General features: G+C 70.7%; 46 protein-coding genes and 2 pseudogenes (2 of these 48 cut by a window edge). 21 read left to right on the top strand and 27 right to left on the bottom strand.

The genetic code is table 11. From position 1 onward, the window contains the following. Nucleotides 1–982, top strand: partial view of a trypsin-like serine protease gene (locus ACFYP0_RS23175; RefSeq protein ID WP_355494610.1) — the 3' portion only. The gene continues 587 nt to the left of window position 1, outside the view; only the last 982 of its 1,569 coding nucleotides appear in the window; its start codon lies beyond the left edge, outside the window; the stop codon is at nt 980–982. A 157-nt stretch (nt 983–1,139) separates the two neighbouring features. Further along, nucleotides 1,140–3,758, top strand: coding sequence for a valine--tRNA ligase (gene valS / locus ACFYP0_RS23180; protein WP_386997555.1), 2,619 nt, complete (start codon nt 1,140–1,142; stop codon nt 3,756–3,758). A 44-nt stretch (nt 3,759–3,802) separates the two neighbouring features. Here valS and ACFYP0_RS23185 read toward each other — a convergent pair whose 3' ends face one another. The 5 genes from ACFYP0_RS23185 to ACFYP0_RS23205 all read right to left on the bottom strand — a co-directional run bounded on the left by ACFYP0_RS23185 (nt 3,803) and on the right by ACFYP0_RS23205 (nt 7,976). After that, on the bottom strand, nt 3,803–4,447 hold the full coding sequence (locus tag ACFYP0_RS23185; RefSeq protein WP_124854022.1) for a hypothetical protein: 645 nt from the start codon (nt 4,445–4,447) through the stop codon (nt 3,803–3,805). A gap of 93 nt (nt 4,448–4,540) precedes the next feature. Beyond that, on the bottom strand, nt 4,541–5,251 hold the full coding sequence (locus ACFYP0_RS23190) for an ABC transporter permease subunit (protein ID WP_112583758.1): 711 nt from the start codon (nt 5,249–5,251) through the stop codon (nt 4,541–4,543). Nucleotide 5,252: 1 nt separating this feature from the next. Then, complete coding sequence (locus tag ACFYP0_RS23195) at nt 5,253–6,164, bottom strand: ABC transporter ATP-binding protein (protein ID WP_091406310.1); 912 nt, start codon at nt 6,162–6,164, stop codon at nt 5,253–5,255. Further along, a complete protein-coding gene (locus tag ACFYP0_RS23200) occupies nt 6,164–7,069 on the bottom strand; it encodes an ABC transporter permease (protein WP_124854023.1) in 906 nt (301 codons plus the stop codon). Before ACFYP0_RS23200 ends, ACFYP0_RS23195 begins: the two co-directional genes overlap by 1 nt. After that, nucleotides 7,062–7,976 (bottom strand): ABC transporter ATP-binding protein, encoded by a 915-nt coding sequence (locus ACFYP0_RS23205; protein WP_091406315.1) that lies wholly within the window; start codon nt 7,974–7,976, stop codon nt 7,062–7,064. Before ACFYP0_RS23205 ends, ACFYP0_RS23200 begins: the two co-directional genes overlap by 8 nt. 239 nt (nt 7,977–8,215) lie before the next feature. On the opposite strand from ACFYP0_RS23205, the gene ACFYP0_RS23210 reads away from it, so the two are divergent. The 4 genes from ACFYP0_RS23210 to galT all read left to right on the top strand — a co-directional run bounded on the left by ACFYP0_RS23210 (nt 8,216) and on the right by galT (nt 13,358). Continuing rightward, nucleotides 8,216–9,730, top strand: a complete 1,515-nt coding sequence (locus ACFYP0_RS23210) for a glycosyltransferase family 2 protein (RefSeq protein WP_355494612.1) — start codon at nt 8,216–8,218, stop codon at nt 9,728–9,730. A gap of 88 nt (nt 9,731–9,818) precedes the next feature. Next, nucleotides 9,819–11,348 carry an adenylyl-sulfate kinase gene (gene cysC / locus ACFYP0_RS23215; RefSeq protein ID WP_355494613.1) on the top strand — a complete coding sequence of 510 codons (1,530 nt, stop codon included), beginning with the start codon at nt 9,819–9,821 and terminating at the stop codon, nt 11,346–11,348. Nucleotides 11,349–11,460: 112 nt separating this feature from the next. Next, a complete protein-coding gene (locus tag ACFYP0_RS23220; protein ID WP_355494614.1) occupies nt 11,461–12,285 on the top strand; it encodes a DeoR/GlpR family DNA-binding transcription regulator in 825 nt (274 codons plus the stop codon). Continuing rightward, nucleotides 12,282–13,358 (top strand): galactose-1-phosphate uridylyltransferase, encoded by a 1,077-nt coding sequence (gene galT, locus ACFYP0_RS23225; RefSeq protein WP_355494615.1) that lies wholly within the window; start codon nt 12,282–12,284, stop codon nt 13,356–13,358. Before ACFYP0_RS23220 ends, galT begins: the two co-directional genes overlap by 4 nt. A gap of 338 nt (nt 13,359–13,696) precedes the next feature. Here galT and ACFYP0_RS23230 read toward each other — a convergent pair whose 3' ends face one another. Next, complete coding sequence (locus tag ACFYP0_RS23230; protein WP_091406326.1) at nt 13,697–14,914, bottom strand: NADP-dependent isocitrate dehydrogenase; 1,218 nt, start codon at nt 14,912–14,914, stop codon at nt 13,697–13,699. Between the two features lie 137 nt (nt 14,915–15,051). On the opposite strand from ACFYP0_RS23230, the gene ACFYP0_RS23235 reads away from it, so the two are divergent. Continuing rightward, on the top strand, nt 15,052–15,966 hold the full coding sequence (locus tag ACFYP0_RS23235) for an MBL fold metallo-hydrolase (RefSeq protein WP_386997560.1): 915 nt from the start codon (nt 15,052–15,054) through the stop codon (nt 15,964–15,966). Nucleotides 15,967–16,042: 76 nt separating this feature from the next. Here the strand turns inward: ACFYP0_RS23235 and ACFYP0_RS23240 are convergent, their stop codons facing one another. Both ACFYP0_RS23240 and ACFYP0_RS23245 read right to left on the bottom strand, forming a co-directional pair. Further along, the gene (locus ACFYP0_RS23240) at nt 16,043–16,993 is read right to left on the bottom strand and encodes a malate dehydrogenase (protein WP_112583765.1); all 951 of its coding nucleotides are present in this window, start codon (nt 16,991–16,993) and stop codon (nt 16,043–16,045) included. Between the two features lie 139 nt (nt 16,994–17,132). After that, nucleotides 17,133–17,993: a bifunctional methylenetetrahydrofolate dehydrogenase/methenyltetrahydrofolate cyclohydrolase gene (locus ACFYP0_RS23245; RefSeq protein ID WP_091406333.1), complete on the bottom strand. Its 861-nt coding sequence runs from the start codon at nt 17,991–17,993 to the stop codon at nt 17,133–17,135. 482 nt (nt 17,994–18,475) lie between these two features. Between ACFYP0_RS23245 and ACFYP0_RS23250 the strand changes: the two genes are divergently transcribed. The 5 genes from ACFYP0_RS23250 to ACFYP0_RS23270 all read left to right on the top strand — a co-directional run bounded on the left by ACFYP0_RS23250 (nt 18,476) and on the right by ACFYP0_RS23270 (nt 24,219). Beyond that, nucleotides 18,476–20,077 carry a peptide ABC transporter substrate-binding protein gene (locus ACFYP0_RS23250; protein WP_356980749.1) on the top strand — a complete coding sequence of 534 codons (1,602 nt, stop codon included), beginning with the start codon at nt 18,476–18,478 and terminating at the stop codon, nt 20,075–20,077. A gap of 197 nt (nt 20,078–20,274) precedes the next feature. Beyond that, nucleotides 20,275–21,213, top strand: a complete 939-nt coding sequence (locus ACFYP0_RS23255) for an ABC transporter permease (RefSeq protein ID WP_112583767.1) — start codon at nt 20,275–20,277, stop codon at nt 21,211–21,213. Further along, on the top strand, nt 21,206–22,162 hold the full coding sequence (locus ACFYP0_RS23260) for an ABC transporter permease (RefSeq protein ID WP_124854031.1): 957 nt from the start codon (nt 21,206–21,208) through the stop codon (nt 22,160–22,162). Before ACFYP0_RS23255 ends, ACFYP0_RS23260 begins: the two co-directional genes overlap by 8 nt. 7 nt (nt 22,163–22,169) lie before the next feature. Next, nucleotides 22,170–23,201, top strand: coding sequence for an ABC transporter ATP-binding protein (locus ACFYP0_RS23265; protein WP_091406340.1), 1,032 nt, complete (start codon nt 22,170–22,172; stop codon nt 23,199–23,201). Continuing rightward, nucleotides 23,182–24,219, top strand: coding sequence for an ABC transporter ATP-binding protein (locus ACFYP0_RS23270; protein ID WP_124854033.1), 1,038 nt, complete (start codon nt 23,182–23,184; stop codon nt 24,217–24,219). Before ACFYP0_RS23265 ends, ACFYP0_RS23270 begins: the two co-directional genes overlap by 20 nt. Before the next feature lie 88 nt (nt 24,220–24,307). Here the strand turns inward: ACFYP0_RS23270 and purH are convergent, their stop codons facing one another. Next, nucleotides 24,308–25,879 (bottom strand): bifunctional phosphoribosylaminoimidazolecarboxamide formyltransferase/IMP cyclohydrolase, encoded by a 1,572-nt coding sequence (gene purH, locus ACFYP0_RS23275; RefSeq protein WP_356980753.1) that lies wholly within the window; start codon nt 25,877–25,879, stop codon nt 24,308–24,310. Continuing rightward, nucleotides 25,876–26,496 carry a phosphoribosylglycinamide formyltransferase gene (gene purN, locus ACFYP0_RS23280; protein ID WP_124854035.1) on the bottom strand — a complete coding sequence of 207 codons (621 nt, stop codon included), beginning with the start codon at nt 26,494–26,496 and terminating at the stop codon, nt 25,876–25,878. The genes purH and purN overlap by 4 nt, the downstream gene beginning before the upstream one ends. Nucleotides 26,497–26,784: 288 nt before the next feature. On the opposite strand from purN, the gene ACFYP0_RS23285 reads away from it, so the two are divergent. Beyond that, nucleotides 26,785–27,339, top strand: a complete 555-nt coding sequence (locus tag ACFYP0_RS23285) for a DUF4190 domain-containing protein (protein WP_356980755.1) — start codon at nt 26,785–26,787, stop codon at nt 27,337–27,339. A 140-nt stretch (nt 27,340–27,479) separates the two neighbouring features. Here the strand turns inward: ACFYP0_RS23285 and ACFYP0_RS23290 are convergent, their stop codons facing one another. Further along, nucleotides 27,480–28,769 carry a cell division protein PerM gene (locus tag ACFYP0_RS23290; RefSeq protein ID WP_356980757.1) on the bottom strand — a complete coding sequence of 430 codons (1,290 nt, stop codon included), beginning with the start codon at nt 28,767–28,769 and terminating at the stop codon, nt 27,480–27,482. A 199-nt stretch (nt 28,770–28,968) separates the two neighbouring features. On the opposite strand from ACFYP0_RS23290, the gene ACFYP0_RS23295 reads away from it, so the two are divergent. Next, nucleotides 28,969–29,235, top strand: a complete 267-nt coding sequence (locus tag ACFYP0_RS23295; protein ID WP_091406354.1) for a hypothetical protein — start codon at nt 28,969–28,971, stop codon at nt 29,233–29,235. A gap of 73 nt (nt 29,236–29,308) precedes the next feature. Here ACFYP0_RS23295 and sucD read toward each other — a convergent pair whose 3' ends face one another. The 3 genes from sucD to ACFYP0_RS23310 form a co-directional block, all read right to left on the bottom strand. Further along, nucleotides 29,309–30,196, bottom strand: a complete 888-nt coding sequence (gene sucD, locus ACFYP0_RS23300) for a succinate--CoA ligase subunit alpha (protein WP_356980759.1) — start codon at nt 30,194–30,196, stop codon at nt 29,309–29,311. Nucleotides 30,197–30,198: 2 nt separating this feature from the next. Further along, nucleotides 30,199–31,377 (bottom strand): ADP-forming succinate--CoA ligase subunit beta, encoded by a 1,179-nt coding sequence (sucC, locus tag ACFYP0_RS23305; RefSeq protein WP_091406357.1) that lies wholly within the window; start codon nt 31,375–31,377, stop codon nt 30,199–30,201. A gap of 432 nt (nt 31,378–31,809) precedes the next feature. Beyond that, the gene (locus ACFYP0_RS23310; protein WP_030491849.1) at nt 31,810–32,214 is read right to left on the bottom strand and encodes a cobalamin B12-binding domain-containing protein; all 405 of its coding nucleotides are present in this window, start codon (nt 32,212–32,214) and stop codon (nt 31,810–31,812) included. Nucleotides 32,215–32,698: 484 nt separating this feature from the next. Here ACFYP0_RS23310 and ACFYP0_RS23315 point away from each other — a divergent pair, with 484 nt between their 5' ends. Together ACFYP0_RS23315 and ACFYP0_RS23320 are read left to right on the top strand one after the other, a co-directional pair. Then, nucleotides 32,699–33,406 (top strand): M23 family metallopeptidase, encoded by a 708-nt coding sequence (locus tag ACFYP0_RS23315; RefSeq protein ID WP_356980762.1) that lies wholly within the window; start codon nt 32,699–32,701, stop codon nt 33,404–33,406. Between the two features lie 273 nt (nt 33,407–33,679). After that, a complete protein-coding gene (locus ACFYP0_RS23320) occupies nt 33,680–34,450 on the top strand; it encodes a M23 family metallopeptidase (protein WP_356980765.1) in 771 nt (256 codons plus the stop codon). Nucleotides 34,451–34,556: 106 nt separating this feature from the next. Here ACFYP0_RS23320 and pcrA read toward each other — a convergent pair whose 3' ends face one another. Further along, a complete protein-coding gene (gene pcrA / locus ACFYP0_RS23325; protein ID WP_356980767.1) occupies nt 34,557–36,962 on the bottom strand; it encodes a DNA helicase PcrA in 2,406 nt (801 codons plus the stop codon). 326 nt (nt 36,963–37,288) lie between these two features. Here pcrA and ACFYP0_RS23330 point away from each other — a divergent pair, with 326 nt between their 5' ends. Continuing rightward, on the top strand, nt 37,289–37,678 hold the full coding sequence (locus ACFYP0_RS23330) for a chorismate mutase (RefSeq protein WP_355494626.1): 390 nt from the start codon (nt 37,289–37,291) through the stop codon (nt 37,676–37,678). Between the two features lie 169 nt (nt 37,679–37,847). Here ACFYP0_RS23330 and ACFYP0_RS23335 read toward each other — a convergent pair whose 3' ends face one another. The 7 genes from ACFYP0_RS23335 to ACFYP0_RS23365 form a co-directional block, all read right to left on the bottom strand. Further along, nucleotides 37,848–38,861: an ABC transporter ATP-binding protein gene (locus ACFYP0_RS23335; protein WP_112583780.1), complete on the bottom strand. Its 1,014-nt coding sequence runs from the start codon at nt 38,859–38,861 to the stop codon at nt 37,848–37,850. Then, on the bottom strand, nt 38,854–39,897 hold the full coding sequence (locus ACFYP0_RS23340; protein WP_386997569.1) for an ABC transporter ATP-binding protein: 1,044 nt from the start codon (nt 39,895–39,897) through the stop codon (nt 38,854–38,856). The genes ACFYP0_RS23335 and ACFYP0_RS23340 overlap by 8 nt, the downstream gene beginning before the upstream one ends. Before the next feature lie 10 nt (nt 39,898–39,907). Beyond that, nucleotides 39,908–40,876 (bottom strand): ABC transporter permease, encoded by a 969-nt coding sequence (locus ACFYP0_RS23345; RefSeq protein ID WP_355494627.1) that lies wholly within the window; start codon nt 40,874–40,876, stop codon nt 39,908–39,910. Continuing rightward, on the bottom strand, nt 40,869–41,795 hold the full coding sequence (locus ACFYP0_RS23350; RefSeq protein WP_112681467.1) for an ABC transporter permease: 927 nt from the start codon (nt 41,793–41,795) through the stop codon (nt 40,869–40,871). The genes ACFYP0_RS23345 and ACFYP0_RS23350 overlap by 8 nt, the downstream gene beginning before the upstream one ends. 148 nt (nt 41,796–41,943) lie before the next feature. Then, entirely contained in the window at nt 41,944–43,584 is a 1,641-nt protein-coding gene (locus tag ACFYP0_RS23355) for a peptide ABC transporter substrate-binding protein (RefSeq protein ID WP_355494628.1), read from the bottom strand. Between the two features lie 580 nt (nt 43,585–44,164). Next, nucleotides 44,165–44,851: a response regulator gene (locus ACFYP0_RS23360; RefSeq protein WP_091406380.1), complete on the bottom strand. Its 687-nt coding sequence runs from the start codon at nt 44,849–44,851 to the stop codon at nt 44,165–44,167. A gap of 2 nt (nt 44,852–44,853) precedes the next feature. After that, nucleotides 44,854–46,119, bottom strand: a complete 1,266-nt coding sequence (locus ACFYP0_RS23365) for a PspC domain-containing protein (protein ID WP_355494629.1) — start codon at nt 46,117–46,119, stop codon at nt 44,854–44,856. 156 nt (nt 46,120–46,275) lie between these two features. On the opposite strand from ACFYP0_RS23365, the gene ACFYP0_RS23370 reads away from it, so the two are divergent. The 3 genes and pseudogenes from ACFYP0_RS23370 (at nt 46,276) to ACFYP0_RS23380 (ending at nt 50,169) form a co-directional block, all read left to right on the top strand. Next, entirely contained in the window at nt 46,276–48,069 is a 1,794-nt protein-coding gene (locus tag ACFYP0_RS23370) for a PspC domain-containing protein (RefSeq protein ID WP_356980771.1), read from the top strand. Then, nucleotides 48,066–48,314, top strand: a pseudogene (locus ACFYP0_RS23375) (hypothetical protein); the annotation flags it as partial. The gene ACFYP0_RS23370 and the pseudogene ACFYP0_RS23375, both read left to right, overlap by 4 nt. Nucleotides 48,315–48,915: 601 nt before the next feature. Then, complete coding sequence (locus ACFYP0_RS23380; protein WP_124853387.1) at nt 48,916–50,169, top strand: phosphatidylserine decarboxylase; 1,254 nt, start codon at nt 48,916–48,918, stop codon at nt 50,167–50,169. 57 nt (nt 50,170–50,226) lie between these two features. On the opposite strand, the gene ACFYP0_RS23385 is transcribed toward ACFYP0_RS23380, so the two are convergent. The 3 genes from ACFYP0_RS23385 to ACFYP0_RS23395 all read right to left on the bottom strand — a co-directional run bounded on the left by ACFYP0_RS23385 (nt 50,227) and on the right by ACFYP0_RS23395 (nt 54,331). Beyond that, nucleotides 50,227–51,177 carry a CDP-alcohol phosphatidyltransferase family protein gene (locus ACFYP0_RS23385; RefSeq protein WP_356980773.1) on the bottom strand — a complete coding sequence of 317 codons (951 nt, stop codon included), beginning with the start codon at nt 51,175–51,177 and terminating at the stop codon, nt 50,227–50,229. A gap of 345 nt (nt 51,178–51,522) precedes the next feature. Then, nucleotides 51,523–52,578, bottom strand: coding sequence for an NUDIX hydrolase (locus ACFYP0_RS23390; protein ID WP_356980775.1), 1,056 nt, complete (start codon nt 52,576–52,578; stop codon nt 51,523–51,525). Nucleotides 52,579–53,380: 802 nt separating this feature from the next. Next, complete coding sequence (locus ACFYP0_RS23395; RefSeq protein WP_124856350.1) at nt 53,381–54,331, bottom strand: NUDIX hydrolase; 951 nt, start codon at nt 54,329–54,331, stop codon at nt 53,381–53,383. Nucleotides 54,332–54,474: 143 nt separating this feature from the next. On the opposite strand from ACFYP0_RS23395, the pseudogene ACFYP0_RS23400 reads away from it, so the two are divergent. Beyond that, a pseudogene (locus tag ACFYP0_RS23400) lies at nt 54,475–54,783 on the top strand (PspC domain-containing protein); the annotation flags it as partial. A 148-nt stretch (nt 54,784–54,931) separates the two neighbouring features. Here the strand turns inward: ACFYP0_RS23400 and guaA are convergent. Both guaA and ACFYP0_RS23410 read right to left on the bottom strand, forming a co-directional pair. Next, entirely contained in the window at nt 54,932–56,488 is a 1,557-nt protein-coding gene (gene guaA / locus ACFYP0_RS23405) for a glutamine-hydrolyzing GMP synthase (protein ID WP_356980778.1), read from the bottom strand. A gap of 66 nt (nt 56,489–56,554) precedes the next feature. Then, nucleotides 56,555–57,671, bottom strand: partial view of a GMC family oxidoreductase gene (locus ACFYP0_RS23410; RefSeq protein ID WP_356980780.1) — the 3' portion only. 581 nt of this gene lie beyond the right edge of the window; 1,117 of the gene's 1,698 nt are visible here — the last part of the coding sequence; its start codon lies beyond the right edge, outside the window — the gene reads right to left on this strand; it ends in the stop codon at nt 56,555–56,557.

Here is a 57,671-nt window from a genome sequence, read left to right on the forward strand (position 1 = left end):
CTCGGATGTCGTGGTGGATCCGCGGGCCAACGAGATCGTGGTGCTCACCGGCGACCAGATCACGGCGGACGACCCGCGGCTGGCCGAGGCGCGCCGCGCCGCCGGCGTGCCGACCCGGACCCAGGTCCGGACCCCCGCGACCAACGTGCCGAAGGCGTGCGACCCGCGCTACTGCCCGCAGGCGCCGATGCGCGGCGGCATCCGCCTGGACGTGCCGCGCGACGACGGCACCGTCGGCGGCTGCACCACCGGCTTCAACCTCACCGTCGGAGTGCGCGACGCGTACGTGCTGACCGCGGGGCACTGCGTCGTCGGCGGACGGCACCAGCAGGTCGACCGGACCTGGCATCAGTTCCTCGGCCCGAAGGTGCCCGTGACAGTGGAGGCGCCGAACCCGGACCTGGCCGAGAACGCCTACCCGTACGACTACGCGATCATGCCGTACCAGCCTGGGGCCCTGCCCCAGTGGACGTATCCGCGGGGGGCCAAGAGCACACCCAGCCTGGTCAACTACTGGTGCGTCGCGGACAACCCGCGATGCGCCACCAGCGGCAGCCGGGACGTGCGGATCACCGGCTACGTGCCGTGGAGCGACATTCAGAGCGGTTGGGTCGTCTGCGCGACCGGCGCGGCGTACACCCCGAAGGCCGGTGAACAGTACGTCGACTCCGGCGCTGGCGCCGGCTACGTGCCGGGCACCCGGTGCGGGGAGATCACCGGCAAGAGCAGCGGCGGCATCGACGTGCGGATCTGCGCCCGGCCGGGAGACAGCGGCGGGCCGCTGTTCACCGAGGCCGACGGCAAGGCGCTGGGCATCCTCTCGAACGGCGACCCGGGGCAGGGCGCCTGCACCAACCCCAACGAGCGGAACTCCTACGCCCCGATCTCCACGATCCTGGAACGGGTCAACGCCCGCAGCGGCGGGAAGCTGCGGGTCCGGCTGGCCACGTCCGGCCCGGCGGCCGGCCCGGTCGCCCGTTGACGGGAGGGCCGACCGGCACCAGCCGGTCGGCCCACCAGCGGTCGACCGGAACACCTCGTCGGTGGTTGCCCCCGCGCCGGCCGACATCCGGCACGAATTCTCGTGGCGCACCGGTTAACCCGTGGTCCGGCCGTTGGCCGCTGCCTACGATCGCAGGATGACCGATACGGCGAGGACGGCCCGCGCCGGCGTTCCCGAGCGTCCGACACTGGACGGGCTCGAGGAGAGCTGGGCACGCCGCTGGCAGGAGGAAGGCACGTACGCGTTCGACCGCTCGAAGCAGCGGAGCGACGTGTACTCGATCGACACCCCGCCGCCGACCGTATCGGGCGAGTTGCACATGGGGCACGTCTTCTCGTACACGCACACCGACACCACCGCCCGGTACCAGCGGATGCGCGGCAAGGCCGTCTTCTACCCGATGGGCTGGGACGACAACGGGCTGCCCACCGAGCGTCGGGCGCAGAACGTGTACGGGGTGCGCTGCGATCCGGCACTGCCGTACGACCCGGTGTGGCGACCACCGGCGGCTCCGGTCGACGACGCGGCCCGCCGCGACCCCACCCCGATCTCCCGGCGCAACTTCATCGAGCTGTGCGAACGGCTGACGGTCACCGACGAGCAGGCCTTCGAGGCGCTGTGGCGGCGGCTCGGGCTCTCGGTGGACTGGTCCCTGACGTACACGACGATCGGTCGGATCGCCCGGACCACCAGCCAACGGGCGTTCGTCCGCAACCTGCGCCGCGGCGAGGCGTACCAGTCGGAGGCGCCGACCCTCTGGGACGTCGGCTTCGCCACCGCGGTCGCCCAGGCGGAGTTGGAGGACCGGGAGCGCCCCGGCGCCTACCACCGGTTGCGGTTCACCGCCGCCGACGGGCGTGAGGTGCTCATCGACACCACCCGGCCCGAGCTGTTGCCGGCCTGTGTGGCGCTGGTCTGCCACCCCGACGACGAGCGGTACGCCGGCCTGGTGGGCGGCACGGTGCGCAGCCCGCTGTTCGACGTCGAGGTGCCCGTGTACGCCCATCCCCTCGCCGAACCCGGCAAGGGCACCGGCGTCGCGATGGTCTGCACCTTCGGTGACCTGACCGACGTGACCTGGTGGCGTGAGCTGGGGTTGGACACCCGGGTGGTGATCGGCCGGGACGGTCGGTTGCTCCCCGAGCCGCCGCACGGGGTGCCGGCGCAGCCGTACGCGGCGCTGGCCGGGCAGACCGTCAACGGCGCCCGCCGGGAGATCGTCGGGATGCTGGCCGACGCCGGTGATCTGATCGGCGAGCCGCGCCCGATCACCCACCCGGTCAAGTTCTACGAACGCGGCGACCGGCCACTGGAGATCGTCTCGACTCGACAGTGGTATCTGCGCAACGGCGGCCGGGACGAGGCGCTGCGAACCACGCTGCTGGGCAGGGGCGAGCAGCTGCACTGGGTGCCGGGGCACATGAAACACCGCTACGACAACTGGGTGGGCGGCCTCAACGGGGACTGGCTGGTCAGCCGTCAACGCTTCTTCGGCGTGCCGGTGCCGGTGTGGTACCGGCTCGACGACACTGGCGAGCCGGACTGGTCCCACCCTCTCACGCCGGACGAGTCCGCGCTGCCGGTCGATCCATCCAGCGATCCGGCGCCCGGTTACGACGAGTCGCAACGCGGCCGAGCGGGCGGCTTCATCGGCGACCCGGACGTGCTGGACACCTGGGCCACGTCCTCGGTGACCCCGCAGATCGTCGGTGGCTGGGAGACCGACCCGGACCTGTTCGCCCGGGTCTTCCCGATGGACCTCCGCCCGCAGGGGCAGGAGATCATCCGCACCTGGCTCTTCGACACCGTCGTCCGTTCGCACTTCGAGCACGGGGTGCTGCCCTGGCGGGACACCGTGCTCTCGGGCTGGATCCTCGACCCCGACCACAAGAAGATGGCCAAGTCCAAGGGGAACGTGGTCACCCCGCTGGCTCTGTTGGAGCAGCACGGCTCGGACGCGGTGCGCTACTGGGCGGCCAGCGGCAAGCCCGGCATGGACCTGGCCTTCGACCCGGCGCAGATCAAGGTCGGCCGGCGACTGGCCACCAAGCTGCTCAACGCGTCCAAGTTCGCGCTCGGACTGGGCGCGGCGGACGCGTTGCGCGCGTCGTACGACAACTCCAGCTCGGCGCGTCTGACGCCACGCCGCGACCTGGAGCAGTCGGCCACCACCCCACTGGACCGGGCCATGCTCGCCGAGCTGGCCACCGTGGTCACCGCCGCGGGCACCGCCTTCGACTCGTACGACCACACGGCGGCCTTGCAGGTCACCGAGGCGTTCTTCTGGCGGTTCTGCGACGACTACATCGAGCTGGTCAAGGAGCGCGCCTACGGCACCGGCGCGGCGGCCGACTCCGCGCGGGCGGCGTTGGCCTCGGCACTGTCGGTGCAGCTGCGGTTGTTCGCCCCGGTGCTGCCGTACGTGACCGAGGAGGTCTGGTCGTGGTGGCGGTACGGCTCGGTGCACAAGGCGCCGTGGCCCACCACCCACGAGGTGGCCCGGACGATCGAGGGCTCGGGTGAGCCGGCGCTGCTGCGGCTCGCCGGTGACGCGTTGAGCCAGGTGCGACGGGCCAAGTCGGAGCGGAAGTTGTCGATGAAGGCTGAGGTGCCGTTGGCGGAGGCGCTCGGCCCCGCGGCCCTGCTGGAGCAGCTCGCGCTGGTCGCCGACGACCTACGGGCGGCGGGCCGGATCGGCAAACTCGACCTGCTCCCGGACCGTACCCCGGAGTTGGTCATCGCCTGCGCCTTCTGACCCGGGTCCGCCGCCGCCTGCTCGGGCGGCGGCGGACCGGCGGGTCACCAGCCGCGCAGGAAGCGCAGCCCGAGCAGGAACGCGATCACGGCGGGCCCCACCAGCAGGGTGATCGCCTGGAGGCGGTACGGCATCCGGTGCCGGGTCAACTCGCCCGCGTTGCCCAACACGATGGCCCCGGCCAGCATCAGGAACGCGCCCCACCAACCGGTGTCCAGATGGATCAGAGCCACCCGGATCAGTTGCAGAGTCAGGCCGAGCAGCGCTCCGGTCAGCGCGAGCAGGGCCACCGCCCGGTGCAGGCCCCGGGCCAACGGGTGGGCCGCGCGCCAGCCGTAGGTGCCGGCCACCGCCAGGCAGGGCAGCACCACCATGAGCGGCCAACCCCGCCCCATCACGCCGAACATCAGCAGCGCGCCGACCGCGAAGACCATCGTGCCGACGCAGGCGAGCATGTACCCGGCGAAGGCCCGGCCGCCGCCGCGAACCAGCAACGGCCCACCGCTGGCCGCGATCAACGCGGCCGGAATCAGGATGAACACCGCCCACCAGTGGAACTGACCGCTGCCCTGAGCCGCCGTGGCGACCGTGGCACAGGCCAGCCCGGCGACGGCCAGGCTGGTCAGCCACGGCCGGCTGCTCCGGGAGTATGGCTCAGCCAACGACGTCCGCTCCGCTTCGACGCTCACGCCCACCAGCCTGGCCCGAGGTGGCCCGGCCGGTCCATCCGGCCAGCCCTACCGCCGCGCGGGGGCTGGCCGGAACAGCGTCTCGCACCGTCGTCAGCTCGTCTCGCCGGCCACGCTGAACGAGCGCAGGCGGTCGATGGCGAGCACTGTGAAGCCGACGCTGACCAGCGCGGTCATCACCGACGCCACCGGCACCGACACGCTGGTCTCCAGCAGCCCGGTGGGGGCGATCCGGTCGGCGAGGGCGATCACGTACTGCTGGATGGAGAGCACCTTGGTGCCGCTGACGAAATTGCCCAGCAGCCCCTCCCAGATCAGCACGTAGACCAGCCCGAGCAGCACCGGCCGCCTGGTGACCAGGCTGAGCGCGAGGAACAACGCCGAGTACGCCAGCGCGCCGAGCGCCGCCGCGACCGCCAGTGCCAGTCCGAGGCGTACCGAATCGGCGAGCACGCCCGCGACGTAGAGCGGCACCGCCACGGTGACCGCGGTGACCCCGGCGGCCACCGCGAGCTTCGGCAGCACGATCTGCCAGCGCGGCAGCGGCTTGGTCAGGATGTGCACCACAGTGCCGTCGTCGATCTCGGCGCCCAGCACGCCCGTGCCGATGATCAGCGCAACCACCGGCAGCACCACGGCCAGCCCGAGGCCGACCAGCACCGGCGGCCCCCACTGGCCCGGGTCCACCCCCAGCGACCGGCAGAGCACGGCCAGCCCGAGCAGCACCAACGGCAGCGGTAGCAGCAGCAGGAACCGACGTCGGCCGAACAACCCGCGCGCGGTGATCCAGGTAACGGTCGACATGTCAGGCCTCCACCAGGTAGGAGAAGACGCTCTCCAAGGACTCGTCGGACGGCACCAGCTGTCGCACCCGGATGCCTTTGTTGAGCGCGATCCGGGGCAGCGCCCGGGTGAACGCGCCGTAGTCACCGGCCCGCACGGTCAAACCGGTCGGGTCCAACTCGACCCCACTCACCGACGCCTCGGCGATCAGCGCGACGGCCAGCGCCCGGTCGTCGGTGGAGCGCACCGCGAAGACGTGCGGGCGGTTGGTCATCAACCGGCGGATGGTCCGGAAGTCGCCGGAGGCGGCCAACCGACCGGCCACCATCACCTGCACCGTCCCGGAGACCTGTTCGACTTCCTCCAGGATGTGCGAGCTGAACAGGATCGTCCGGCCGGCGTCACCCAGGGTGTGCAGCAGCTGCATCATGTGCAGCCGCTGGCGCGGGTCCATGCCGTTGAACGGCTCGTCGAGCAGCAGCACCTGCGGGTCGTGCACCAGCGCGGCGGCCACCCGGGCACGCTGGCGCATGCCCTTGGAGTACGTGCCGATCCGGCGGTCCTGCGCCGACTCCAGCTCCACCAGATCAATCGCCCGTCGGGCCGCAGCCGCCGGATCGGGCAGCCGGTGCAGCTTCGCGCTGGCCAGCACGAACTCGTACGCGGTGAGGAAACCCTGCACCGCCTCCCGCTCGCTGACCAGCCCCAGCCGCCGGTAGACGTCGGGATTGCGCCAGGTCGGCTCGTCGTCGAGGGTGACCGTGCCGCGCGACGGGGCGAGGAACCCGGCCATCATGTGCAGCAGCGTGGTCTTACCGGCGCCGTTCGGGCCGAGCAGCCCGGTCACGCCCGGCCCGAGGGCCATGCTGATGTCGTTGACCGCGACCACGTTGCCGTACCACCGGGACACCCCGGTCAGGCTCAGCGTGCTCATCAGGAGGCGACCTTCCGGTAGCGGGCCAGCAGGAGGGCGGTCGCGCCGACGACCAGCAGCACCGCGGCCAGGGCGTAGACCGGGCCGAACCCGCCGATCATCATCTCGCCCGGATCGCCTTCGACCAGCAGGTCACCCAGCGACCAGATGCCCACCCCCTGCACCAGCGTGGAGGGGGAGGCGAGCCCGGCCAGCTCGTTGGCGGCGCGCGACGGCAGGATGCTCAGCACGCCCACGATCGGGGTGGTCATCAGGAAGACCGCGACCACGCCGCCGGCGGCGAAGGCGCGCTTGCCGGTCAGCGACGCGACCAGCAGGCCGACCGAGGCGAAGACCACCGCCCACAGCCCGGCGTAGAGCAGCCCGGGCAGCAGGTCGAGCAGCTCGTTCCACACTCCGCGCATGCCCTGCTTGGTGGTGAACGCGGCACCCAGGAACATCAACAGCTGCGGCCCGCCGAGCAGCAGCCAGAGCGCGGTGACCAGCGCCAGCAGCTTGGCCAACGCGTAGTCGGCGCGCGGCAGCGGCCGGGAGAAGTACAGCGGCAGCACGCCGCTGCGCAGATCCCGGGAGACCAACTCCGGGGCGACGACCGCGACGAAGAAGATGACCAGCCAGCTCATCGCGTCGGCGAACTGGGCGTACGTGGCGACCGGCTCGCCGATCTGGCTGCGGATCGCGGCCAGGGCCGCCGCGACCAGGGTGACGATGCCGACCACCAGCCACGGGAAGATCTTGGCTTTGGCGCTGCGCCCGAAACCGAACGCGGTGCGCAGACCGTGCAGGTAGAGCGCGCCGAAGACCTGTCGGCGGCCGAGCCTCGGACCCTCGTAGCGTTGGTAGCCGATGTCGTGGATGACGCCGGTCGGCGTGGGACGCACGGCGGCGGTGGACGGCTCAGGCATGAGTGAGCTCCCTCGTGGCGAAGAGTTCGGCCACCCGGTGCCGGCGCTGGTCCAGTCGGTGCAGTGGCAGGTCCAGTTCGGCGACCGCACCGAGGATCAGGTCGTAGGTGCCGTCGTCGGCGAGCGGCACGAGGAGCAGTCGCCCGTCCCGGGCCACCGGCAGTTTCAGCTCGGCGAGTCGGGCGGCGAGTTCCTCGGTGCCCTCGCTGACCTCCACGGCGAGCACGTCGGTGGCCGAGGTCATCGCGGAGATGTTGTCGGCGCGCAGCAACCGGCCGCCGTCGATGGCGATCAGCGTGTCGCAGATCCGCTCCACCTCGCCGAGCAGGTGCGAACAGACCAGAACGGAGATGCCGAACTCGGTGCCGATCCGGTGTACCAGGGCCAGCATGGCGTCGCGGCCGGCCGGGTCCAGGCCGTTGGTCGGTTCGTCAAGCAACAGCAGGTCGGGGTCGTGCACCAGCGCCTGGGCCAGCTTGACGCGCTGCTTCATGCCGGTCGAGTAGCCACCGACCGGGCGATAGCGCTCTTCGTAGAGCCCCACGTGCCGCAGCGCCTCCGAGGCACGCTCGCGAGCCGCGGTGCGAGGAAGGCCGCTCATTCGACCAAGGTGGGTGACCAGTTCGGCGGCGGACAGGTCCGGTGGGAGGCAGTCGTGTTCCGGCATGTAGCCGACCCGGTTGCGGACAGCCGCCGGGTCTGCGGTCGGGTCGATGCCGAGCACCGAGACCTGACCGCTGGTTGGTGCGATCAGGCCGAGCAGGATCTTGATCAACGTGGATTTTCCGGCGCCGTTCGCGCCCACCAGGCCGATGATCCCGGGCTCGACGGCGACGGTGAGGTCGGCCAGCGCGGTGACCCGACCTCCGTACGTCTTGGTGAGCGACTGGGTCGCGATCAGTGTCACGCGCCCAGCGTAGGGAGTCGATGCCCAGCAGGGACACCGGCACGCCCCCGGCACTCCCCTGATCCTTTTCCCGCCGAACCCCTAAGGCCCCCGCCAAGGCCCTCGCTCCGTTTCCGCCGGTCCCGCGTTCGGCCCGACCCCGCCTTGGGAAAGACACGTCCAGGGTGACACCATTCACCTCCCGTTCACCAGGCATCGACCCCGCCCGGTGATCGACCGACGACGCGGGAGGGATCCTGATGGCCGAGGTGGGCGTCCCCAAGGTGAGCGTCGTGGTGCCGGCGTACAACTGCGGCCCACACATCGAGAAGCTCGCTGCCTCGCTGCTGCGCCAGTCACTGCCCGCCGACGAGTTCGAAGCCATCTTCGTCGACGACGGCTCGACCGACGACACCGCGAAGCGGCTGGACCAACTGGCGGCCGAGCACCCGCACATCAGGGTGCTGCACATCGAGAACTCCGGCTGGCCGTCGCGTCCGCGCAACCTCGGCGTCGACCACGCCCGCGGCGAGTACGTCTTCTTCGCCGACGACGACGACTGGTTCGCCGACGAGGCACTGGAGCGGCTCTACGCCTGCGCGAAGGCGAACGACGCCGACATCGTGGTGGGGAAGATGGCCGGGTACGGACGCCCCGTGCCGCGGGAGCTGTTCCGCAAGAACCGCTTCGACGCCACCCTCGGCAACTCCCCCCTGGTCGACAGCCTGACCTGTCACAAGTTGTTCCGGCGGTCGTTCCTCGACGAGCATGGCCTGCGGTTCCCGGAAGGCGGCAAGCGTCGGCTGGAGGACCACTCGCTGGTCATCCGGGCCTACTTCCTGTCCCGGCGCACCTCCGTGCTGTCCGACTACGTCTGCTACCACCATGTCCAGCGGGGCGACGCGCGCAACGTCACAGCGGGCAAGCTGGACCCGGCGAGCTACTACGCCAGCGTGCGGGAGGCGCTGGACGTCGTGGACGCCAACACCGAGCCGGGTCCGCTGCGAGACCGGCTGCACCGGCGCTGGCTGCGCAACGAGATGCTCAGCCGGCTGCGCGGCAAGCGGCTGCTGAACGCCCCCGACGCGTGGCTGGAGGAGGTCGCACTGGAGGTCCAGAAGATCATCCAGGACCGCTTCGCCCCGGGCGTCGCCGGTGGACTGCCGCCTCTGCTGCGAGCCGTGGCGTACCTGGCGGAGCAGGGGCGCGTCGCGGACCTGCGCCGGCTTGCCCGCTGGGAGGCGGGCATCGCCGCACACGGCACTGTCGACGAATACCGGCGTGTCGACCACGGCGTCACGGTGACCGTCGCCGCCGAGCTGCGCGCCGCGGACCAGCCGGTCGGGTTCCGCGCGGACGATGGCCGCGACGTGCTGATGCTCCCGATGGAGAAGGTCGCCCCCGAGGTGCTCGACGCCACCGCGCAGGTGCGCAAGGCCCGCCTGGACCTGGTGGCCCGCCACCGGGAGACCGGCACCGAGATCTTTCTTCCGAACACCTTCCAGACCGAGCGGATCACCGGTACGACCGGAGCGGACACCGTCCACCTGGTGCACCGGGCCACCGCCACGATCGACTTCGCCGCCCTCAACGGCGGCCGGACCAGGGGCAGCTGGCAGCTCAAGGCCCGGATCACCAACGTGGGCTGGACCGAGGACACGCGACTGCCTCTGCTGTTCATCTGCCGGGCCGACGGCTCGCGACCCCGAATCCGCGACGAGCGGAAGCTGTGGAACCGGGTGCGGTCGGCGGTAGGCCGGCGGATCAAGCGCTGATCCGCCCGCGCGGGTCTTGGAGTGGCGCCCTCGACCGATGGGCGGTCGGCTGCGAAACTGTGTGCCGGTCAGCGAGTGGGGGGTGTGGATGAGCAACGGCTGGGTGCTGCCCGACGAGGTGCTACGGGACGCACCGGCGTACACGCCACGTCCCGGTGAGCTCGCGGATCTGGAGCTGCTGCTGACCGGCGCGTACGCCCCACTGACCGGCTTCATGACCCGCGCCGACCTGGTCTCGGTCAGCCGACGCGGCCGGCTGGCCGACGGCACACCGTGGCAGGTCGCGGTCGTTCTCCAGGTGCCGGCCGCCTTGGCGCAGAGCCTCGATCCGCGCGACCCGGCCCGCCGGGCGCTCGTGCTGACCGACGGGGAGGGCGCCCCGGCGGCCGCCCTGGACGTGGCCGACGTCTGGCCGGTCCGCGAGGGCGTGGCGGGAGTGGGCGGCCAGGTTCGGCGGCTCGGCGACGGTGTGCACGGTCCGTTCCAGCGACTGCGGCGTAACCCGGAGGAGGTCCGTGCGCTGCTGCCCCCGGGCCGGGTGCTCGGGGTGATCGCCGATCGACCGCTGCATCGTCCACAGCTCGCCCAGATCGCCCACGCCGCCCGCACCCTGGCCGCTCATCTGCTCGTGATGATCCCGGTCGGCGAGGGCGGCGCAGACGGGCTCCCGCCGGAGGCGCTGGTCCGTACGATCTTCGCCGCGCGGGACCGGATGCCACCCGCCACCCTGGTCGCGGTGCCGCTGTCGCACCGACGCGAGGAGATCAGCGACGCGTTGCTACGCGCCCGGGTCTCGGCCGCGTACGGGGTGACCCACCTGCTCTCCACCGGGGAGATGCTCTCCGGCGCCGGGCTGCGGGTGCTGGTGCCGCGAGAACTCGCCTACGACAACCGGGACGGGCAGTGGCGTTGGCGGGAGGACATCCCACCGCGCAACCGCCGGCTCGCGCTGACCCAGCCGGAGATCGACGACCTGCTCGACCGGGGCTTCCCGCTACCGGAGTGGCACACCCCGCCCGCCGTGGCGCGGGAGTTGGCCCGGGCCCGACCGCCGCGTCGGCAGCGAGGGCTGGTGGTCTTCCTGACCGGTCTCTCCGGCTCCGGCAAGTCGACGGTCGCCCGAGGGCTGGCGGACGCGTTACGGGAGAGTGGCGACCGCACGGTGACCCTGCTCGACGGGGACGTGGTGCGCCGGGAACTCTCCGCCGGGCTGGGCTTCAGCAAGACCGACCGGGATCTCAACGTCCGGCGGATCGGTTGGGTGGCCGCCGAGATCGCCCGGCACCGTGGGGTGGGCATCTGCTGTCCGATCGCCCCGTACGCGGCGGCCCGGGCCACCGCCCGGGAGATGGCCCTCGCCGCCGGATCGGGTTTTGTGCTGGTGCACGTGGCTACGCCGCTGGAGGTGTGCGAGCGGCGGGACCGCAAGGGCCTGTACGCGCGGGCGCGAGCCGGCCTGCTCACCGGGATGACCGGCATCGACGACCCGTACGAGGAGCCGACCGACGCCGATCTGGTGCTCGACACCACCGACCTGAGCGTGGCGGACGCGGTGCAGGCCGTGCTGCACCATCTGACCGAGACCGGCTGGGTGGAGCTGAAGGTCGCGTCCGCCTGAGGCGTCGCCGTACCCGTTCCTTCCACCGCTGAACGGCACGCGCTAGTGTTCACCTTTGTTGGAACACGTTTGACCGCGTGAGGGTACGTGGACGTCCGGGGAGGCACGACGGATGCTCGCTCAGCAGCGGCAGGCGGCCATCCTGGAGCGGGTCCGCTCGACCGGCGGCGTCCGGGTCAGCGAGTTGGCAGGCGATTTCGGCGTGTCCGACATGACCATCCGGCGCGACCTGGATGCGCTGCACGAGCGCGGCCTGCTGGCCAAGGTGCACGGCGGCGCCACCACGACCGGGCCAAGCTCGACCGACGAGCCGGGCTTCCGCGCCAAGTCGGTCCGCCAACTGCCCGAGAAGGCGGCCATCGCCGACCGGGCGGCTCAGCTGGTCCGGCCGGGAGCAGCGGTCGCACTCTCCGCCGGCACCACCACGGCCGAGCTGGCCCGCCGGCTGGTGGACGTGCCCGAGCTGACCGTCGTGACCAACTCGCTGCCGGTGGCCGAGATCATGCACGCCGGTGGCCGCCCGGACCAGACGGTGGTGCTCACCGGCGGCGTACGCACACCGTCGGACGCGCTGGTCGGTCCGCTCGCGGTCGGGGCCGTCCGGTCACTGCACCTGGATCTGCTCTTCCTGGGCGTCCACGGCATCACCGAGCGGGCCGGCTTCACCACCCCGAACCTGATGGAGGCGGAGACCGATCGGGCGCTCGTGGCGGCGGCGGACCAACTGGTGGTGCTCGCCGACCACACCAAGTGGGGCACGGTCGGCATCTCCTCGATCGTCGAGTTGGCGGCAGCCCACGTACTGGTCAGCGACGACCGGTTGCCTCCACCCGCACGACGGGTACTCCGCGAACAGGTGGGCGAACTGATCATGGTCGAGGCGACAGGGGCGGGCCGCGCGACGCGCACGCCGACAACTGAGGGGACGGCGCCGTGAAGCGCACCGCGATCGACCTGGCCGACGGCCGGGAGCTGATCTACTTCGACGAGCGCGACGACGCGGTCCGCGACCAGCCGGACCGCCGGGACCTGCCGCCGCCTCCCCCCGCCTCGCAGCTGCGCCGCGACCCGTTGACCGACGAGTGGGTGGCGGTCGCCGTGCACCGGCAGACCCGCACCTTCCTCCCGCCGGCGAACGAGTGCCCTCTCGACCCGTCGGTGGGCGACCGGCTGACCGAGATCCCCGCACCCGACTACGACGTGGTGGTCTTCGAGAACCGGTTCCCGTCGCTGAGCGGTCGGGTGGCTGAGGAGCCGGGGGAGATCACCCCGTTCACAGCGGTCCGGCCGGGCCTCGGCCGGTGCGAGGTGGTCTGCTTCACGTCGGATCACAACGCCTCCTTCGCCAGCCTGCCCCCGCGCCGGGTCCGCACCGTGCTGGACGCCCTCGCCGACCGCACCGAGGTGCTCGGCGCGCTGCCCGGCGTCGAGCAGATCTTCTGCTTCGAGAACCGGGGCGTTGAAATCGGTGTCACGCTGCACCATCCGCACGGCCAGATCTACGCGTACCCCTTCGTGACGCCGCGCACCCGGGCGCTGCTGGCCGCGGCGCGCCGGCACGCCGAGCGGACCGGCGGGGGCAACCTGTACGCGGACGTGCTGGCCGCCGAGCGCGCCACCGGTGACCGGGTGGTCGCGGAGAACGAACACTGGACGGCGTTCGTCCCGGCGGCAGCCCGTTGGCCGTTCGAGGTGCACGTCGCGCCGCGCCGGGTGGTGCCGGACATCCCGGCGCTCAGCGACAGCGAGCGGGACGCCTTCGGGCCGCTCTACCTGGATCTACTGCGCCGCTTCGACGGCCTGTTCGACATGCCGATGCCGTACATCTCGGCCTGGCACCAGGCGCCCGTGCGGGTCGACCGCGAGCTGGGCCACCTGCACCTACAGCTGTTCAGCATCCGGCGGGCTGCGGACAAGCTGAAGTATCTGGCGGGCTCCGAGTCCGGAATGGGTGTCTTCATCAACGACATCTCCCCGGAACGCGCCGCCGACCTGCTACGCGCCGCCTGAGCCGCGCTGCTGTGCGCGGGGTCTGAGTTTTGGCCGGTGCGGTGCGGTGCGGTGCGGCATGAGCTTGGCGGGAAACAGGGCGCGGGGGGCCCGGGACAGGGCCCCCCGCAGGGAAGGGACGGCTGGCTGTGCACGGCACAGCCGGGAAGGCTGGCTGATCGGCGCACGGGTGCCGCGGGTCGACCGAGGTCAACCTTCCTGGACGCGACTGGCATCTCGTCCATCTTGGTCAACGAGGCGCGCCGGTCGCAGTGACGCCGATCGGCGCGGCGGCGCCGGACACGCCGAAGCCCGCCGGCTGAGACGCCGGCGGGCTCCGATGACGCGGTACGCCTGGATCAGGCGGCGATCTTGCGGGCCAGGTTCTCGTCGAGCGCGTTCATGAACTCGTCGGTGGTCAGCCACGGGGCGTCCCGCGAGATGAGCAGCGAGAGGTCCTTGGTCATCTGGCCGCCTTCGACGGTGTCGACGATGACCTGCTCCAGGGTGTTGGCGAACTCGGTGACCGCCGGCGTGCCGTCCAGCTTGCCCCGGTGGGCCAGGCCCCGGGTCCAGGCGTAGATCGACGCGATCGGGTTGGTCGACGTCTTCTCACCCTTCTGGTACTGCCGGTAGTGCCGGGTGACCGTGCCGTGGGCGGCCTCGGCCTCGACGGTCCGGCCGTCCGGGGAGAGCAGGACGGAGGTCATCAGACCCAGCGAGCCGAAGCCCTGCGCGACGGTGTCGGACTGCACGTCACCGTCGTAGTTCTTGCAGGCCCAGACGTAGCCGCCCTCCCACTTGAGCGCGGCGGCGACCATGTCGTCGATGAGCCGGTGCTCGTAGGTGATGCCGGCGGCGTCGAACTCGGCCTTGAACTCGGCCTCGAACACCTCGGCGAAGAGGTCCTTGAACCGACCGTCGTACGCCTTGAGGATGGTGTTCTTCGTGGACAGGTAGACCGGGTAGTTGCGGTCCAGTCCGTACCGGAACGACGCCCGGGCGAAGTCCCGGATCGACTCGTCGTAGTTGTACATGCCCATGGCGATGCCGCCGCCGGGGAAGTTGGCGACCTCCATCTCCATCGGCGCGCCGCCGTCGGCCGGGGTGTAGGTGATGGTCACCGTGCCCGGGCCGGGGACGACGAAGTCGGTGGCCTTGTACTGGTCACCGTGGGCGTGCCGGCCGATGATGATCGGCTTGGTCCAGCCGGGGACCAGCCGCGGCACGTTGGACATGATGATCGGCTCACGGAAGACGACGCCGCCGAGGATGTTGCGGATGGTGCCGTTGGGCGACCGCCACATCTTCTTCAGGCCGAACTCCTCGACCCGGGCCTCGTCCGGGGTGATGGTCGCGCACTTGACGCCGACGCCGTGCTCCTTGATGGCGTTGGCGGCGTCGATCGTGACCTGGTCGTCGGTCTCGTCGCGGTGCTGGATCGACAGGTCGTAGTAGTGCAGGTCGACGTCGAGGTAGGGCAGGATCAGCTGCTCCCGGATCTGCTTCCAGATGATCCGGGTCATCTCGTCGCCGTCGAGTTCTACGACCGGGTTGTTTACCTTGATCTTCGCCATCGGCCGGCGCTCCTCTCGGGGGACACGTGCTCAAGCAGTACGAGCGTACTGCAATTGGACCGGCAGCCCCCAGCCGGCCTCGACCGGCCGGCGGAACCGGGCTGCGCGGAACAGGAATGCCCTGGAATCATCGTCCGATGCCACTGAACCGCACCCTCGGGTCTATCACGGTCACCGCACTCACCGACGGTGAGGGTGCCTTCTTCCAGCCCCGCGCGGAGGCGTTTCCGCAGGCCACAGCGGCACACTGGGCGGAGGCCGACCGGCGCGACCCCGGCTCGGTGACCGCCGACGGGCAGTGGTGGCTGCCGTTCCGCAGCTTCGCGATCCGCGTCGGCGACGGACCGGTCACGCTGGTCGACGCCGGGATCGGCCCGACCGACGCACCCGCCGCGAGCTGGGCGCCCGTGCCGGGGCGACTGCCCGCCGAGTTGGCCGCCGCGGGCATCGACCCCGCCGATGTCGACACGGTCGTCCTGACCCACCTACACAGCGATCACATCGGCTGGGCGGTCACCGGCACACCCGGGCAGCCGTACTTTCCGAACGCGAGCTACCTGCTTCAGCGCGCCGAACTCGACGCGGCGGAGACGCTCAACCCCGGGCTGCCGGCCGGCCTCATCGCGCCCCTGCGCGCCGCCGGCCAGCTCCGGGTGGTCGACGGCGAAACCGCCCTCACCCCAGCGGTACGTCTGCTGCCCACCCCGGGCCACACGCCCGGTCACCAGTCGGTGCTCCTGACCTCGGCCGACGAACGGATGCTGCTCACCGGGGACCTACTGGTGCACATGGTGCAACTCGTCGACCCCGACCTGGCGTACGCCCACGAGGAGGACCCGGAGCTCGCCCGCACCTCCCGGCTGAGCGCCCTGCGCACCCACTCCCCCGCCGTCCTGGCCACCCCCCACCTGGCCACCCCCTTCACCCCCCACCCCCACCCCACCCCACCCCACCCCCACCCCCCTCCCCACCCCTCAAGTCGGTTGATCATGAGGTTGACGGGGTTTTCGATCTCCATCACTGCCGCCAACCTCATGATCAACCGCGGATAGGGGGGTGGGGGTGGGACGGGGAAGGGCCCGCCGGTTTGCCGGCGGGCCCTTCGCTGGTGGTTCTGGTTCGGGGGAACTACATGCTGGAGATGTCGCCCTGCTTGGCGCGGACGGCTTCGGCAGCCTCCAGGAGGCTGGCGCGCTCGTCGGCGTCCAGGTCGGTCTCGACGACCCGCTTGACGCCCTCGGCGCCGATCTCGGCCTCGACACCCAGGTAGACACCGGAGATGCCGTACTCACCGTCAACCCAGGCGCAGACCGGCATGACCTCGCCGGAGTCCTCCGCGACGGCCTTCGCCATCCGGGCCGCGGCGGCGGACGGGGCGTAGTAGGCCGAACCGGTCTTGAGCAGCGCGACCACCTCGGCGCCACCGTTGCGGGTCTTGACGACCAGCTCCTCGATCTGCTCGGCCGGCATGGCGTCGCGCAGCGGCTTGCCGTTGACGGTGCTCTTCGACGGCACCGGGACCATGGTGTCGCCGTGCGAGCCCAGGGTCAGCGTGCGTACCGAGGCCACCGGCACGTTCAGCGCCTCGGCGACGAAGTTGCTGAACCGGGCCGTGTCGAGCATGCCGGCCTGGCCGAGCACCCGGTTCTTCGGGAACTGGGTGGCGAGCTGGGCCAGCGCGGTCATCTCGTCCAGCGGGTTGGAGACCACGATGACGACGGCGTTCGGGGCGTACTTGGCGACGTTCTCGGCGACCTGGCGGACGATCTTGGCGTTGGTCTCCAGCAGGTCCATCCGGCTCATGCCGGGCTTGCGCGGCAGACCAGCGGTGATCACGACGACGTCGGAGCCCTCGATGCTCTCGTAGCCCTCACCGTTGGGGCCGGTGGTCACGCCGACCACCTTGGTCTCGAAGCCCTCGATGGCCCGGGACTGGTTGAGGTCGAGCGCGAGGCCCGCGGGCTTGCCCTCCACGATGTCGGTGATCACTACGGTGTCGAAGACGTCGTACTCGGCCAGGCGCTGTGCGGTGGTGGAGCCGTAGAAGCCAGCCCCGACGACAGTGACCTTCTTACCCATGGTCGTCCCACTCCCTGATACCAGTCGGTTTTCCGGACCGTATCAGTCATCCTGGCACCGATCAGGCCAGGGGCGGCGGCCATCGCCGGGATGGGGTGAACGTCACCGCCGTCCTGGTTCGACGCTACCGAGGTGCGGGTCAGCCGCGCTCGGCGCGCTCGACGACGTTGGTGAGCAGCATGGCCCGGGTCATCGGGCCCACGCCGCCGGGCATGGGGACCAGCGCGCCGGCCGTCTCAACCACCTCCGGGTCCACGTCGCCGGTGTAGCGGCCCTTGCCGTCCGCTCCGATCACGCGGGTGATGCCGACGTCCACCACCACCGCGCCGGGGTTGATCATGTCGGCGGTGAGCAGACCCGGTACGCCGGCCGCGACGATGACGATGTCCGCGGCCCGGGTGTGCGAGGCGAGGTCGAGGGTGCCGGTGTGGCAGAGGGTGACCGTGGCGTTCTCGCTGCGCCTGGTGAGCAGCAGGCCGAGCGGTCGGCCAACCGTGTTGCCGCGACCGACCACCGCGACGGTGGCCCCGCGCAGCGCCACGTCGTGCCGGCGGAGCAGCTCGACGATGCCGCGCGGCGTGCACGGCAGCGGACCGTCGTAGCCGAGCACGAGCCGACCCAGGTTGACCGGGTGCAGGCCGTCGGCGTCCTTGTCCGGGTCGATCAACTCAAGCACCCGCTGGGTGTCGAGGTGGGCCGGCAGCGGCAGCTGGACGATGTAGCCGTGGCACGCCGGGTCGGCGTTCAGCTCGGCCAGTACGTCGTCGACCTGCTGTTGGGTGGCGTCGGCCGGCAGTTCGCGGCGGATCGAGGCGATGCCCACCTCGGCGCAGTCGCGGTGCTTGCCGTTGACGTACGCCTGGCTGCCCGGGTCCGCACCGACCAGGACCGTGCCGAGCCCGGGGGTGATGCCGCGTTCCGCGAGTGCCTTCACCCGGATGCGCAGCTCGTCCTTGATCTCCGCTGCGGTTGCCTTGCCGTCCAGAAGCGTCGCCGTCACGACCAGATCGTCTCACGGCCACCGCCCACGGATCAGACGACCTCGCTCGGGCCGTCCGCCGCCCTGTGCGGTGGGGCGACCACCGGACGGGGCGGGCCACGGCGGGGGGACCGCTACTGAAGTCACCGTGCGTGAGGTGTTGCTAGTCACTTTCGGTGACAATTTGTGGGTTCGATCACGGTCGAACCAGACAGGCCGGGCCAGCTCCACGGAGACCGGACGCCCGCCCCAGGCGGCAATCAGACGGCCGGGCGGGGGCGAACACGTCGTCAACCATCGCGGTTTCCGCAGGCGAACGTCGATAAACCCGGTTTGGGGTAGCAGATTCGCTCGCCCTCGACAAGAGGGGCACCCCCGGACCGTTACCCACCCGCAACCGCGTCGTTGTCGAAGGCCCGTTGCCGACCTACCGTTACCGCTTGTTGCGCAGCGTAACCCAGCGTCGGGCCTGACTGCGCAGCGTGAGGAGATGAGGAGGCTCAATGCGAGTTCGTAGACTCGCCGCCTGGACCGCCCTCCCGCTCGCGGTGACGCTGGGCCTCGCGGCCTGCGGCAGCGGCGGAGACGGTGGATCCGGTGGCAGCGACAGTTCGGTGGTCAGCATCCAGATCGCCGAGCCGAAGCACCTGGTTCCCACCAACACCACCGAGACGTCCGGTTCGCAGGTGATCGCCGGCCTGTTCAGCCCGCTCGTCGACTACGACGCCCAGAACAAGCCGTACGAGGTCGCCGCCCAGTCGATCACCTCGTCCGACAACAAGGTCTGGACGATCAAGATCAAGGACGGCTTCACCTTCCACAACGGTGAGAAGGTCACGTCCCAGAACTACATCAACGCCTGGAACTACGGCGCGTACGCCCCGAACGGTCAGGACACCAACCCCTTCTTCGAGAAGATCTCTGGTTACGCCGACCTGCAGGGCAAGACGCCGAAGGCCAAGGAGATGTCCGGCCTGAAGAAGGTCGACGACCTCACCTTCACCGCGACGCTCTCCGAGCCGTACATCGACTTCAAGACGACGCTGGGCTACAACGCGTTCTTCCCGATGCCGGACGCCGCGTTCTCGGCTCCGGGCGTGCTCAAGGACTCCTACGAGCAGGCGCCGATCGGACAGGGCCCCTTCAAGATGAAGGGCACCTGGCAGCACGACAGCAAGATCGACGTCGAGCGCTACGACGCGTTCCCGGGCGAGAAGCCCAAGGTCAAGAACATCGAGTTCCGGATCTACCAGCAGCTCACCGCGGCCTACGCGGACGTCCTGGCGGACAACCTGGACGTGCTGCCCACGATCCCGACCGAGAGCCTGAGCACCGCGCCGAGCGACCTGGGTGACCGGTACAAGACCAGCCCGATGTCGTCGTTCCAGTTCCTCGCGTTCCCGACGTTCGACAAGGACTACAGCAAGCCGGACGTGCGCAAGGCCATCTCGATGGCGATCGACCGTGACGAGATCACCAAGTCGGTCTTCAAGGGTTCGCAGACGTCGGCGCGCTCCTTCGTCTCGCCGGTCCTGCCGGGCTACCGGGAGGACACCGCGGGCGAGGCCGCCCAGTTCAACCCGACCGAGGCCAAGAAGCTCTACCAGGCCGCCGGCGGTCCGTCGAAGATCGTCATCTCGTACAACGGCGACGGCGGGCACAAGGACTGGGTCGACGCCACGGTCAACCAGCTCAAGACCAACCTGGGCGTGGACGCGGTCGGCTCGGTCGAGCCGAAGTTCGCCGACCTGCTGACCAAGGTCGAGAAGAAGACGCCGGTGGGTGCGTTCCGGATGGGTTGGGTCATGGACTACCCGACCATGGAGGACTACCTCGGCCCGCTGTACAGCACGAACGGCTCGTCGAACTACTACGGCTACAGCAACCCGGAGTTCGACAAGCTGGTCAAGGAGGGTTCCGCCGCCAAGACGCAGGACGAGGCGATCGCCAAGTACCAGCAGGCGGAGGACATCCTGGCCAAGGACATGCCGGTGATCCCGCTCCGCTTCGGCGAGAACGTGTTCGGCCACTCGTCCAAGGTCAAGAACGTGGAGATGGACCTGTTCCAGCGGGTCAACCTCGTCAAGATCGAAGCAGCCAACTGAGCTGACCATGGTGCGGGCCACCCGGGCGACGATGCCCGGGTGGCCCCGACCGCGCCACCGGGGCCGGGCCGCAGCAGCGGACCCGGCGTCGGTGGCGCCGGCTCCACCGGGCCGGACGGCACGTCTCGGATATTTCGGGTACGACCAGAGATGCCGTCCTGCGACCCTTTCGCACATTTCCGGAGAGACTGCTAAGCATGTTCCGCTACATCCTGCGGCGCCTACTGCAGATGGTCCTGGCGTTCTTCGGGACCACCCTGATCGTCTACGCGCTGACATTCGCCGGGCAGGGCGACCCGATCCAGGCGCTCGCCGGCGAACGGCCGGTGACGCCAGCGCAGCGGGCCTACCTCACCGAGAAGTACAACCTGGATCAGACGGGCGTCGGCGGCTTCTTCTACCGCTACTTCGACTACGTGAAGGACCTGCTCCAGGGCAACCTGGGCGAGTCGCTCACCGGTCGGAGCATCGGTGACATCCTCCAGCAGGCCTGGCCGGTCACCGTGCGGCTCGCGCTCATCGCGCTCGCCGTGGCGATCATCTTCGGTGTCACCGCCGGGGTCCTCGCCGGCATCCGCCGGGCCAGCATCTTCGACAACTCGACGCTGGTGCTGACCCTGCTGGTGCTGGGCATCCCAACGATCGTGCTGGCGCCGCTGGCGCAGTACTTCCTGGGCGTCAAGTGGCAACTCTTCCCACCCACCGCCGGCTCCGACCCGACGTTCTACGCGCTCCTGCTACCGGGCATCGTGCTCGGCTCGCTGTCGCTGGCCACCGCCCTACGACTCACCCGGGCCTCGGTGGCGGAGAACCTGCGCGCGGACTACGTCCGGACCGCCCGGTCCAAGGGCCTGGTCAAGCGGCGCATCGTCATCGTCCACGTGCTGCGCAACTCGCTGATCCCGGTGGTCACCTTCCTCGGTGTGGAACTGGGCAACCTGATGAGCGGCGCGATCATCACCGAGGGCGTCTTCAACATCCCCGGCGTGGGCTTCAACCTCTTCCGCGGCATCCGCACCGAGGACGGCCCCCTGGTGGTGGGCATCGTCAGCGTGCTCGTCGTGGTCTACCTGGTCTCGAACCTGGTGGTGGACGTCCTGTACGCCGTACTCGACCCGAGGATCCGCTATGAGTGACTTTGAGACTGTGGCGGCCACCGAGAACCAGGCCGCGCGACGTGGCCCCTCGGGAGAGCCGGGCGCGCCCAACCAGGTCGGCGGCGCGAACAAGCCCCGCAGCCTGGCCGGGGACGCCTGGCGCGACCTGCGCCGCAACCCGATCTTCTGGATCTCGCTGGCGCTGGTCGTCATCTTCACCCTGATGGCGCTGCTACCCGGGGTCTTCACCACCAACAGCCCGAACGACTGCCTGCTCTCCCGGCAGCACGCCGGGCCGTCCGGCGGGGCCATCTTCGGGTACGACTTCCAGGGCTGCGACACGTACTCCCGGGCGGTCTACGGCACCCGGGCATCGCTGCTGGTCGGCGCGCTCGCCGCGCTCGGCACCGGAATCATCGCGCTGGTGGTCGGCATGTTGGCCGGTTACTTCGGCCGCTGGGTCGACGCGGTGCTGTCCCGGGTGATCGACGTGGTGCTCGGCATTCCGCTGCTGCTGGCCGCAATCGTGCTGCTCAAGCGGGTGTCCAGTGACAACCAGTGGGCTCGTATCGGCGCGGTCGTCTTCGTGTTGGCTCTCCTCGGCTGGACCACCGCCGCCCGCGTGGTCCGGTCCTCGGTGATCACCGCGAAGGAGCAGGACTACGTGGCGGCGGCCCGGATGCTCGGTGCCGGCAACAGCCGGATCATGTGGCGGCACATCCTGCCGAACTCGCTGGCCCCGGCGATCGTCGTACTGACCATCGCGCTCGGCTCGTTCATCGCGGCCGAGGCGACGCTCTCCTTCCTCGGCATCGGCCTGAAGGCGCCCACCATCTCGTGGGGGCAGGACATCGACACCGGCCGGATCCACATGCGGGAGGCGGCCACCCCGTTGATCGTCCCGTCGGCTTTCCTCGCGCTGACCGTGCTGGCGTTCATCATGCTCGGCGACGCGATCCGTGACGCCTTCGACCCGAAGCTGCGGTGAGAACCTCATGACCGTCAATCCAACTCCCGCCTCCGCCACACCCGAGGGCGGTCACCTGCTGGAGCTGCGGGACCTGCACGTCGAGTTCCGCACCAACGAGGGCGTCGCCCGGGTGATCAACGGTGTGTCGTACCACCTGGACGCCGGCGAGACCCTTGCCGTGCTCGGCGAATCCGGCTCGGGTAAGTCGGTCACCGCCCAGGCGATCATGGGCATCCTGGACACCCCGCCCGCGTTCGTCCGCTCCGGTCAGATCCTCTACAAGGGCGAGGACCTGCTCACCCGCTCCGAGGAGCAGCGCCGGCAGGTACGCGGCAAGGAGATCGCGATGATCTTCCAGGACGCGCTCTCCGCCCTCAACCCGGTCTTCCCGGTCGGCTGGCAGATCGGTGAGACGCTGCGCCAGCGCGCCGGCATGTCCCGAGCCGACGCTCGACGTCGTGCCGTCGAGCTGATGGATCTGGTCAAGATCCCGGGTGCCGCCAAGCGGATCGGCGACTACCCGCACCAGTTCTCCGGCGGCATGCGGCAGCGCGTCATGATCGCCATGGCGTTGGCGCTGGACCCGAAGGTGCTGATCGCCGACGAGCCCACCACGGCCCTGGACGTGACGGTGCAGGCCCAGATCATGGACCTGCTGGCCGACCTGCGCCGGGAACTCAACATGGCGATGATCCTGATCACCCACGACCTGGGTGTGGTCGCCGGTGTCGCGGACCGGATCGCGGTCATGTACGCCGGCCGGATCGTCGAGCACGCCGACGTCCGCTCGCTCTACAAGGCGCCCGCCCACCCGTACACCAAGGGGTTGTTGGAGTCGATCCCGCGCCTGGACGTTCGCGGCCAGGAACTGTCGACGATCAAGGGGTTGCCGCCGAACCTGATGCGCATCCCGTCCGGCTGCCCGTTCCACCCCCGGTGCCCGTACGTCCAGCAGGTCTGCGTGGACGAGGTGCCGCACGACCTGGTCCTCGGCGACGGCCGGACCAGCGCTTGCCACTTCGCGCAGGAGGTCCGTGATGACAGCGTCGCCCGCTAACCCCACCAAGGTCCGTGGCGAGACCATCCTCTCCGTCGACAACCTGGTGAAGCACTTCCCGATCACTCAGGGCGTGCTGTTCCAGCGGCAGATCGGGGCGGTGAAGGCCGTCGACGGGGTGAGCTTCGAGCTGCGTCGGGGCGAGACGCTCGGCGTGGTCGGCGAGTCCGGCTGCGGCAAGTCCACCCTCGCCCGGCTGCTGATGCGGTTGGAGACGCCCACCTCCGGACGCGCCACCCTGGAGGGCAAGGACCTGTTCAAGGCTTCCGGGGGCGAGCTGCGCCGGCTGCGCCGCAACATGCAGATGGTGATGCAGGACCCGTACACCTCGCTGAACCCGCGGATGACCGTCGGCGACATCATCGGCGAGCCGTTCGAGATCCACCCCGATGCCGCGCCGAAGGGCAGCAAGGCCAAGCGGGTCCAGGAGCTGTTGGACCTGGTCGGGCTCAACCCGGAGCACATCAACCGGTACCCGCACCAGTTCTCCGGCGGTCAGCGTCAGCGCATCGGCATCGCCCGCGCCCTCGCGCTGAAGCCCGAGGTGATCGTCTGCGACGAGCCGGTGTCGGCGCTCGACGTCTCCATCCAGGCCCAGGTGATCAACCTGCTCAAGCAGTTGCAGGGCGAGCTGGGGCTCTCGTACATCTTCATCGCGCACGACCTGTCCGTGGTGCGGCACATCGCCGACCGCGTCGCGGTGATGTACCTCGGTCGGATCGTCGAGATCGGCACCGAGGACGAGATCTACGAGCGGGCCACCCACCCGTACACCCAGGCTCTGCTCTCCGCGGTGCCGGTGCCGGACCCGGAGGCCCGCGACCAGCGCAACATGATCCGGCTGGTCGGCGACGTGCCCAGCCCGGCCGACCCGCCGAGCGGGTGCCATTTCCGGACCCGCTGCTGGAAGGCCCAGGACATCTGCGCCGTCGAAGACCCGGCGACGGTCCCGAGAGCAGCCGACCCCCACCCCTCCGCCTGCCACTTCGCGGAGCTCCGCCCAACCACCGCAGCCTGACCCCCCAAACCACGGTGATCATGGGGTTGACGGGCCGTTTCGTCCGGCCTGTCGCCCGTCAACCCCATGATCAACGCACGGTTAGTGGTTAGTGGAAGAAGTGGCGGGTACCGGTCAGGTACATCGTCACGTTGGCCTTCTTTGCCGCTTCGATGACTTCTTCGTCGCGGATGGAGCCGCCAGGCTGCACGATGGCGCGGACGCCGGCGTCGATGAGGATCTGCGGGCCGTCGGCGAACGGGAAGAACGCGTCCGAGGCGGCGACCGCGCCGCGGGCCCGGTCGGCGCCGGCGCGGCTGACCGCGAGCTGCGCCGAGTCGACCCGGTTGACCTGACCCATGCCCACGCCGACGGTGGCGCCGTCCTTGGCGAGCAGGATCGCGTTGCTCTTCACCGCGCGGACCGCCCGCCAGGCGAACGCGAGGTCCCGCAGGAGCTCCTCGTCGACGGCCTCGCCGGTCGCCAACTGCCAACTCGCCGGGTCGTCACCGGGGGCGTTCACCCGGTCGGCGACCTGGGCCAGCACGCCACCGGTCACGGGCCGCAACTCCACCAGCGCCGGCGTCCAGGCCGGTGCCCGCAGCAGCCGGATGTTCTTCTTGCCCTGCAACACCTCGACCGCGCCCTCGTCGAAGCCGGGAGCGACCACCACCTCGGTGAAGATCTCGGCGACCTGCCGGGCCAGCTCGACCGAGACCGACCGGTTGACCGCGATGACACCGCCGTACGCCGACACCGGGTCGCAGGCGTGCGCCCTGCGATGCGCCTCGGCGACGTCCGCGCCGACCGCGATGCCGCACGGGTTGGCGTGCTTGATGATCGCCACCGCCGGCTGGTCGGCGAAGTCGTTCGCGGCCCGCCAGGCGGCGTCGGCGTCGACGTAGTTGTTGTAGGACATCTCCTTGCCGTGCAGCTGCTCGGCCTGGGCCAGCCCGGCCGGGGCGTCCGGGTCGGTGTAGAGCGCGGCGGGCTGGTGCGGGTTCTCGCCGTAGCGCAGCGCTGTCGACTTGCGCAGCGCCAGCCCCGCGAACTGCGGCCACCAGTCGTCGGCGGGTGCCAGCTCCCGGGCACACCACTGGGCCACCGCGACGTCGTATTCGGCGATGTCGGCGAACGCCCGGGCGGCCAACGCACGACGCTGGGCCAGTGTGAAGCCCCCCTCGCTGAGCGCGCCGAGCAGCGCCGGGTAACCGGCCGGGTCGGTGAGCACGGCGACCGAGGCGTGGTTCTTGGCGGCGGCCCGCACCATGGCAGGGCCGCCGATGTCGATCTGCTCCACGCACTCCTCGACGTCGGCGCCGGAAGCGACGGTCGCCTGGAAGGGGTAGAGGTTGGAGACCAGCAGGTCGAACGCCGCCACGCCCAGCTCGTCGAGCTGCGCCACGTGCGTGTCCTTCCGCAGGTCCGCGAGGAGACCCGCGTGCACCTTCGGGTGCAGGGTCTTCACCCGGCCGTCGAGCACCTCGGGGAACCCGGTCACCGTCTCCACCGGCGTCACCGGCACCCCGGCGGCGGCGATGGTGCCCGCCGTGCTGCCGGTGGACACGATCTCCACACCGGCCGCGTGCAGGGCCTGAGCCAGCTCGACCAGCCCGGTCTTGTCGTAGACGCTAACCAGCGCCCGCCTGATCGGGCGGCGCCCGTCCTGAGTGGGACTCACGGAACCGTGACCTTCCTTCCGGTGATGGTCCAGCCTTCGCGGACCAGCCGACCGACCTGCTCGACGAGCTGGCGTCGCTCGGCTTCCTTGATGCGCTCGGTAAGCGTGTCGACGTCGTCGTCGTCCAGCACCGGCACCGCGACCTGCGCGACGATCGGCCCGGTGTCCATGCCGGCGTCGACGAAGAAGAGGGTGGCTCCGGTGAGCTTCACGCCGTAGGCGAGGGCGTCACGCGGGCCGTGGATGCCGGGAAACGCCGGCAGCAGCGTGTTGTGGGTGTTCAGGTAGCGGTCGCCGAAGGCGGCGAGGAAGTGCGGGCCGACCAGCTTGAGGAAACCGGCGGAGATGACCAGGTCGGGTTGGTGCTTCGCGACGTGCGCGGTGAGCGCGCGGTCCCAGTCCTCCCGGGTGTCGTGGTCGCGGACCCGCTCGACGAAGGTCGGCACCCCCGCGGCGTCGGCCCGGTCCAGGCCCGCGATGCCGTCGCGGTCCGCGCCAACCGCGACGACCTGTGCGCCGTACGCGGGGTCGGTAGCGGCATCCAGCAGCGACTGAAGGTTGCTCCCGGAGCCGGAGATGAGGACGACGATGCGGGCGACAGGCGCGGGCTCGGTCACCGGGTCACCCTATCGGGCAGGTCAGGGACGCCCTTCGACTGGGCGGTGCGCCGATCTTCGACAGTGTCGACGTGCGTCGACCCGATACGCTGCCGCTCGCTCGGGCCGAACGCCGCGCCGGCCACACACCGCCCCTGATCCGGCACACGAAGCGGCCGAAAAGGGCCTTTTGCCTGCTTCGGGAGATATGTCGTCCTGTCGCTGTACTGGGCTTTGGGAGGACTGACCGCGATCATGGATGGAAACAAAGAGCATCAACTGACGGAACCAGTCCAAGGAGCTTCTCGAATGCAGCCCGGTAACCCCGGTCAGGACCCGTACGGCCAGCAGCCCAACCAGGACCCGACCGCTCCCCAGCCGCCGGCCGCCCCGTACGGCCAGCAGCCCACCTCCGGCCAGCCGTACGGTCAGCAGCCGCAGGACCCGTACGCCGCGCCGCAGGCCCCGTACGGTCAGCAGCCCACCTCGGGGCAGCCGTACGGCCAGCAGCCGCCGTACCAGGACCCGTACGCGCAGCAGCAGCCCCAGTACGGCGCCAGCCCGAGCTACCCGAACGCCGGGTACCCGCAGGCACAGGGGCAGAACAACACCCTCGGCCTGGTGGCGCTGATCCTCGGTATCGCGTCGATCCCTCTGGCCTGCTGCGCCATCCTGGGCATCCCGGTCGGCATCGGAGCCCTGGTGACCGGCTACCTGGGCAAGCAGAAGGCTGCCCAGGGGCAGGCCAGCAACGCCGGTCAGGCCAAGGCCGGCCTGATCTGTGGTGCGGTCGGCGTCGCGCTCGGCATCATCTCGATCATCCTGAGCGTTGTGCTGAACGTGAACCTGCCCGCCCAGCCCTGACGGGCTCGGATTCGACGGGGCGCTCCGGGTTCGCCCGGGGCGCCCCGCGCTCGTCCACAGCGCGGGACCGCGGGTCAGCGCCCAGGTGGCGGCGGCTCTACTGTGCGGGCCAGCGGCTCAACGCCCGGGTGGCTGCGGCTCTACTGTGCGGGCCCGCGGGTCAGCGCCCGGGTGGCGGCGGCGCCGAGCAGCGCGCCAACCGCTATGACACCGGCCGCCACCGCCCCGACCTGCCAACCCACCGGCCCGACCTGGGACAGCCGACCGGCGCCGAGCGGCCCGCCGGAGACCGCCGCGGCCGCACCGAGCACCACCCCGGCCACCGGCCCGGCCAGCACCGCCGGGGCCAGCAACTCGGCCCAGCGCTGTGCAGCCCGCTCCGGCACGGCGAGTCGAGCCACCCGCCGGGCGAGCAGCCAACCGGCGACCATCCCGGCCAGCACCGGCACCGCGAGCAACAGGGCGCCGAAGCCGTCCACCGGGCCGCGCGGCAGGCCAGCGAGCAGCGGCACGGCCGGCAGCGCGCCGACCGACACCTCGCTGGTACGGACCGCGGTGTCAGTCCCCACCGCGAACCCCGGCCCGAGCAGGTAACTGGTCGACCAGACCGCCGCGTTGGGCGCGTACGCGACGCTGACCAGGGTGATGCCGGCCTGCCCGGCGACCCCGGTCCGGTACGCCCCGATCATGTCGGCAGCGTCGCCGCCGCCGGTGGCCACCGCCAGGCCGGCCGCGCCCGCGCCCGCGCCGAGCAGCAGCAGCCCGGCCACCAGCCCGGTGCGAACGCCGTCGCGCACCGGGCCCGGAAGCCGGGTGACGAGCAGCCGGGTCACGGCGGTGATCCGGACCGCGCCGACCAGCGCGGCGAGTGTGCCGACCGCCGCGAACGTGGCGCCCGCCCGGATCAGCGACACATTCGGCCCACCCGTGCCGACCAGCACCGCCGCGAGTGCACCGAGCAGCGTGTACGCGACACCGACCGCGACCGCGGCGAGCAGTGCCCGGCGCGGTGAGCGGGTGTCGCGGGCACCGATCGCGCGGCTGACGTGCACGCCGGCGCGGGTCAGCCGCCAGAGCGCGAGCACGGTCAGCGCCAGCGGGGCGAGCCCGAGCGGCCCGGTCTCGGTGTGCAGCGGCACGCCGTGCCCGAGCAGCCAGCCGGACAGCGCGGTGCGCAGGGTGCCGGTCACTGTGGTGCCATCCGCGCCGAGCTGCACCAGGCCGAGCACGATGGCGACCGGCAGGTACGAGGTGAGGGCCGCCCAGCAGGCGGCCACCCCGGCGGCGACGGGCAACGGCGCCCGCCCGCGCGGCGACCCGCCCGCGCGAGGCGCGGGCACCCGCCGGGCCGGTGCGGCACGGTCGACCGGCCGGTCGTCGGCTCTCACACCGCCGGGACGGCTGGGACGGTCAGGGGTGACGGGGGACATCCGCTCTACTCTGGCACGTCGCGCGGGCGGTGGCAGTCCGTTAACCCCTCCTAAGGTCGGCGAGTTCACCGAACCCACGTCCTGCCCACCCGGGCCGGTCTAGCCTCGGCCCTGAGGGGGCGCGAGTCGCCGCCACCCGGGACGGGCCCGCCGGTCGCGGTCCGGGCCGGCAGTCGCCCATGACCGCTCGGAGGACGCTGTGACGACGCCATACCCGCCTCCCCCACCACCACCGGCCCAGGGACGCGACCGCACCACCCTCTGGGGCGTGCTGGGCATCGTGCTGGGGCTGATCTGCTGCGGCATCTTCGGCATCGTCTTCGGCTACCTGTCCATCCGCGACGCCCGGCGGTACGGGCAGTCGCCGCTGCTCGGTTACCTCGCCATCGCGTTCGGCGTGATCAACATCATCGGCGGGGCGATCCTACGCTCGACCGGCAACTACCCGTTCTGGAACAACGACTGACCGGCGCCGAGCGTGCGTACGCCGAAGGGGGTCGACCGTGACCGGTCGACCCCCTTCGTGTTGCCTGACCGGCTCAGCTGCCGGACATGATCTCCCGCATCAGCTTTGCGGTCTCGGTCGGCGTCTTGCCGACCTTGACCCCGACGGCCTCCAGCGCCGCCTGCTTCGCCTCGGCGGTACCGGCCGAGCCGGAGATGATCGCCCCGGCGTGACCCATGGTCTTGCCGGGCGGAGCGGTGAAGCCGGCGATGTAGCCGACCACCGGCTTGGTGACGTTGGCCTTGATGAACTCGGCGGCCCGCTCCTCGGCGTCGCCACCGATTTCACCGATCATGACGATGGCGTCGGTCTCCGGGTCGGCCTCGAACGCCGCGAGGGCGTCGATGTGGGTGGTCCCGATGATCGGGTCACCGCCGATGCCGACACAGGTGGAGAAACCGATGTCGCGCAGCTCGTACATCATCTGGTAGGTCAGCGTGCCGCTCTTGCTGACCAGGCCGATCCGGCCGGAGCCGGTGATGTCGGCGGGGATGATGCCGGCGTTGGACGCGCTCGGCGAGGCGATGCCCGGGCAGTTCGGCCCGATGATCCGGGTCCGCTCGCCCTGCGCCACGTTGTACGCCCAGAACGACGCGGTGTCGTGCACCGGGACGCCCTCGGTGATCACAACGGCCAGCGGGATCGCGGCGTCGATCGCCTCGACCACGGCGGCCTTGGTGAACTGCGGCGGCACGAAGATGACGGTGACGTCGGCCCCGGTCTCGGCCATCGCGTCCGCGACGGACGCGAAGACCGGCAGCTCGGTGCCGTCGAAGTCGACAGTCTGGCCCGCCTTGCGCGGGTTGACGCCACCGACCACGTTGGTGCCGGCGGCCAGCATCCGCCGGGTGTGCTTGGAACCCTCGGAACCGGTCATCCCCTGGACGATGACCTTCGAGTCCTTGGTCAGCCAGATAGCCATGATCAGACCCCCGCAGCTGCCAGCTCGGCGGCCCGCTCGGCCGCACCGTCCATGGTGTCCACCCGCTGCACGAGCGGGTTGTTCGCGCTGTCCAGGATCGCCCGGCCAGCCTCGGCGTTGTTGCCGTCGAGACGGACGACGAGCGGCTTGGTGACCTGCTCGCCGCGCTGCTCCAGCAGGGCCAGCGCCTGGATGATGCCGTTGGCGACCTCGTCGCAGGCGGTGATGCCGCCGAAGACGTTGACGAAGACGCTCTTCACGGCCGGGTCGGAGAGCACGATCTCCAGCCCGTTCGCCATCACCGCGGCGCTCGCGCCGCCGCCGATGTCGAGGAAGTTGGCCGGCTTGACGTTGCCGTGCCGCTCACCGGCGTACGCGACCACGTCGAGGGTCGACATGACCAGACCGGCGCCGTTGCCGATGATGCCGACCTCGCCGTCGAGCTTGACGTAGTTGAGGTCCTTGGCCTTGGCGGCCTGCTCCAGCGGGTCCACAGCGGCCTGGTCGACGAGCGCCTCGTGGTCCGGGTGCCGGAACGCCGCGTTCTCGTCCAGGCTGATCTTGGCGTCCAGCAGCAGCATCCGGCCGTCGCCGTTCTTGGCGAGCGGGTTGACCTCGACCAGGGTGGCGTCCTCGGCGACGAACGCCTGCCACAGACCGACGGCGATCTCGACCACCTGGTCGGCGACCTCGGCCGGGAAGCCGGCAGCCGTCACGATCTCGCGGGCCTTGGCCTCGTCCACGCCCTTCACGGCGTCGATCGGGGCCTTCACGACCTTGTCGGGGGTCTCGGCGGCGACCTGCTCGATGTCCATGCCGCCGGCGACGCTGGCGATGCAGAGGAAGGTGCGGTTCGCCCGGTCGAGCAGGTACGAGAAGTAGTACTCCTCGGCCACGTCCGCGGTCACCGTGATCATGACCTTGTGGACGGTGTGACCCTTGATGTCCATGCCGAGGATGTCGGTGGCACGGGCCACCGCCTCATCCGGGCCCTCGGCCAGCTTGACGCCGCCGGCCTTACCTCGGCCGCCGACCTTTACCTGCGCCTTGACGACCACACGGCCGCCAAGACGTTCGGCGATCGCGCGGGCCTCTTCCGGGGTAGTGGCGACGCCGCCGGCCAGCACGGGCAAGCCGTGCCGCTCGAACAGGTCCCGCCCCTGGTACTCGTACAGGTCCACGATTGCGCGTCCCGTCCCGTCTCCGCGGCGCGCCGTCGCGCCGCCACCAGCGTTCAGAAAACAGTTTGACGCCTGTCATCAGTTGAAACAGGCCATTGGCCGCAGCCTAGCGAGGTCGGCACCACCGGCAACCGAGCGGGTGCACGGTGTGCGGTAATGCACAACCGGACATCAGGTGTGGCCGGTTTCCGGCCATGACTCGGGCGGCATCCACCGTCCGGGCGATGTTGTCCGGCTTGCGTAACCCTGCCGTGGGGGCGTCGTTGAGTCAGATGTCGGAGCGCTGAACAGCGCAATGACGGGATACGGCCGATGCCCTGTCGGTCGAGGGGTGGCGGCGGGGCATCGTGCATAGAGGGGCCGGACGTGTGAGGGGTGCGTCCGGCCCCTCCCCCGTGCCCAAAATTCGGTGACGCAGCAGTTCGGCGCGCCTCAGGAAACCGGCTGGGCCACGTTCTGTCGGACCCACTCGACAATCGCCTGGGTGGTGGCGCCCGGCGTGAAGATCTTCGCGACGCCCAGCTTCTCCAACTCGGGAATGTCGCCGTTCGGAATGATGCCGCCACCGAACACGACGATGTCGCGGGCGTCCCGCTCACCGAGCAGTTCCAGCACCCGCCGGAAGAGCGTCATGTGCGCGCCGGAGAGCACGGACAGGCCGACCGCGTCGGCGTCCTCCTGGATGGCGGTTTCCACGATCTGCTCGGGAGTCTGGTGCAGGCCGGTGTAGACGACCTCCATCCCGGCGTCCCGTAGGGCGCGCGCGACGACCTTCGCGCCCCGGTCGTGGCCGTCCAGGCCAGGCTTCGCGACGACGACCCGAATACGAGAGCTCATCAGCGCACACCTTTCACCGGCTTGACCGCCTTCACCTTAACGAACGGTAACCCGGCGGGCGCGGCCCGGGAAATCCGGGCTCCGTCACCGGCCGTTACCCGGCGTGTCCACCCGGCAACCCGCAGATCTCCGACCGCCCCCTGCCTGCCTCGCCGCCGCCGCGCCGCTGGCGGGGCCGGGGACACCATCCCGGCGGCGTTCGGAGTCAAGCCGGACGACTCCGCCGGAACGGTCACGCTCGGCGACGAACGGTCAGCTACGGGGGCACCGTTCGGCGTCGCGATGCATGACAATCAGGGACGCAAACGGACAGACCGACACGCCAATTTTTCGGTCTGGCTTGTGACTCGCCTGGCGGTTGGCTAACGTGTCCACGGTTGTCATCAGGTCCATGGACGGGTGACGACGCGGTCAGCGGACGTCTCACTGGAGCCTCAGGGGACGCCCACCGGCCGCTTCGGAACCCCGACAACGGAGGGTGTGCGTGCGCCAGCGCCTGTCGTCTGAGCCCGATCGATATCGCGGTCGCCGCCGCGTACCCACCCCACCCCGCAGCCGTTACGCCGCTGTCGTCACCACCGCGTTCGTCGGTGCCGGCATCGTGGCTCTCGGCGCGAGCGCCCTGCCGGACGCCAAGGACGTCAGCCCGACGGTCCTCGACGAGCTCAAGCAGGCGTCGGTCACCAGTCAGGACGTCCAGGCCCGCTCGGAGAACGCCGACCGCGCCTCCCGGGACAGCCGCAGCAAGGACAGCGCCGAGCCCGAGGTCTGGCTGCTGCCGCTGCAGGGCTACGACTTCAACTCCCCGTACGGCGTCCGCTGGGGCAAGATGCACACCGGCGTGGACCTGGTCGCCCCCGAGGGCACGCCCTACGTGGCGATCCACGACGGGCTGGTCACCAAGGCCGGCTGGTTCGGTGGGTACGGCAACGCGGTGATCGTCCAGCACGCCGACGGCAGCGAGGCCATCTACGGCCACTCCTCCGCGGTCAGCGTCAAGGAAGGCCAGCAGGTCAAGGCGGGCGACCAGCTCGGCCTCGTGGGCCAGACCGGCCACGCGTACGGCACGCACCTGCACCTGGAGATCCATGTCAAGGGGCAGCCGGAAGACCCGGTACCGTTCCTTCAGGAGCGCGGAGTGGACATCAAGCTGCAAGTCGAGGCAATCTACAGCGAGGTAGCCGCCTCCTGACGATGCGTAACGACCGTTGACCGCCCGGATCTGTCGATCCGGGCGGTTTTTCGTTGTGCGGTCCTGGCGGATGTATCCCGGGTCACAGCGCTGAATGTGACCGACGGCACCCACCAACATGATCACTTTTCCGGATGTAGCGCCACACAGCGGGTCATATTCGGGCACCCGACCGTCCGCTCTCCCTCCGAGGGTTCGGTCCCCACGCCTGCCCCACCTGGGCCCGACACCAGTATTTCGAGGTCAAGTGCCCCTCGACTCTGAAGGTCCGCCGTGCAGGAAGACAGCCCCGTCCAGAACGAGAACACCCCCGACACCAGCCAGACCACGCCGTCGCAGCGCACCGGCCGACGAAACCGCCTCATCGTGCTCGCGGCCGCCGCCCTGGTAGCCCTCGGCCTCGGAGGTGTCGCCGTCGCCACCAGCGGCACCGACCACCCGGCACCCGCCGCCGTCTCCCTCGACGCCCAGGCCCGGGCCGAGGCCGCGAGCCGGGCCGACCGCTCGGTCCGTGAATCGAGCACCCCGGTCGCCCCCTCGCTCAGCCCGACGCCGAGCCCGTCAGCGGTCAGCGCCAGCCCGACCCCCACGAAGACGGCCGCCGCGAAGGCCAAGCCGAAGCTGAAGAAGACCACCAAGCCCACGCCCGCCTGGGTCGACCCGATGCCGGGCGCAGCCGTCACGTCCTGCTACGGGCAGCGCTGGGGCACCCTGCACGCCGGTATCGACCTGGCCCTGCCCTCCGGTACGCCGATCCGCGCCGCGGCCGCCGGCACCGTGACCCAGGCCGGCGACGCCTCCGACGGGTACGGCAACTCCGTCTTCATCGACCACGGCAACGGCTACCTGACCCACTACGCCCACCAGAGCCGCATCGCGGTCACCGTCGGCCAGGCGGTCAAAGCCGGCCAGGTCATCGGTTACGAGGGCGCCACCGGCGACGCCACCGGCCCGCACCTGCACTTCGAGGTGCACCAGGGCATGTGGAACCAGATCGACCCGGCCCCGTTCATGCGGTCGCGCGGCGTCGACCTGGGCTGCTGATACGACATCCCGGCGCTCTCCGCGCGTAACGACAAGGGAGGAGTGGCCTCAGCGCTATGCGAGGCCACTCCTCCCTTGATCCAGCACGATCCTGGGCGCGATACGGTCAGAGCTTGTCGACCGGGGCGTGCCGGAGCACCAGCCACATGGTCTGGTCGCCGAAGTCGATCTGCGCGCGGGCACCCGGGCCATGCCCCTCGACGGCGAGCACCCGCCCCAACCCGTACCGCTGATGGTTGACCCGGTCGCCCGCGGACACCTTCGGCCCCTGCGGCAGCTCACTGGCGGTGGTCAGGCGGCTGGCGTCCACACCGAGCCGCTGCGCCAACTGGGCCGCCTTCGGCGTACCCCCGGTGAAGTTGCCACGCGCGCCGGGCGCGCGGTCCGCGCGGCCACCGACGCCGCCGCCCCCGCCAGCCCACGAGGTGTACGACCCTTCGGTGCGCTCCCAGTGCACCAGCTCGGTCGGCAGCTCCTCCAGGAAGCGCGATGGCGGGTTGTAGGACGGCTGCCCCCAGGCCGAGCGGGTCACCGCCCGGGACATGTAGAGCCGCTGTCGGGCACGGGTGATGCCGACGTACGCCAAGCGGCGCTCCTCCTCCAACTCGCGGGTGTCGCCCAGCGAGCGCAGGTGCGGGAAGACGCCGTCCTCCAGCCCGGTCAGGAAGACCACCGGGAATTCCAGCCCCTTGGCGGTGTGCAGCGTCATCAGGGTGACCACGCCCTGGTGGTCGGGGTCGTCGGAGGGGATCTGGTCGGCGTCGGCGACCAGCGCCACCTGCTCCAGGAAGCCGGCCAGGGTGGCCCGCTCCCCCTCCTCGCCCAGGGCTTCGATCCGCTCGGTGTACTCGCGGGCGACACTGACCAGCTCCTGGAGGTTGTCCACCCGGCCGGCGTCCTGAGGGTCGAGGCTTTCCTCCAGCTCGGTGATGTAGCCGGAACGGGTCAGCAGCGCCTCCAGCACCTCCTCCGGGGTGCCGGTCTCGGCCAACTCGCGGCCGCCGTCGAGCAGCGCCACGAAGTCCGTGATGCCGTTGGCCGCCCGACTGGAGATGCCCGGCGCCTCCCGGGCCCGGCGCAGCGCCGCGCCGAAGGAGATCCGGTCGCGGCTGGAGAGCGCCTCGACACACGCCTCGGCGCGGTCGCCGATCCCCCGGCGCGGGGTGTTGAGCACTCGCCGCAGGCTCACCGTGTCGTCGTCGTTGACCACCGAACGCAGGTACGCCAGGGCGTCGCGGACCTCCTTGCGCTCGTAGAAGCGCACCCCGCCGACCACCTTGTAGGGCAGGCCGACCCGGATGAACACCTCCTCGAAGACGCGGGACTGCGCGTTGGTGCGGTAGAAGACGGCGACGTCGCCGGGGCGGGTCTCGTCGGCGTCGACCAGCCGGTCGATTTCCCGGGCCACCCAGTCGGCCTCGGCGTGCTCGGTGTCGGCCACGTAGCCGACGATCTGCTCGCCGGCGCCGGCCTCGCTCCACAGTCGCTTGGGTTTGCGGGAGGTGTTGCGGTCGATCACCGCGTTGGCCGCGTTGAGGATGGTCTGGGTGGAGCGGTAGTTCTGCTCCAGCAGAATCGTCCGAGCGTCGGTGAAGTCCCGTTCGAACTCCAGGATGTTGCGGATCGTCGCACCCCGGAACGCGTAGATCGACTGGTCGGCGTCGCCGACCACGCACAGCTCGGCGGGCTCCAGCCCGTCGGTGCCGGAGACCAGCTCCTTGATCAGGACGTACTGGGCGTGGTTGGTGTCCTGGTATTCGTCCACCAGCACGTGGCGGAACCGTCGGCGGTAGCTCTCCGCGACGTGCGGGTGGGACTGGAGCAGGTGCACCGTGGTCATGATCAGGTCGTCGAAGTCCAGGGCGTGTGCCTCACGCAGCCGACGCTGGTAGAGCGTGTACGCCTCGGCCAGCGCCCGCTCGTTGGGCCCGGTGGCCCGCGCCGCGAACTGCTCCGGGTCGACCAGCTCGTTCTTGAGGTTGGAGACCTGGGCGGCCAGCCCACGCGCGGGGTAGCGCTTCGGGTCGAGATCCAGCTCGCGGGTGACCAACTGCATCAACCGGCGGGAGTCGTCCGCGTCGTAGATCGAGAACGTCGACTTGAGGCCGGCGTGCTCGTGCTCGGCACGCAGGATCCGCACGCAGGCCGAGTGGAACGTCGACACCCACATCAGGCGGGCCCGGGGGCCCACCAGCGCGGCGACGCGCTCCTTCATCTCGCCGGCGGCCTTGTTGGTGAAGGTGATCGCGATGATCTCGCCGGGGTGCACGTCCCGAGCGGCGAGCAGGTAGGCGATCCGGTGCGTGAGCACCCGGGTCTTGCCGGACCCGGCGCCGGCCACGATCAGCAGCGGCGAGCCGGCATGGCTGACGGCGTCGCGCTGCGGCCCGTTCAGCCCGGCGAGCAGCTGCTGCGGATCGAGGCGCGCGGCGGCCGCCCCGGGTCGGTGCGGGCGGGCCGGCGCGGACTCCGGCGCAGGCGGGGACGCGGGGATGTCGAAGAGAGGATGCATCGCCCGACAAGTCTATGCCGCGGGCCGGACACTGCGCCTCTGGCGCTCGGCAGCTCGTGCCCGACGGCGCGCACCATCACCCGGCACACCCACCGGCGGGAAAGGTGCCCTTCGCTACACGGAATGCTTGCGCACCCGGCAGCGACGTGGGCATACTCGACGGCGTGATCGCTGCGCGCTTCTACTTTTACTATGGCACCGGGAGTCCGGCTGCCGTAGGTCGCGCCTGATCGATTCAGACCTGCTAAAGCCCCGGGCTCCTGGAGTCCGGGGCTTTTTCCGTCCCAGGTTCCGGGCACCGGGCACCACAGTGCGAGAGGTACCCGATGATGGCAGACGTGATGGAGCAGAGCGGCAGCCCGATCCGACCCGGGCAGCCCGCAGCGCAGGGGGCTGAGCCGGCGGTGGCCGCACAAACGACGGGTGCGGACGCCGAGCCGGCCGAGCAGCAGACCGGCACCCAGGAGCCGTCCGCCTCGGCACGGATCGTGCAGATCAGGGAACGGATCGACGAGATCGACCACGCGTTGATCACGCTCTGGCAGGAGCGGGCCGCGTTGTCCCAGGAGGTCGGCGCGACCCGGATGGCGTCCGGTGGGACCCGCCTGGTGCTCTCCCGGGAACGGGAGATCCTGGAGCGTTTCCGGGTCGCGCTCGGCGCCGACGGCACCCAGCTGGCCCTGCTGCTGCTCCGCGCGGGCCGCGGGCCGCTGTGAGCCGCCTCAGCCCGCGCTGAACCGGGCCACGGCTCCCTGGGTGAGCACACCGCCCATCGTGCTGGCTGACGCCGCATGGGCTGCCAGGCACCGCGCGGCCGATCCGGGTCACGAACAGACGAAACCGCCTGCCGTCGTCGTGGTGACGGCGGCAGGCGGTTTCGGTGACTCAGACCTCGTGGGTGGCGACGATCTCGCGCTTCTCCGCGAAGTGGCAGGCGCTCGGGTGGTCCGAGTCCCGCCGGATCTCCAGCAGCGGGACCTGCTCGGCGCAGACGTCCTGCGCCTTCCAGCAGCGGGTCCGGAACCGGCAGCCCGAGGGAGGGCTGATCGGCGACGGCACGTCACCCGTGAGCCGGATGATCGTCTTGTTGTGCCGCTGGGTCGGGTCCGGCACCGGCACCGCGGAGAGCAGCGCCTGGGTGTACGGGTGGGTCGGTCGCTCGTAGATCTCGTCCTCGGTGCCGATCTCGACGATCTTGCCGAGGTACATGACCGCGACCCGGTCCGACAGGTGGCGGACCACCGACAGGTCGTGCGCGATGAAGACGTACGAGAGGCCGAACTCGCCCTGCAACTGCTCCAGCAGGTTCATGACCTGGGCCTGGATGGAGACGTCCAGCGCCGACACCGGCTCGTCGCAGACGATGATCTCGGGCCGCAGCGCGAGCGCGCGGGCGATGCCGATGCGCTGACGCTGACCGCCGGAGAACTGGTGCGGGTACCGGTTGATGTGCTCCGGGTTGAGCCCGACCAGGTCGAGCAGTTCGCGCACCTTGGCCCGGCGGCTGCCCTTCGGCGCCACCTCGGGGTGGATCTCGAACGGCTCACCGAGCAGGTCACCGACGGTCATCCGCGGGTTCAGCGAGGTGTACGGGTCCTGCATGACCAGCTGGATCTGCCGGCGCAGACGCCGCAGCGCCCCACCGGACAGCTTGGAGATGTCCTGGCCCTTGTAGACCACGTTGCCGGCGGTCGGCTTCTCCAGGTTCATCAGCACCCGGGCGAGCGTCGACTTGCCGCAGCCGGACTCGCCGACCACCCCGAGGGTCTCTCCGGCGCGCAGACCGAACGAGACCCCGTCGACCGCCTTGACCTGACCGACGGTCTTCTTGAACACCACACCCTGGGTGACGGGGTAGTGCTTGACCAGGTCATTGACCTCGAGGATGTTCTCAGACACGGTTCACCAGCTCCTCGGCGAAGTGGCAGGCGCTGGCCCGGGCGGGGCCGACCTGCAGCAGCGGCGGGACCTTCTCCCGGCACACCGGCTGAGCCATCGGGCATCGCGGGTTGAACGGGCAGCCCGGCGGGATGTTCATCAGGTTCGGCGGGAGGCCCTTGATCGTCCGGAGCTGCTGCCCCTTCTCGTCGAGGCGCGGGATCGAGTCGATCAGACCCAGCGTGTACGGGTGCGCCGGCTTGGCGTACAGCTCGTACACGTCGGCTTCCTCGACGATCCGGCCCGCGTACATGACCGCGATCCGGTCCGCGACGTCGGCGACCACGCCGAGGTCGTGGGTGATCAGGATCATGCCCATCTGCCGCTCGCGCTGAAGCTCGGCCAGCAGGTCCATGATCTGGGCCTGCACGGTCACGTCGAGGGCGGTGGTCGGCTCGTCCGCGATCAGCACCTCGGGGTCGAGCGCCAGCGACATCGCGATCATCGCGCGCTGCCGCATACCACCGGAGAACTGGTGCGGGTAGTTGTTGAACCGGCCCTTGGCGTTCGGGATCTTGACCTGGTCGAGCATGTCGATTGCGCGCTTCTTGGCCTCCGCGCGACCCATGCCCCGCCGGACCCGGAACTGCTCGGCGATCTGGAACCCGACGGTGAAGACGGGGTTCAGCGCGGAGAGCGCGTCCTGGAAGATCATCGCGATGCCCTCGCCGCGGATGCGGCGGCGGTCCTCGTCGGACATGCGGAGCATGTCCTTGCCGTGGAAGCGGACCTGCCCACCGGTGACGAAGCCGGGCGGCGTGTCGAGGATGCCCATGATGGTCTGCGCGGTGACGCTCTTACCGGAGCCGGACTCGCCGAGCACGGCGAGGGTCTCCCCCGCGTCGACGTGGTACGTGACCCCGTTGATGACCTTTGCGACGCCGTCCCGGGTGCGGAACTCCACCCGCAGGTCGTCGACCTCGAGCAGGCGGCCGGAGGGACGCCCGGACCCGCCGGGTCCCGGCGCTGACTGCTCGGAAACGAGAATGTCGGACACTGGATCTCCCCTAGCGGAGTTTCGGATCGAGGGCCTCGCGGACCGACTCACCGAGCATCACGAAGCTCAGCACTGCGGTGACGAGGAACGCGGCGGGGAAGAACACCAGCCCTGGCGCGACCCGGACGAAATTCTGCCCATCACTGATCATGATGCCCCAGGACACCACCGGCGACTTCAGACCGACGCCCAGGAACGACAGGGTGGCCTCGGCGCCGATGAACGAGCCGACCATGATCGTGCCGTAGACCAGCAGCGGGGCCAGGCAGTTCGGCAGCAGGTGCTTGAGGATGATCCGGCCGGTGCCGGCACCCAGCGCGCGGGCCGCCACGATGTAGTCGGCCTCCTTGGTGGCGAGCACCGAGGAGCGCATCAGCCGCATCACGACCGGCCAGCTCAGCACGATCAGGGACGCGGTCACCAGGCCCATGATCTGGGCCTTGGTGTTGCCGGCGCCCGACCCGTTGAACGTGGTCAGGATGACGATCGCGCCGAGCACGAAGGGCAGACCGAAGAAGACGTCGGCGATCCGGCTGAGCAGCGCGTCCACCCAACCGCCGCGGTAGCCGGAGATGATGCCCATGGTTCCGCCGATGAGCAGGGTGCCCAGCACGGAGAGCACGGCGACCACGATGGAGGCACGTGCGCCGTAGATGACCCGGGCGTAGACGTCGCGGCCCTGCACGTCGTAGCCGAACCAGCCATTGGCGGACGGCTTGTCGAGGCTGCGGGACAGCGAGCCGTTGACCGCGTCGCCCGGGGCGAACAGCGCCGGGAAGGCCGCCATCAGCAGGAAGATCACGATCAGCGTGGCCGAGATCCAGAACAGCGGCTTGCGTCGCAGGTCCCGCCAGGCGTCGCCGAGCAGGCCGCGCGGCTTCTCGTTGCTCTGCGGCTGGCCCGCGGTGGCGGTTGCGGCGGAGTCGGTGGGGTGTGCGCCAGGGGTACTGACGATCGATGCGGTACTCGGGTCACTCATAACGGATCCTCGGGTCCAGGGCGGCGTAGAGCAGGTCAACCAGCAGGTTCATCACGAGATAGACCAGCACCAGGACGACCACGATCCCTACCACCGTGGCGCTTTCCTTGGTGATGATCGCCCGGAACACCTGGCGGCCGATCCCGTTGATGCCGAAGATTCCCTCGGTGACGATCGCGCCACCCATCAGGGCACCGAGGTCGGTGCCGAGCAGGGTCACCACCGGGATGAGCGAGTTACGCAGCAGGTGCACACCGACCACCCGGCGCATGGGCAGGCCCTTGGCGATGGCCGTGCGCACGTAGTCCGCGCGACGGTTCTCCGCGATGCTCGTTCTCGCTACCCGGGCGATGTACGCCACTGACGCGCTGCCCAGCACGAAGCCGGGCACGATCAGCTCGGACCACCGCATCTCGGAGGAGACGGTCGGCTTGATGATGCCCCACTGCACACCCAGCAGCCACTGCAGCACGAAGCCGACCACGAAGACCGGCAGCGCGATCAGGAAGAGGGTGGAGACCAGGACCAGGTTGTCCAGGAAGCCGTTACGCCGCAGACCGCTCAGCACACCGGCGCCGAGGCCGATGATGGCCTCGATGGCGAGCGCCACGACGGCCAGCTTCAGGGTGTTCGGGTACGAAGTCAGGATGATGTCGCTGATCTCGCGCTGCGAGAAGGTCTGACCGAAGTCACCCTGGAGCAGGTTCTTCATGTAGTTGGCGTACTGCACGAAGACGTTCTGGTCGAGGTGGTACTTCTCGGTCATGAAGGCGATGTACTGGTCCGGGCAGCGACGCTCACCGCACTTGCCGGCGAACGGATCGCCCGGAACGGCCCAGACGAGCCAGTAGATCAGGAACGTCGTACCGATGAAGACCGGCACGAGTTGGAGCAGCCGTCTCAACAGATAACGGCCCATGGGGTGGTCCTCCAGACAGGGGGCGCGTCGGACGGCCGACACGGTGGTGACAACGTGCGAATCGAGTGTTGTAACACCCAATCGCGGAACGGCCCCGGGTCGGGCTCACCGGATGTGGCGAGCCCGACCCGGGGTCAGACCGTTCGGATCAGAGCTCGACCGAGGTGATGTCGATCTCGCCGACGTTGTTCAGCTCAAGCTTCTTGATCTTCTCCGAGTGGCCGGACTGCTGACCGTAGAAGTAGACCGGGATGCTCGGGACGTCCTGGTCGACCTTCTCGACCGCCTTGGCGAACGCCTCGTGCGAGGCCTCCAGGCTCGGAGCGCCGCTGGCCTGCTTGGCAAGGGCGTCGACCTCGGTGTTGCTGTAGAGGCCGTCGTTCGAGGAACCGTTGGTGACGAACAGCGGGTTGACCCAGTTCTCGACGTCCGGGTAGTCCTGCTGCCAGGCAGCACGGTACGGACCGGTCATCTTGTGGGCGTTGATGTTCTGGCGGAACACCGCGAAGGTCGGCACACCCTCGGCCCGGGCGTTGATGTTGAGGTTGGTCTTGACCTGCTGCGCGACGGCGTCCATCCAGTCCTTGTGGGCGGAGTCCGCGTTGTAGTAGAAGACCATCTCGCCAGTGAAGCCACCGGCCTCGGCGAGCAGCGTCTTGGCCGTTTCCGGGTCGAACTTGCAGGCGGTGCAGTTACCCGGCTTGGCGCCCGGGGTCAGCGGGTTCGCCCAGCTGTCGGCCGGCTTGCGGGTACCGAAGAAGATCTTGTCCGAGATCTCCTGCCGGTTGACCGCCAGCGACACCGCACGACGCAGCTTCGGGTTCGCGAAGCGCTTGTCGTAGATCGGGAACGCGATGAACGCGGTCGACGGCGTGACGGTCGAGCGGCCCCGGTCACCGAGGTCGGTCTTCCACTTGTCACCGGCGAGCGCCGAGGTGGGGACAACCTCCATGAAGTCGAGGTTGTTGGCCAGCAGATCGGCGTAGGCGGCGTTGTCGTCCTGGTACAGCTTGACGTCGACGTCCTTGACCTTCATCTTGTCGCGAAGGTTGTAGTCGTCGAAGCGCGTCAGCTTGATGAGGGAGTTGTCCTCCCAGGACACGAACTTCACCGGGCCGTTGCCGATCGGCTTCGTCTTGCCGAACTCTTCCGGCTTCATGGTGAAGAACACGTCCGGCAGCGGCATGAAGGCGCTGTAGCCGAGCTTGGTCGGGAAGACCGCGGTCGGCGCCGCCAGGGTGACCTCGAAGGTCTGCTCGTCGATGACCTTCAGGCCGGACATCTTGTCGGCCGTCGGGGTCGGGGCCTTCTTCGGGCCGTCCGCGCCATCCGGGTCCGTGGTGTAGGTCTGGTCGAAGCCCGCGATGTCCGCGAAGAAGGTGCCGTTCTGCGCGCCGTTCGGCGAGTAGGCGGCCCAGTTCCAGGCGTCGACGAAGTTCTTCGCCTTGACCTCGGTACCGTCGTGGAACTTGGTACCGGCCTTGATCTTGATCGTGAAGACCTTGGAGTCCGTGGTGTTGATGGACTCCGCCAGCGCGTTACGCGGGGCCCCACCGTCGTTCGGGTACTCGACCAGGCCGGTCCACATCCAGTCGATGATCTTGCCGCCGCCGGTCTCCGTGGTGTTCGACGGGACCAGCGGGTTCTCCGGCTGGACGCCGTGAACAACGATCGAGCCGTCCGTGCTGGCGGCAGTATCGCCGTCGCCACCGCTCGAGCAACCGCTCGCGACAAGCGCGGCAGCCGCGCTGAGCGCGATGGCGCTCGTCGCCCGCTTCGAGACTCTCATTCCGAGGGGCCTCCTCTTTCTAACCAGGTTCCGTCGTGGGTTTCACGCACGTTTTGGGGGTGACACCGCCCGACCACCCCGGGGCGCGGGTCGCCGGGACCACAGGGAAGTTGGGGACACCCCTGATGTTCCGATCCGCCGGGCTCCCCCACCAACGAGGCTTGACACGACGCAACCGGCACAACCACGGGCCGCCGAGATCGGCGGAATCGTGGTCGTGGGGCGTACGGAGTGCCACACACCGATGGTGAGGTGCTGCCACTGTGACACCCACTGGCCTCTTCCGTGAAGGTGCCGTTATCAAGCCGTTAGTTGCCCGCCACGTTGCCGATACTTGAAAAATGATCATAAAACGGTCGACGCGGGCGGCACTGAGCAGGAAATACGTTGCGCCCACTCGGCGGCCCGGCCTCAGCCGGTGCGCGCGCCGCAGGGCCACCCAGCCCGATGGGACGTGCGTCACCGCTCACGTTTCGACCCATCCGGATGAGGGCGCCTACGGCTACCCGGACACGATCACCGGCTGGGCGTACGAGGGCGCGCCGGACGTTTCTCTGATCCTCGCCGCGCCGACGCGCCGTCACACGAGGCGGCGATCCGCCGCCCAACGGGAGAGTTCGTAGCGGTTGGACATCTGAAGCTTGCGCAGCACGTTCGACACGTGCGTCTCCACCGTCTTGATGGAGATGAAGAGCTCCTTGGCGATCTCCTTGTACGCGTACCCCCGGGCCAGCAGCCGCAGCACCTCACGCTCACGATTGGTGAGCTGGTCCAGCTCCGGGTCGGCCACCGGCGCGTCCGGCCGAGCCGCGAAGGCGTCCAGCACGAACCCGGCCAGCCGTGGGCTGAACACCGCGTCCCCGTCGGCCACGCGACGGATCGCGGCAGCCAACTCGTCCGGGGAGATGGTCTTGGTGACGTACCCGCGGGCACCGGCACGGATCAGCCCGATCACGTCCTCCGCCGCGTCGGAGACGCTCAACGCGAGGAACTTGACCTGCGGGTGCGTACGCCGCATCGCCTCCAGCACCGCGCGACCGCCACCATCGGGCATGTGCACGTCGAGCAGCACCACGTCCGGGCCGACGGCGGCGATCCGGGTGACCGCCTCGGCCACCGTGCTCGCCTCGCCAACCACATCGACGTGGGCACCCAACTCCGCGCGCACCCCGGCTCGGAACATGGCGTGGTCGTCCACCAGGAACACCCGCAGCCGCTCGGGGCGGGCATCCGCCGGGTCGAGGTGCTCGGTCGACTGCTCGGCCATGGTCATCTGTTCCTCTCCGCTGCGGACGAGTCCCGGGAGATCGGCAGGATCAACCGGACCTCGGTCCCCTCCCCCGGGCCGGACCGTATTTCGGCCCGTCCGCCGTGCCGCTTCATCCGCCCGATGATCGAGCCGCGTACGCCGTGCCGGTGGTCCTCCACGGTATCCGGATCGAAGCCCTTCCCCCGGTCCCGGACGAAGACACTGACCTGATCCGGCTCCACCTCGGCGTAGAGCGACACGGTCTGCACGCCTGCGTGCCGGGCCGCGTTCACCAACGCCTCCCGCGCGGCCGCGACCAGCGCCCCGACCTTCTCGTCGGTCTCCCGGTCCCCCACCACCACCGTCTCCACGCTGATCGCGAAGGTGTCCTCGACCTCGGCCGCGGCCTGTTCCAGAGCGGCGGCGAAGCGCTCGCTCGGCGAAGCCGTCGGCTTGTAGAGCCAGTTGCGCAGCGAACGCTCCTGCCCTCGGGCCAGCCGCTGCACCGTCTTGACGTCGCTGGCGTTGCGCTGGATCAGTGCCAACGTGTGCAGCACCTGGTCGTGCACCATCGCGGCCAGCTCGGCCCGCTCCTGCTCGCGGATGCGCCCCTCACGCTCAGAGCGGAGCTGGCTGTACGTCCGCCAGAGCACCGGCGCGGCGACCACGCCGACGCCCGCCAGCCCGACCAACGCGAAGATCACGCCATTGATCACCGCGTCGAAGTTCTGTGCCGGCGAGTAGACGGCCGCGACGCCGATGATGCCGACCGCGACCAGCACTCCCCCGCCGATGAACCGCAGCACGAAGGCCCGCCGGTCGCTCTCCTCGACGACCGCGCCGAGCCAGGGCACCGGCATCGCGTCGCCCCACTGTCGCCGCCGCTCGGGCGCGGACTGGTGCCAGATGACCCCGGCGCCGACCGCGATGATGGCCACCAACCAACCGGCGGTGCCCGCCGCGCCGACCGAGTCGAAGACCATCACCTGGATCAACAGGACACCGAGCCCGATCCCCACGAACGGCAGGAGTTGGGCGACGTCCCGCCGGGGCGGCACCGCGGTGTCACCGGGACGCAGCGGCACCACCGCCCAGAAGGCCGCGTAGAGCAGCAGGCCGAGCCCGCTGAGCCCGAGCAGGACCATGAACGCGACGCGCACCCGCAGCACCGAGATGCCGAGATGGTCGGCGATACCGGCGGCGACGCCGGCGGCCATCCGGTGCTCCGGGGCGCGGTAGAGGCGCGGGGGCGAGGTCACGATGCTGATCGGAGGCTCCCTGGTCACGGGTGGCGGACAGGTCGAGGTCGGTGACTCGATCGTCACACGCTGCGGCGTCCGCGACCACGGGGACGCCCCCGACATTCCGGCCGCCGGATCTCAGGGTGGGGTCAGGGTCGGGTCCTGAGGTCGTTCGGGTGGACCGGGCAGCAGGATCGAAGCATGACCGAGGAAGCTGCCCCGCCGCCCCGACCGGGGTCGGCACAGCCGGGCGGTTCAGCACCGCCCCCGCCCACCACCACGCCCCCCGAATGGACCGAGCCCAGCACGTTCGGTCCGCACGCCGGCACCGACGCGACCGCCGGCACCGCGCCCGGCGAGCCGGCCGACGGCTACGCGCCGCCCACGGCGGGCTACGGCCCAGGCCCGGAGTTCGCGGCGGGCACCGGCTACGGCCCGGGCGGCACACCACCCGGGCCGGCTGGTCCCGGTCCGTCCGCGCCGCCACCGCCTCTGGGCGGCACCGGCTTCACCTCGCGGTACGGGCTGGTCCGGCCGCGCGAGGGGCGGTATCTGGCCGGCGTCTGCGCGGCGATCGGGCGAGCCACCAACACCGATCCGGTGCTCTGGCGGGTGCTGCTCGCGGTGCTCGGGTTCTTCGGGGGCATCGGCATCCTGGTGTACGTCGCCGCCTGGCTGATCATCCCGAACGAGGGCGACACCGCGTCCCCCGTCGAGTCCATGCTCGGTCGTGGTCGCTCCAGCATGTCCCCGGTGACGGTGATCGTCCTGGGCATCCTGGTCGCGGCCAGCTTCGCGTACATCGTCACCGACGCCTTCCGCGCGGTGCTGCTCGGCGCGGCCATCCTGGTCGCCGGCGCGCTCCTGCTCAACCGGGACGGCCGCAGTCCACGGCCCGGCACCCCGGGTGGTCCGCCGCCCGCCGCACCGTCCGGCAACCCGGCCGGTCCGGTCGTCCCACCGGTGGCCTGGCCCGCACCCTCGTACGGCGCGGCGCCGTCGACCGGCCCGGCAGCGACGCCGCCGATGTTCAGCACCGATCCGGGGTACACCACCGCGACAACGGGGGCCACGCCCACCGTCACCATCCCGGCGTACGACGCGCCGCCGACCAGCGCGACGCAGCCGGTGTCCGGGGTCGGCCCGGTGTCCGGGCAACCGGCCGGCACGACGGCTGCGCAGCCCGGCTGGCCCAGCACCGCCATGCCCAGCGCCGGCTGGCCGTCGGCACCGGTGAGCAGCGCACCCGCTGCCCCGGCCGGCTACCCGACCGCCCCGCCGCCCTCCGGTTACCGGCCCCCGTTCGCGCCGCACGGCCCGTACGCTTCGCCGACCCCGGCCGCGCCTCCTCCGCCCAAGCCACCGAAGCCGCCGAAGCGCCCCAAGGAGCGCTCGCCGCTCGGCGCGGTGACCTTCTCGCTGATCTTCCTGGTGCTCGGTCTGGTCGCCCTGCTCGACCTGCTGGACGTCTTCGCCATCAGCGCCTCGGCGTACTTCGCGGCCGCGCTGGCCACGATCGCGCTCGGCCTGCTGGTCGGCACGTGGTTCGGGCGGGCCCGCTGGCTCATCGCGCTCGGTCTGGTGACCGCGGCCGCGCTGGGCACGGCGACCGTCGCCGAGTCCTACGACCGGATCCGGGGGGTCGACGGCGCGGTGACCTGGGCGCCCACCGACCACCGCGACCTGGCGGACCGGTACGAGAACAGCTTCGGTGACGCCGTGCTCGACCTGCGCGGGATCGACTTCGCGAAACGGGACAGCCAGGTGACGGTGGCCGTCAACTTCGGTCAGGCGACGGTGGTCGTACCGCCGAACGTGGACGTCACCACCGTGGCCGACGTCAACGCGGGTGACGCCACCGTCTTCGGCAACCGCTCCGGCGGGCTGGACGGCCGCCTGCGGGAATCCACCGACGTCGGCGCGGACGGACCCGGCGGCGGGACCCTGCGCCTCTACATCCATGTCAATGCCGGCAACCTGGAGGTGACCCGGTGAAGGCTCACCGCACGGATCTGGTGTCGTTCGCCTTCGGGCTCGTGTTCCTGGCGCTGTCCGCCTGGTGGCTACTCGCCCAACTGCTCGGCCTCGCGCTGCCGCCGGTCGGCTGGTTCCTGGCCGGCGCACTCATCCTGATCGGGGTCTTCGGGCTGGTCGGCGCACTGCGCTCGGGTCGACCGAACCAGCCGGAGCCGATTGCCGAGGCCGGTGCTGCCGAGGCGGTCGCACCCGTCTCCGGCACGTCCGTCTCCGGCGCACCCGTCTCCGGCGCCGCCACGTCGACGTCCGGCGCGCCCCTGCCGGTCTGGGAAGCAGAACGGTCCACCTGGGACACCCCCTCCTCGGACCCGACGCTCATCTCGGACCCGACGCCCTCCTCCGACCCGACGCTCATCTCGGACCGGACGTTGGAGACGCCGACCACCGGGGTGCGGGCACAGGACGTGCCGGCCACCGACGTGATCCACCCGGCCTGGCTGGCACATCCGCCGTCGGAGCCGCCGACCGAGCCCATCCCCGGCCAACCCGGCAACGGAGACGACGAGCCGACCATCGGAAACCTCGCCCGCCCGGCCTCGTCCGAGGGGGACGAGCCGACCCGGTCCGACCAACCGGTCGAGACCACCAGCGACCAGCCGGGTGACGAGCGGGAGGACCCGCGCAGGGAAGCGTGACCTCGGGCGTCCGTCCGCGTCGACCCACCGCATCCCCACGGCGGTGCGGCCGGCGCGGACGGACGCATATGCTGGCTGGTGGAGATCTCGCCTCCGCCGGCCGGCCCGTCCCGCCCATGGCGGTCCCGCCGCGATTCCCGTCTCTACCCCCGTCAGGAGCCCGCCCGACATGACCCAGTCCCCCGCCGTGCGTACCACCGGCCGGTCCGGTCCGGTCCGCATCGGCGAGCGAGCCGCCCGTACCCTCGTCGCCGAGCTGGCCCGGATCAACGACCCCAAGGCCGCCCTGCTGGTCGGGGTGACCCCGGACTCCGCGGTCCTGGCCGCGGCGGTCGATGCGCTGCTCCCCGGTGACCGGCTCACCGTGGTGCCCGCCGAGCCGTTCGGCGCTGCGGCGCTCCGCGAGCACGTCACAGCCCAGGGCCGCTGGGTCGCCGACCGGGTGACCGTCGTCGACTCGCTGGCCGAAGCCGAGGCCGCCGGTGTCGTCATCGCCGGTGAGGCGTTCACCGGCACCGCCGAGGCCACCCGCAGCGGCGTCGAGGGGTTGGCCAAGTACCTGACCGACGGGGCGGTGCTGAGCGTGGCGACCGTCGCCACCCCCGGCCGAACCGAGGGTGCCGCCGCCGAGCTGGCCCGACAGGATGCCCTCTACGGCGTCGGCGCCGATCTGGTGCTGCGTAACTCGCCGCCGGTGCGGGTCTACCGACTGCGGTTCACCCCGGCCAGCTCGGCCACGGCCGACAGCCTGGCCCCCGCGTACCGGCCGTCGAGCGTGCCGGTGACCCGGGGCATGCACATCGACTCCAACGGCGTGGCGGCGGCGGGCATCGCGCTGAGCCTCGCGGCGCTGGCCCGGGTGGCGCGCCCGTCGTCCAAGCTGTGGCTGCTGCCGGCCCTGGCCGCCGGGCCGGTCGCCGCGTTCTTCCGGGATCCCGAACGGGACGTGCCGGAGGACCCGAGCGCCGTGGTCGCCAGCGCGGACGGGAAGGTCCTGTCGGTGCAGCGGCTGCACGACGAGCGCTTCGGCGACGGCGAGTGGCTGCGGATCGCTGTGTTCCTGTCGGTGCTGGACGTGCACGTCAACCGCTCCCCGGTCGCCGGCAAGGTGGTGGACTACTTCGTCGCCGATGGCGGCTTCGTCAACGCGATGAAGCCGGACGCCGAGCACAACGTGGCCGCGTACACAGTGCTGGACACCGCTCGCGGCACGGTGGTGGTCGCGCAGCGGACCGGCCTGATCGCCCGCCGGATCGTGCAGCGCGCGCCGATCGGCGCGCTGCTGGCCAAGGGCGAGCGCTTCGGGCTGATCCGGTTCGGTTCCCGGACGGACGTCTACCTGCCCGCCGAGGCCGCGGACCCGCTGGTCGGGCCGGGCGACAAGGTGGTCGGCGGGTCCACGGTCATCGCCCGCTGGCGCTGATCCGCAAACGAGGAACGGGGCGCCGCTGTCCGCGGCGCCCCGTTCTTTCTGCTCAGATCATGCGGTACGACGTTGCCGCAGCCAGAGAACCGGCCCGCTGACCAGGTAGCCCACCACGATCAGGGCGAACGTGAGCCGGATGTCGACCAGCGCGCCGATCACCGGGGCCAGCCAGAGCCACGGCGGCAGCTTCACCAGGCGGGCGAGCTTGGCGTACGGGAAGCTCGACACCATCGCGAAGGCCAGCAGCGCCACCCCGGCGACCAGCACGGCACCAGGCACCGGCAGGCCGATCGCCACCGTCACGGCGAGCACCGCGGCCGCCATGGTGGTGGGCACCCCGCAGAAGAACCTGCCGTCCTTCGGCGAGACGTTGAAGCGGGCCAGTCGAATCGCGGCACACGCCGCGACCAGGGCGCACGCCACCGCCGCCGCCGCCGTGGAGACGGAGCCGGCGAGCGAGGCGTAGACCACGACCGGCGCGGCGAGACCGAACGAGCACATGTCGGCCAGTGAGTCCATCTGCGCGCCGAACGGGCTGGCCACCCCGAGCCGTCGGGCCAGCGCGCCGTCCAGACCGTCGAAGCCGACACACGCGATCAGGCAGAGCGCCGCCATGCGCACCTCGCCCTGCATGGCCAGGAAGATGGCCAGCATGCCGAGCATCAGGCTGGCCAGCGTGCAGGCGTTGACCAGGCCGAACTTCATCCGGCGCGCCATGGTGCGCTCGCCGGGGAGCAGCGGGATCGAGTGGGCCTCGTCGGTCTGCGTCATCGGCGGCATCGCCGGGCTGACCGGCATGACGGCGTCGACGTCGGCTCGGTCCAGGCCCAGTGTCGGGTCCACGCCCAGTGGCGGCCGGCTGAGCCGGTCCAGGCCGTAGCGACGGCGCTGCCGATCGGCGTACCGGTGCTCGGTCGGGGCCAGGTCGGTCGGGTGCAGGTCGCCGTCGCGGCGACCGACCCGGACCAACAGCACCTGGCGGGCGAACGTGCTGCTGCGGCGCAACCGGCCCGCCCAGCGACGCCCTGCGGGGCGCGGACTGTCAGTAGTACGACGCCGGCGCCATGGGGCTCTCGGCACGTTTCCTCCATCACCGGATCTGCTGACCGCCAAGTGGCGGGTGTCCGGCTGTCTCGTGCCGGACCTTGCATGGCCCGGCAGCCGTTTTGCGGAGTACACCATCGCATAGGGGAACATGGCTTGGCGATAGCTGCCGGCGGTACTTATATCTGGCTTAAACCGCTCGAACCGCTCGCTTGTTCCCATCCCGGGCTTCATCGCCCGTTTCCTCCATCATTCCCGCCTCTGACTGTACCGGAGGGTCACCAAGTCGGCTCATCGAGCGGGGTGCTATCGGTCGCTCTGTCCGATTGCTACGACGGCGATGTCACTCAATGGCAGGTCAGTCGCCTCCTCCCGGGTGAACCACGCCGCCCGCGCCGTCGACCCTCCGGCGGACTCGGTGACCACCGCGTCGGTGGGTACGTCCACCAGCACCCGATAGATCACCCGTACGCCATGCCAATCCAGAGGTCGGCCCTCCGGGCCCAGCGCGGCGGGATTGTGCAGATTGTTGACGCCGAGAAGCTCCACGACCCGGCCCACCTGCCCGCCCTCCTCGACCAGTTCCCGCAGCAACCCGGTGGCCGGCTGCTCACCGTGATCGGTGCCACCGCCGGGCAGATGCCACAGACCGGCCCCCGGGTAGCCCTCCGCGATCTGGGTGAGCAGGATCCGCCCAGCGGGGTCGGTGACCAGGCCGTACGCCCCGAAGCGCAGCCGACGGTCGGGATGCTGCGGCGGAAGCAGGTCCCGCGACCGGTGCGCTGCCGGAGGCAGCGGGGTGACCGGCAGGCCGAGCGCCTCGGCGGTGAACGGGGTCAGCGGCAACTGCGCCACCTCCGTCAGCGAAAGCCAGCAAGCCTGATCAACGACACCAGTCCCGCCGCCCCACGACCCGCCCCCGGACCCCGCGCTCTCAGCCCGCACGCCCCCGGACCCCGCGCTCTCAGGCCGTGCGCTCTCAGGCCGTGCGCCCCCGGACCCCGCGCTCTCAGGCTGTGCGCTCTCAGGCCGTGCGCTCTGAGGCCGCACGCCGCCGGACAGCGCGCCGTGGGGAGCCCTGAGCTCGAACAACAACCGGTCGGTGTGCAGCGCGGCCTTGTCCTCCGGCACGGTGGCCACATCGGCGACCACCGTGAGTAGTCGCATCACTGCGACCGTCAGCCCGGCCTGCTCGGCGACCTGGCGGACCATGGCGCGCTCCGGGTCCTCGGCATGCCGGACGGCACCGCCCGGCAACCGCCAGACCCCGGGAAACTCACCGTCCGCCCCGTCCCGAACCACCAAGACCCGGCCCGAGTCCCGCAAAAGTCCATAGACCCCGACTCGCCGCGCAAATTGCACCTTTGCTCGCCCCCGCTTCGCACCCACAAATATTGATCATGACGTTATCGCCGCCCATCCCGCGTTCCGACAATAACTTCATGATCAACGCGAGGCGGTGCACGGAAAACCCACAGAGCTTGGCGAGCCGGGGCATCCGGGCCACCCGGGGTAGTCGCGGCGCCGCGAGGCACCCGCAGCGCCGCGGGGTAGCCGCAGCACCGCGAGGTACCCGCAGCGCCGCGAGGTACCCGCAGCGCCGCGGGGTAGCCGCAGCGCCGCGGGGTAGCCGCAGCGCCGCGGGGTAGCCCAACCCCTGACGACGACCGATTAGCCCCGTCAAGACCCCTTCGACCTGTTTCCGAACCGGTCCGCTTCACTCCACTAGCCCTAATTGTGGAGCCCAAGCCCGTCGCGGGAGCCGAGACCAGCGGTGATCAACTCGGGTTCACGGAAGGCGCGGTGTTCCAGCGCCCGGGATACCGCGCCTTCAAGGAACCCGAGTGGATCACGGGTGGATCCTGGGCGTCGCGCCGATGATTGCCTGCCCGGGACACCCGGAGCCCACCAGCGGGGCTTCCCGAACTCAAGATCGCGCAATATCCAGGATGTAGTGGCATCGGCCCGGCGGTAAGCCACTACATCCTGGTTCGAGCACGATCTTGGCGCGAGGCGCGAGGCGCGAGGCGCGAGGCGCGAGGCGCGAGGCCCGAGGCCCGAGGCCCGAGGCCCGAGGCGCGAGACCCGAGGCGCGAGACCCGACACCCGAGGCGCGACGGCGCGACGGTGCGGTGCGACGCTGACCCCGCGGACTGGGCGGGGGTCAGGTGAGTTGGGCGGCTTGGACTGCTTCGGCGGTCACCTCGGTGAGGCGGTCGGTGGGGAGGGCGCCCAACTCCTCGCGGCCGAACCAGCGGGCCTCGCAGGTGGAGCCGCCGACGTCGGCCACGGTCAGTGGGTTGGGCTGGTCGACGACGACCCGGTAGAAGGCGCGTACGCCGTGCCAGTCGATGGGGTAGCCCTCGGGGCCGAGTGAGGCGGCGTCGCGGTGGCTGGCGACGCCGAGCAGCTCGACGAGGCGGCCGGCCTGGCCGGTTTCCTCGATCAGCTCTCGGATGAGTGCCGCGCCGGGCTGTTCGCCGTAGTCGGTGCCGCCGCCGGGCAGGTGCCAGCAGCCGGCGCCGGGGTAGCCGTCGGAGATGCGGGTGAGCAGCACTCGGCCGGCGGGGTCGGTGCAGACCGCGTACGCGGCGAAGCGCTGGGCCCGGTGCAGCCCGTCGGGGCCGGGCACGGCGTAGAAGGAGGGGAACTCGGGTGCCTCGTCGGGCACCACGTCGGCCGAGGAGGCGGGCAGCCCGAGGGCGCGTGCGGTGAACGAGCGCAGCGGCAGCTCGCGCGCCTCGTCGAGGGTGTACCACCGGGCCAGGTCGGTGGGGCGCTCGCCGACCCGGTCGGCGAGGGTGCCACCGCGCACGGCCACCCGGTAGATCAGCCGGTCGGTGTGGATGGTGATGCCGCGGTCCGGGAGTGCTCGCATGTCGGCGAGCACGTCGGCGAGGCCGGAGACGGCGACGGAGAGGCCGGTTTCGGCGGCGGTCTCGCGTACGACGGTGTGGTTCGGGTCCTCGCCGTGGTCGACCGCCCCGCCGGGCAGCGACCAGGTGCCGGGGGTGCCGGAGCGCTCCGATGCGCGGACCAGCAAGACTCGGCCGCTTGAATCAGCACAAACTGCGTATGCCGCGATCCTGCGGAGCGGCTTGAGCAAGGTGGTCACGGAAGCAAATTCTCCCCGGGCCGGGTTACCGGGACGGAAAAGAGTCGGATTCCTGACTATCTGGCCCCGGTCAGGGATTGGTCAGGGTAAGGATCCGGGCGGTCACCGAGGGCGGGTGGGGCGCCAGCGCGGACCGTGGGGGTATGACATCGACCACCGCTCCCCGTGCCCCGTACAAGCAGCTTCGGCGACCCACCACCGACCGCATGGTCGCCGGGGTCGCCAGTGGCGTCGGCCGCTACTTCGCCGTCGATCCCACACTGGTCCGGGTGATCTTCGCGGTCACCGGCCTGCTCACCGGCGGGCTCGCGCTGTTCGCGTACCCGATCATGTGGTTCCTGATGCCGGAGGAGCCCACCGGCGCGCCGGCCTGGCCGCACGCCGCGGGCGTCGCACCGCAGAACGGCCCGCCGCCCACCGCCGGGCCCGCGCCCGGCGGGCCACCGCAGGGGTACGCCCCGACGCAGCCCTACCCGCCGACCCCGTCCAGCACGCCGCCGACCCCGTCCAGCACGCCGACGCCCCCGTCCAGCACGCCGACGCCCCCGTCCAGCACGCCGACGATCCCGTTCAGCCCACCGCCGGCGGCCTGAGCGGCGCTCACTCCCACTCGATGGTGCCCGGCGGCTTGCTGGTGACGTCCAGGACCACCCGGTTGACCTCGGCGACCTCGTTGGTGATCCGGGTGGAGATCCGGGCCACCACGTCGTAGGGCAGCCGGGACCAGTCGGCGGTCATCGCGTCCTCGCTGGAGACCGGGCGCAGCACCACGGGGTGCCCGTAGCTGCGCCCGTCTCCCTGCACACCGACGCTGCGCACGTCGGCGAGGAGCACCACCGGGAACTGCCAGACACCCCGGTCGAGGCCGGCGGCGGTCAGTTCCTCGCGGGCGATCAGGTCGGCCTGGCGGAGCAGGTCGAGGCGCTCCTGGTCGACCGCGCCGATGATGCGGATGGCCAGGCCGGGGCCGGGGAACGGGTGCCGCCAGACCATCGCCTCGGGCAGGCCCAGTTGGAGGCCGAGCGTCCGGACCTCGTCCTTGAACAGGGTGCGCAGCGGCTCGACCAGTGCGAACTTCAGGTCCTCCGGGAGGCCGCCGACGTTGTGGTGGCTCTTGATGTTGGCGGTGCCGGTGCCGCCGCCGGACTCCACCACATCGGGGTAGAGGGTGCCCTGGACGAGGAACTCGACGTCGCCGTGTGCGGCGATCTCGCGGGCCGCGGCCTCGAAGACCCGGATGAACTCCCGACCAATGATCTTGCGCTTCTGCTCCGGGTCGGTCACCCCGGCGAGCGCGCCGAGGAACCGGTCGGTGGCGTCGACCACCTTCAGCTTGATGCCGGTGGCGCTGACGTAGTCCTTCTCCACCTGCTCGGCCTCGCCGGCGCGCAGCAGGCCGTGATCGACGAAGACGCAGGTGAGCTGGTCACCGACGGCCTTGTGCACGAGCGCCGCGGCGACCGCCGAGTCCACCCCGCCGGAGAGGCCGCAGATGACCTCCTTGTCGCCGATCTGGGCGCGGATCCGGGCGACCTGCTCGTCGATGATGTTCTCGGGAGTCCAGGTCGGCTCGATCCCGGCGATGTCGTAGAGGAAGCGGGTCAGCATCTCCTGGCCGTGCGCGGTGTGCCCGACCTCCGGGTGGAACTGCACGCCGGCCCGGCGACCGGCCAGGTCCTCGAAGGCGGCGACCGGCGCGCCCGCCGACTCGGCGGTCACTGTGAAGCCCTCGGGCGCCTCGGTGACGCAGTCGCCGTGGCTCATCCAGACCGGCAGGTCCGCCGGCAGGTCACGCAGCAGCACACCGGGGTCGAGGAGACGGGGGCGCAGCGGAGTGCCGCCGTACTCACGGTTGCCGGTCCTGGTGACCGTGCCGCCGAGCGCCTGGGCCATCGCCTGGAAGCCGTAGCAGATGCCGAAGACCGGCACGTCGGCGCTGAACACGCCCGCGTCGATCCGCGGCGCGTCCGGGGCGTAGACGCTGGCCGGACCACCGGAGAGGATGATCGCGGCGGGGTTCTTCGCCAGCATCTCGGCGATCGGCATCGAGTGCGGCACGATCTCGGAGTAGACCTTCGCCTCACGGACCCGGCGCGCGATGAGCTGGGCGTACTGGGCTCCGAAGTCCACCACGAGGACGGGGCGAGGCAGGCTCATGTGCACGAAGCCTACCGACAGTCACGGCCGCTGCCGGCACCGGCTCGCCGTGGGGGCCAGCGGGGTTCAGGAACGCAGCGCACCCGGGGCGTCCGCCGGGACCGCCGGGTTCTTCGGGGGTACGGGCGACAGACGGCGGTACGGGGACCCGAGCGTCGGGCGGAGGTCCTTGTCGCCCTTGTTGGGCCAGAAGGACATCGCCCGTTCCGCCTGTGCGGTGATCGTCAGGGAGGGGTTCACGCCCAGGTTGGCCGAGACGGCCGCGCCGTCGACCACGTGCAGCCCGGCGTGCCCGTACACCCGGTGCCAGGGGTCGATCACCCCATCGGCCGGGGTGGCCCCGATGACCGCCCCGCCCAGGATGTGCGCGGTCACCGGGATGTCGAAGGGTTCGGTGAGCGAACCGCCGGGGGTGCCGCCGATCTCGTCGGCGAGCATCCGGGCGGCGGTGTTGCCGGCCGGGATCCAGGTCGGGCTGGGCGTGCCGTGGCCCGGGCCGGTGACCAACCTGCGGCCGAGCGGGCCACGCCGCCACCTGGTGGTCAGTGAGTTGTCCACGGACTGCATGACCAGGGCGATCACCGTCCGTTCCGACCAGCCGCGGACCGACAGCATCCGCGCCGCCAACCGGGGCTGCCGCACGATGCTGCCCAGCCAGCGGCGGACCCGGTGCGGGCCGCCGTCGACCAGCAGTGACTGGAGCAGCCCCATCGCGTTGGAGCCCCGCCCGTAGCGGACCGGCTCGATGTGGGTCTGTGGGTCGGGGTGGAACGAGCTGGTGATGGCCACCCCCTCGGTGTAGTCCAACCGCTCGGACCGGGCCTGTTGGCGTGGCACCGAGGCGCCGAGGATCGCCTCCGAGTTGGTCCGGGTCAGTTCGCCGAGGCGGGCCGAGAGCCCGGGTAGCGCACCGTCGGCCCGCATCCCGTGCAGCAGCCGCTGGGTGCCGAGCGCCCCGGCGGCGAAGACCACCTGATCGGCGTGGATGACCTGTCGAGCCTTGCGCAGCCAGGCGCCGGTGCGTTCGGTGTGCACCTCGTACCCACCGCCGTCGGCGGGCCGGACGGCGGTCACCGTGGTCAGCTGACGGACCGTGACCCCGAGCCGTTCGGCGAGCCAGAGGTAGTTCTTCACCAGTGTGTTCTTCGCACCGTGCCGGCAGCCGGTCATGCACGAGCCGCAG

It is taken from the genome of Micromonospora arida (genome assembly GCF_042873195.1).
GTDB lineage: Bacteria > Actinomycetota > Actinomycetes > Mycobacteriales > Micromonosporaceae > Micromonospora > Micromonospora arida.

What these genes read in the sequence shown, in the direction of transcription:
- valS (WP_386997555.1), top strand. Translation starts at nt 1,140, where the DNA reads ATGACCGATACGGCGAGGACGGCCCGCGCCGGCGTTCCCGAGCGTCCG.
- ACFYP0_RS23190 (WP_112583758.1), bottom strand. Translation starts at nt 5,251, where the DNA reads ATGTCGACCGTTACCTGGATCACCGCGCGCGGGTTGTTCGGCCGACGT.
- ACFYP0_RS23195 (WP_091406310.1), bottom strand. Translation starts at nt 6,164, where the DNA reads ATGAGCACGCTGAGCCTGACCGGGGTGTCCCGGTGGTACGGCAACGTG.
- ACFYP0_RS23200 (WP_124854023.1), bottom strand. Translation starts at nt 7,069, where the DNA reads ATGCCTGAGCCGTCCACCGCCGCCGTGCGTCCCACGCCGACCGGCGTC.
- ACFYP0_RS23210 (WP_355494612.1), top strand. Translation starts at nt 8,216, where the DNA reads ATGGCCGAGGTGGGCGTCCCCAAGGTGAGCGTCGTGGTGCCGGCGTAC.
- cysC (WP_355494613.1), top strand. Translation starts at nt 9,819, where the DNA reads ATGAGCAACGGCTGGGTGCTGCCCGACGAGGTGCTACGGGACGCACCG.
- ACFYP0_RS23220 (WP_355494614.1), top strand. Translation starts at nt 11,461, where the DNA reads ATGCTCGCTCAGCAGCGGCAGGCGGCCATCCTGGAGCGGGTCCGCTCG.
- ACFYP0_RS23230 (WP_091406326.1), bottom strand. Translation starts at nt 14,914, where the DNA reads ATGGCGAAGATCAAGGTAAACAACCCGGTCGTAGAACTCGACGGCGAC.
- ACFYP0_RS23235 (WP_386997560.1), top strand. Translation starts at nt 15,052, where the DNA reads ATGCCACTGAACCGCACCCTCGGGTCTATCACGGTCACCGCACTCACC.
- ACFYP0_RS23240 (WP_112583765.1), bottom strand. Translation starts at nt 16,993, where the DNA reads ATGGGTAAGAAGGTCACTGTCGTCGGGGCTGGCTTCTACGGCTCCACC.
- ACFYP0_RS23250 (WP_356980749.1), top strand. Translation starts at nt 18,476, where the DNA reads ATGCGAGTTCGTAGACTCGCCGCCTGGACCGCCCTCCCGCTCGCGGTG.
- ACFYP0_RS23255 (WP_112583767.1), top strand. Translation starts at nt 20,275, where the DNA reads ATGTTCCGCTACATCCTGCGGCGCCTACTGCAGATGGTCCTGGCGTTC.
- ACFYP0_RS23260 (WP_124854031.1), top strand. Translation starts at nt 21,206, where the DNA reads ATGAGTGACTTTGAGACTGTGGCGGCCACCGAGAACCAGGCCGCGCGA.
- ACFYP0_RS23265 (WP_091406340.1), top strand. Translation starts at nt 22,170, where the DNA reads ATGACCGTCAATCCAACTCCCGCCTCCGCCACACCCGAGGGCGGTCAC.
- ACFYP0_RS23270 (WP_124854033.1), top strand. Translation starts at nt 23,182, where the DNA reads ATGACAGCGTCGCCCGCTAACCCCACCAAGGTCCGTGGCGAGACCATC.
- ACFYP0_RS23285 (WP_356980755.1), top strand. Translation starts at nt 26,785, where the DNA reads ATGCAGCCCGGTAACCCCGGTCAGGACCCGTACGGCCAGCAGCCCAAC.
- ACFYP0_RS23290 (WP_356980757.1), bottom strand. Translation starts at nt 28,769, where the DNA reads ATGTCCCCCGTCACCCCTGACCGTCCCAGCCGTCCCGGCGGTGTGAGA.
- sucD (WP_356980759.1), bottom strand. Translation starts at nt 30,196, where the DNA reads ATGGCTATCTGGCTGACCAAGGACTCGAAGGTCATCGTCCAGGGGATG.
- ACFYP0_RS23310 (WP_030491849.1), bottom strand. Translation starts at nt 32,214, where the DNA reads ATGAGCTCTCGTATTCGGGTCGTCGTCGCGAAGCCTGGCCTGGACGGC.
- pcrA (WP_356980767.1), bottom strand. Translation starts at nt 36,962, where the DNA reads ATGCATCCTCTCTTCGACATCCCCGCGTCCCCGCCTGCGCCGGAGTCC.
- ACFYP0_RS23330 (WP_355494626.1), top strand. Translation starts at nt 37,289, where the DNA reads ATGATGGCAGACGTGATGGAGCAGAGCGGCAGCCCGATCCGACCCGGG.
- ACFYP0_RS23345 (WP_355494627.1), bottom strand. Translation starts at nt 40,876, where the DNA reads ATGAGTGACCCGAGTACCGCATCGATCGTCAGTACCCCTGGCGCACAC.
- ACFYP0_RS23350 (WP_112681467.1), bottom strand. Translation starts at nt 41,795, where the DNA reads ATGGGCCGTTATCTGTTGAGACGGCTGCTCCAACTCGTGCCGGTCTTC.
- ACFYP0_RS23355 (WP_355494628.1), bottom strand. Translation starts at nt 43,584, where the DNA reads ATGAGAGTCTCGAAGCGGGCGACGAGCGCCATCGCGCTCAGCGCGGCT.
- ACFYP0_RS23360 (WP_091406380.1), bottom strand. Translation starts at nt 44,851, where the DNA reads ATGGCCGAGCAGTCGACCGAGCACCTCGACCCGGCGGATGCCCGCCCC.
- ACFYP0_RS23370 (WP_356980771.1), top strand. Translation starts at nt 46,276, where the DNA reads ATGACCGAGGAAGCTGCCCCGCCGCCCCGACCGGGGTCGGCACAGCCG.
- ACFYP0_RS23380 (WP_124853387.1), top strand. Translation starts at nt 48,916, where the DNA reads ATGACCCAGTCCCCCGCCGTGCGTACCACCGGCCGGTCCGGTCCGGTC.
- guaA (WP_356980778.1), bottom strand. Translation starts at nt 56,488, where the DNA reads ATGAGCCTGCCTCGCCCCGTCCTCGTGGTGGACTTCGGAGCCCAGTAC.